The sequence below is a fragment of the Rathayibacter sp. AY1E8 genome, assembly GCF_002931415.1.
Classification (GTDB): domain Bacteria; phylum Actinomycetota; class Actinomycetes; order Actinomycetales; family Microbacteriaceae; genus Rathayibacter.
Genome location: NZ_PSVI01000022.1, coordinates 1 through 53,860, shown reverse-complemented (window position 1 = coordinate 53,860; position 53,860 = coordinate 1). Strand labels below are relative to the sequence as shown.

Below are 53,860 nucleotides of genomic sequence, written 5' to 3'. Positions count from 1 at the left end.
GGTCCGCAGCTGCGCCTGTTCGCCTTCGTCGCGGACATCGCGAAGGAGGGCGGGATCGACGGGCCCCGCGCGCTGCTGACGAACCCCGCGTCCGCGCAGGTGCTCCTGAACGTGGTCTTCTTCGTCCCCCTCGGGATGCTCGTCCGACACCTCGCTCTGCGCGGGCGCCTCGTCGCCGGGCTGATCGGCGGCACCGTCGCCGGCTTCGCCGTCTCGCTCCTCATCGAGGTCACGCAGCTCACGGGCGACTGGTTCCTCTACCCGTGCGCCTACCGGCTCTTCGACGTCGACGACCTGCTGGCCAACACGGCCGGCGCCCTGCTCGGCACCCTCCTCTCCCCCGTCCTCCTCCTCTTCACCCGCCGGACCGAGGGCGCGGTGCCGGAGCTGGCGCGCCCGGTCACGATCCGCCGCCGCGCGTTCGGCATGTTCTGCGACGTTCTCGCGCTGAGCCTCATCACGGGCGCGCTCGTCTCGATCACCGGGGTCGGCCTCGTGCTCGCGGGGGTGGACACGCGCTCGAGCCCCGGGGACGTGGTTCTCGGAGCCCTGCCGTTCGTCGCTCCGCTGCTCCAGCTCGTGATCGTGCTGCGGTCCGGACGGACCCTCGGCGAGACGGTGGTGCGCCTGCGTCCCGAGCCGCGACCGCTCCTCTGGCAGCGGCTCGTGCGCTGGGCGGCGGGATCGGGCGGCTGGTCGACCCTGCTCGCCGTCGAGGGCGGCTTCTGGTCGCTGCTCGCCTTCGTCCTCGCGGCGGCCGCGATGATCGGCCTGGTCGCGACACGGGGCCGCCGGGGGACGGCGAACGCGCTGGCTCGCCTCGACGTCGTGGACGAGCGGGCGGAGGCGCCGTCCGCCATGCGGAAGACGGACTGAGAGGAGCCTGCCGGACGCCTGGGCCGGCCGGTGGTCAGACCGCCGCGCGGAGCCCCTCGACCAGGTCGTGCTGCGCCTCGCGGCCGGCCCGCGTGGGCACGAGCGGGTACACGTGGACCTGCCCGACGGCCTCGTGGAGCTCGAACGAGACCCCGGCGGCCGCCGCCCGCTCGGCCAGCACGTGGGCGTCCGGATTGAGAACGTCCCGCGTGCCGGTGAAGACGGTGAGGGGGCCGAGGCCCGCCAGGTCGCCGAACAGCGGGCTGACCGCGGGATCGAGCAGGTCGAGGGCGCTGCGCCAGCTCTCGGCGAGGACGCGACCGCCCGGGGTGCCGAGCCAGGAATCGGTCGGCTGCACCTCGGGGATCCGCGGGTTGCTCCAGGAGAGGTCGAGCGCGGGCGAGACGAGGGTCGTGCGCGGCAGGACCACCCCCTCGTCGCGCAGGGCGAGGGCCGTCGAGAGGGCGATCTGGCCGCCCGCAGAGTCGCCGGCGAGGCAGGTCGCCCCGTGCCGCTCAAGACTCCGCAGCACCAGGGCGCGGACACCGTCGCGCGCCTCGAGCGCCGTGCCGAAGGGCACGAGCGGGTAGATCGGGAGGGTCACCGCGACGGAGGCCTCGTCGGCGATGCGGGCGGCGAGCCACCAGTGCTGGGGCGCGATCTCGTTCACCCAGCCGCCGCCGTGGACGTAGACGACGCCGCCGCGGATCACCCGCGGGCGGATCGTGTAGACCGGCCAGGAGCCGACCTGCTCCACGTCGACGCGCACGCCGGGCCGGAGGCGGGGCGGCGGTCCGTAGGAGGCGGGACGGAGCGCGCGCTCCCGGATGCGGCGACGGGCTCCCTCCGCGCTGACGAAGGTGCGGTTCGCACGGGCGAGCCGGAGCGCGAGCGGGACGAGGGCATCGGGGACGACGAGCGGCATCGCCCGAGCATCGCGCACCCCGGTGCGCGGCGGCTGGGCGGCGACGGGCTGCGCGGCTGCGGACTCCGCGGCGACGGACTCGGCAGCCGCCGACGCGGCGGCCACGGACTCCGCTGCCGATCCGCGGAGGGCGGAGGACGCAGCGCGGGCTCCGCGGACGGAGCGCCGGAACCCGCGGACGCAGCGTCGGAGACCGCGGACGACGCCCGGGCACCCCGCGCACAGCACGACGGCCCGGCCCGTGGAGGGAGCCGGGCCGGGGCCGCCGGTCAGCGTGGTGCCTGCACGCCCGCGGAGGGCGGGTCGGCAGCGACCTCGCTGTCGCCGTGCGCTGCGGGTCAGCGTCGCGCGGCGGAGCGGCCGGCGAAGCGGGTGTAGACGAGCAGGACGATGATCGCTCCGATGATCGAGCCGATGATGCCGGCGGGCTGGAAGAAGCCGTCCATCGGGTCGTGCTGGAAGATCAGGAAGCCGAGGAAGCCGCCGACGAACGAGCCGACGATGCCGAGCACGATGGTCATGCCGATGCTGATGCTCTGCTTCCCGGGGACGATGAGGCGGGCCAGCGCTCCTGCGATGAGTCCGACGACGATGAGGCTGATGATGAGACCGAGCATGGCGGTCGTCCTTCCGTTGTGCGGGCGGGGGCCCGCTGATCGGTTCCGCGGTTGCGGGACCGATGGCTACGCAACCACCCCGGAGGAGGCGGCGGTACACCCCTGGGGGTGTGCTCGCCCCGACGAGCCGTGCGGTAGCGTCCGACCATGACCCGCCGTGCGCCCCTCACCGTCGCGCTCGTCGACGACTACGACGTCGTCCTCACGGGCCTCGCGCACATGTTCGACCACTACCGCGACCGGGTGGTCGTCGCCGAGATCGACGCGAACGCCTCCCTCTCCGACCGGATCGACGTCGTCCTCTACGACTCGTTCGCCCAGCCGGAGTCGGACCACCACGAGATCGCGGAGCTGGTGCGCAACGAGCGGGCCGAGCACGTGGTCGTCTACACCTGGAACTTCGCGCCGACGCTCATCGCGGACGCCCTCGAGCAGGGCGTCCACGGCTACCTCTCCAAGACCCTGCCGGCGCGGGAGCTGGTGGCCGCGCTCGAGCGGGTGGCGGCGGGCGAGGTCGTCGTCAGCGATCCTCCGCGGCGGGCGGGCAGCGCACCGGGCCTCGACTGGCCGGGCCGCCACGAGGGCATCACCGACCGGGAGTCGGAGATCCTCGCGCTCATCACTCAGGGCAAGAGCAACGCCGACGTCGCCGCCCTCACCTACCTCAGCCCCAACACGGTGAAGTCCTACATCCGCAGCGTCTACGGCAAGATCGGCGCGACCAGCCGCACGCAGGCCGTCCTCTGGGGCGTCGACCACGGCTTCACCCCCGACCACCACCGCATCGACCACTGGCTCGGCGGCCCCTGACCCGCGCCCGCGGCACGCCACTCCGGTACGCGACCCGCCGACGGACGCGCACCCGGGAGGCGTCTCGCGGGAGGGGGCGGGGGCGCACGCACCGCTACGGTGTGGCCATGCCCCTCGACCGCGCGCCGACCATCCGCGACGTCGCGGTGCGGGCCGGAGTGTCGTACCAGACGGTCTCGCGGGTGCTCAACGACAGCCCCCAGCTGCGGCCGCGCACCCGGGAGCGCGTGCTCGCCGCGATCGAGGACCTCGGCTTCCGCCCCAGCGCCGCCGCCCGCGCCCTGGCGACGAGCCGCTCCGGCCTGATCGGGATCCTCGCCGCCGAGAGCCACAGCTTCTACGGCACCGCCACCGCGATGGCCGCGATCGAGCAGGCGGCGCGCGACGCGGGCTACCGGGTCCCGGTCGTGAACGCGGCGCCGGACGCGGAGTCGCTGGCCGACGGTCTCGCCCACCTGCAGCGGGAGTCGGTGGAGGCGATCGTGGTCCTCGCCCCGCAGGAGCGCGCGCTGGAGGCGATCGAGAGCCTCGCGATCGGCGTCCCCTCGGTGACGCTCGGCGCGACGGACCGCGGCGCCGACTCCCTGCTCCTCGTCGACCAGGCGGCCGGAGCGCGACTGGCGACCGAGCACCTCGTCGGCCTCGGCCACACCCGCATCGCGCACCTCGCCGGTCCGCAGCACTGGGTGGAGGCGCAGGCGCGGCTCGAGGGCTTCGGCGCCGGGATGAGCGCGGCCGGCCTCGACCCCGTCGCCGTCGTGGAGGGCGACTGGAGCGCCGAGTCCGGCTACTGCGCCGGCCTCCGCCTCCTCGACTCCTCGCCCCGGCCGACCGCGGTGTTCGCCGGCAACGACCAGATGGCCCTCGGACTCCTGCACGCCTGCACCGAGCGGGGACTGCGCGTGCCCGAGGACCTCAGCGTCGTCGGCTTCGACGACGTCCCCGAGGCGGCGCACTACCAGCCGCCGCTGACCACCATCCGCCAGGACTTCGCGGAAGTCGGCCGCCGCACGATCGGCGTCGTGCTCGCGGAGCTGCGCGGCGAGGAGCCCGCCGTCGACCGCCCGGTGCCGCCGGTGCTGGTGGAGCGGGCGTCGACGGCTCAGGCCTGAGCAGCACCGGCCCCCGCCTCACCCCGCGTGCGGCAGCAGCACCTCCACGCGCCCCTCGCGCACCCGCGTCTCGAACCGCGGCTGCGGCGAGGTGGCCGGCCCCCGCAGCACCTCGCCGGTCTCGAGCGAGAAGGCGCTGCCGTGCCACGGGCAGGCGACGCACGCCTCCCCCGAGCCGTCCGCCGAGACCTCGCCCTCGTCGAGCGGGCCCGAGAGGTGGCTGCAGACGTTCGAGAGCACGTCGATCCGCTCGCCCCGCCGGAAGGCGAGCAGGGGGAGGCCCGCGACCTCCCTCCTCACCGGCGTGCGCTCCGGCAGGTCCGCCAGGGCGCCGAGCTCCTGCCAGCCCGAGGGGAAGCGGTGCGGCACGTCCTCCGCGTGGTTCGCCCCCGCCGCCTGCCGGTAGCTGACGTGGCCGCCCAGGTAGCCGCCGCCCGAGACGACGGCGAGCCCGAGCATCCCGAGCACCTTCCCGCTCGTGGTGCGCCCGCGGCGGCGCTGCACCCACGACGCGGCGTAGAGGCCCGTCGCGACCACGTTGGCCGCCGAGTGCACCAGCCCGACGCGGGTCTGCTGCTCGTGCAGCTCCGACCAGTCGGTGAAGCCGGAGGCGGCGGTCGGCAGGACGCTGATCACGCCGACGCCGACGAGGGTCCGCGCCGCGCGCTGGTTCCCCGGCAGCAGGTCGAGCACCGCCGCCGACACCCAGGCGCCGGTGGGCACGAGGACGAGCAGCGGATGGACGGGGTGGCCGACCGGGACGCCGTGCAGCACGTCCCGCACCGGCTGCGGCCGGACCACCGCGTTCACGGCCCGCTTCACCCGGCCGACGAGCGGATCGAGGGCGGCGGCGTTCTCGAGGCGGGTGACGAGTCTGACGAGTCTGATCTCACGCATGCCTCATGCGACCAAGCGGGCGGCCCCGGCGGAAGGGGCTTGCGGCGGAGGAGGAGCAGTCGGACCCCGTCGGGCGGCCCCTCGCTTGCCGACCCCGAGCCGTTTCGCCTACTCTGACCCGGGGCTTTGTGAACGGTCACATCGCCCGAGCGAGGAGCATGATGGACCAGCGCAGGCCCACCCCCGCCGACGTGATCACGAGCGGCGCCACCGCCCTCGGCATCGAGCTCGGCTCCACCCGGATCAAGGCGTGCCTGGTCGACGCGGCCGACCCGTCCGTGGTCCTCGCCGTCGGCAGCCACGAGTGGGAGAACCAGTTCGTCGACCGCCGCTGGACCTACTCCCTCGACGCCGTCCACGCGGGCCTCCAGGCCGCCTACGCGGACCTCGTCGCCGACGCCTCGTCGCGACACGGCGTGCAGCTCTCCTCCGTCGGGGCGCTCGGCGTCTCGGCGATGATGCACGGCTACCTCCCCTTCGATGCGGACGGCGGACTGCTCGTCCCCTTCCGCACCTGGCGCAACACCAGCACCGGGCCCGCGTCCGCCGAGCTCACCGAGCTGTTCGGCGCCAACATCCCGCTGCGCTGGTCGCTCGCGCACCTGCACCAGGCGGTCCTCGACTCCGAGCCGCACGTCGAGCGGATCGATTTCCTCACCACCCTCGCCGGCTACGTGCACTGGCGCCTCACCGGCGAGAAGGTCCTCGGAGTCGGCGACGCCTCCGGCATGGTCCCGACCGACCCGGCGACCCGCGACTACGACCAGCGCGTCGTCGACCTCTACGACGAGCGCGCGGCCGGCGCCGTGAAGCCGCTGCGCGAGCTGCTGCCCGCCGTGCTCCCCGCGGGCGCCGACGCCGGCTCGCTCACCGCCGAGGGCGCGCTCCTGCTCGACCCCACCGGCTCCCTCCGGCCCGGCGCCCCGGCCTGCCCGCCCGAGGGCGACGCCGGCACCGGCATGGTGGCGACCAACTCCGTCGCCCCGCGCACCGGCAACGTCAGCGCCGGCACCAGCATCTTCGCCATGGTCGTCCTCGAGGGCCCGCTGGAGAGCGTGCACCACGAGCTCGACCTCGTCGCGACCCCCGCCGGCGACCTCGTCGCGATGGTCCACTGCAACAACGGAGCCAGCGAGCTCGCCGGCTGGGTCGGCCTGTTCTCGCGGTTCGCCGCCGCGTCCGGCGGACCCTCCGACAGCGACGCCGTCTACGGCACCCTCTTCGCCGAGGCGCTCGAGGGCGAGGCGGACGCGGGCGGACTGCTCGCCTACAACCACCTCGCGGGCGAGCCCATCGCCGGCCTGGGCGAGGGCCGCCCGCTCGTCGTGCGCACCCCCGACTCGCGCCTCACGCTCGCCAACTTCATGCGCGCGCAGCTCTACGGCGTGTTCGGCACCCTGGCGCTGGGCATGCGCGTCCTCGCGGGCGAGGGCGTCCGGATCGACGAGATGTTCGCGCACGGAGGCATGTTCCGCACCGCCGGGGTCGCCCAGCGCTTCCTCGCCGGCGCGCTCGACGCCCCGGTCTCGGTCGCCGCGACCGCCTCCGAGGGCGGCCCGTGGGGCATGGCGGTGCTCGCCGCCTACCGACTGCAGAGCGGAGTCGCGCTCGACGCGTACCTCACCGATCAGGTCTTCGGCGACTCCGGCTTCGAGACCGTCGCCCCCGACGCGGACGACGTCGCCGGCTTCTCCGCCTACCTCGAGCGCTACCGCGCCGGCCTCGCCGTCGAGCAGACCGCCGTCGAAACCCTCACCGACCCGCAGAACCAGGGAGCCACCGCATGACCACCCAGACCCCCGCCGTCGAGGAGGCGATCGCCCGCGTCCGCGAGGACGTCGCGCGGCTGCACTCCGAGCTCGTCCGCTACGGCCTCGTCATCTGGACCGGCGGCAACATCTCGGGCCGCGTGCCCGGCGCCGACCTCTTCGTGATCAAGCCCAGCGGCGTCTCCTACGACGACCTCGCGCCCGAGAACATGATCCTCTGCGACCTCGACGGGAACGTCGTCCCCGGCACCCCCGGCAGCGACCGCAGCCCCTCCAGCGACACCGCGGCGCACGCCTACGTGTACCGCGAGATGCCCGAGGTCGGCGGAGTCGTGCACACGCACTCCACCTACGCGACCGCGTGGGCGGCCCGCGCCGAGTCGATCCCCTGCGTCATCACCGCGATGGCCGACGAGTTCGGCGGGGAGATCCCCATCGGCCCGTTCGCGATCATCGGCGACGACTCCATCGGCCGCGGCATCGTCGCGACCCTCAGCGGGCACCGCTCGCGGGCGGTCCTGATGCAGAACCACGGCGTCTTCACCATCGGCAAGGACGCGAAGGACGCCGTCAAGGCGGCCGTCATGGCCGAGGACGTCGCCCGCACCGTGCACCTCGCGCGCCAGGGCGGCGAGCTCGTCCCCATCCCGCAGGAGTCGATCGACGCCCTGTTCGACCGCTACCAGAACGTCTACGGACAGAACCCCACCGGAGCCATCGCATGAGCGTGTACCAGAGCATCATCCCCGACCTCGCCACCCGCACCGTCTGGTTCCTGACCGGCAGCCAGGACCTCTACGGCGAGGACACCCTCCGCCAGGTCGCCGAGCAGTCGCAGGCCGTCGTCGCGCAGCTGAACGAGGCGGGCGCGATCCCCGTGACCGTCGAGTGGAAGCCGGTGCTGAAGAGCTCCGACGCCATCCGCCGCACCATGATCGAGGCGAACTCCGACGACTCCGTGGTGGGCGTCATCACCTGGATGCACACCTTCAGCCCCTCGAAGATGTGGATCCACGGCTTCGACGCGCTCGCCAAGCCGCTGCTGCACTTCCACACCCAGGCGAACGTCGCCCTGCCGTGGCAGGACATCGACTTCGACTTCATGAACCTCAACCAGGCCGCGCACGGCGACCGCGAGCACGGCTACATCCTCAGCCGGATGAGCGTGCCCCGGAAGACGGTCGTCGGCCACGCGAGCGACGCCCGCGTCACCGAGGCCATCGGCACCTGGTCGCGCGCGGCCGCCGGCTGGTCCGCCTCGCGGAGCATGAAGGTCGCCCGCTTCGGCGACAACATGCGCAACGTCGCCGTCACCGAGGGCGACAAGACCGAAGCCGAGATCCGCCTCGGCGTCAGCGTCAACACCTGGGGAGTGAACGAGCTCGTCGAGCGCGTCGACGCCGCCACCTCCGAGCAGATCGACGCCCTCGTCGCGGAGTACCTCGAGAGCTACGACGTGGTCCCCGAGCTGCTCCCCGGCGGCGAGCGCCACGAGTCGCTCCGCTACGGCGCCGCGGTCGAGATCGGCCTGCGCTCGTTCCTGGAGGAGGGCGGCTTCGAGGCGTTCACCGACAGCTTCGAGGACCTCGGCGGGCTCCGCCAGCTCCCCGGACTCGCCGTGCAGCGCCTCATGGCGGACGGCTACGGCTTCGGCGGCGAGGGCGACTGGAAGACGGCCGTCCTCATCCGCATCGCCGCCGTCATGGGCGCCGGCCTCCCCGGCGGCACCAGCCTGATGGAGGACTACACCTACGACATGACGCCCGGCGAGGAGCTCATCCTCGGCGCGCACATGCTCGAGGTGTCGCCGTCCCTGTCGTCGAAGCGCGCCTCGCTCGAGATCCACCCGCTGGGCATCGGCGGCCGCGAGGACCCGGTGCGCCTGGTCTTCACCGCCGACGCCGGACCCGCCGTGGTGGTCGCCCTGAGCGACGTCCGCGAGCGGTTCCGCCTGGTCGCGAACAAGGTCCGGAACGTCGAGCCGCCCCAGACGCTCCCGCACCTGCCGGTCGGCCGCGCCGTCTGGCAGCCGGCCCCCGACTTCGGCACCAGCGCCGCGGCCTGGATCACCGCCGGTGCCGCGCACCACACGGTGATGACGACGCAGATCGGCCTGGAGGCGTGGGAGGACTTCGCCCGCATCGCCGGCGTCGAGCTCCTCGTGATCGACGAGTCGACCACCCTCCGCGGCTTCGAGTCCGACATCCGCTCGAACGCGGCGTACTACCGCCTCTCCCAGGGCCTGTAGATCCTGCGAGGCCGGACGGCCGGCTCCCTGCGGGGGGGTCGGCCGTCCGTCGTTCCCGGCACGCCGCCGGGTCGGGGCGGGGGCCCGCCGCCGAGACCGGCCTGGATCGCGTCCGCGATCGAGGGCGGATCGCCCTCTCCGGCCCGTTCGGCGCCCGCTGCAGCGTCCCGGCCCCGGTTGCGGACGCGCTCGCAGCACGACGGAGGCCGGGAGGCCCGGACGGCCCTCGCGGGCAGTCGGTCCTTCCGGCCTCCGGCATGCAGGCGTGCGGCGGGCGGTCAGTCGCGCGAGGTCGAGAACGCCGCGTCGAAGGCGTCGGCCGGCGGCGTGATCGCGTTGAGCTTCCGCACGAAGGCCAGGGCCTCGGGGGCGCCGTCGAGGCGGTCCATGCCGGCGTCCTCCCACTCGACGCTGGTCGGGCCGGTGTAGCCGATCGCGTTGAGCGCGCGGAACACCGGCTCCCACGGGACGGCGCCGTGCCCGGTCGAGACGAAGGTCCACCCGCGGCGCGGGTTCGCCCACGGCAGGTGCGAGCCGAGGACGCCGTTGCGGCCGTCGAGGTTGGTGACCGACTCCTTCACGTGCACGTGGAAGATGTGGTCGGCGAAGTCGAGCACGAACGCGACGCTGTCGAGCTGCTGCCAGACGAAGTGCGACGGGTCGAAGTTGAAGCCGAACGAGGCGCGGTGGCCGATCGCCTCGAGGGTGCGCTTGGCGGTCCAGTAGTCGTAGGCGATCTCGCTCGGGTGCACCTCGAGCGCGTAGCGGACGCCGACCTCCTCGAAGACGTCGAGGATCGGGTTCCAGCGGTCGGCGAAGTCCTGGTAGCCGGCGGCGATCCACTCGTCGGAGGCGGGCGGGAACATGGCCACGCCCTTCCAGATCGACGAGCCGGAGAAGCCGTTGACCTGCGTCACGCCGAGCGCGGCGGCGAAGCGGGCGGTGTCCTTGAGGTCCTGGGCGGCGCGCTGCCGGACGCCCTCGGCGTCGCCGTCGCCCCAGACGCGGTCGCTGAGGATGTCGCGGTGGCGCTCGTCGATCGGGTCGTCGCAGACCGCCTGGCCGGTGAGGTGGTTCGAGATCGCGAAGACCTGGAGGCCGTTGCGCTCGAGGATGTCCTTCCGGCTCTGCACGTACTCCGCGTCGTCCCAGCGCGCCACGTCGATGTGGTCGCCCCAGCAGGCGATCTCGAGGCCGTCGTAGCCCCACTCCCCCGCGAGGCGCGCCACCTCCTCGAACGGGAGGTCGGCCCACTGGCCGGTGAAGAGGGTGATCGGTCGCGTCATCGCGGATTCCTAACTCTCGACTCCCGCGCGCCGTCGCACCGGGAGAGGTAATTTGAGGGTTCACGCAACATATCAGGCACTCCCGCGAGCCCGAAAGGAACCGATCATCGCCCCGATCGCCGGCGCACTGTCGCGCACGCCCACCCTCGTCACCGCCACTGCGGCCCCGACCTGGGAGGAGGGCCTGATCGTCGGCAGCGGCCGCGTCGGCGCCGTGGTGCACGGCCCGGCCGACGCGCTCACCGTCTCGCTGGCGCACGAGCGCTACTTCCTCCCCGTCAATGCGCGGCCCGCCGCCCCGGACCTCGCCCCGGTGCGGGACGAGCTGCGGAGTGCCCTGCTGGCCGGGGACGCCGACGCGGCGAGCGACCTGCTCGAGCGCGGGGCGCGGGCGAGCGGCTACGACGGCGGCCTGATCTGGACCGATCCGCTCGGGCTGTGCGCGACGCTGTCGATCCGCACGGCCGGCGGGGTCGCGTCGAGCCGGCGCCTGCTCGACCCGCTGCTGGGCGAGGTCGCGGTCGAGTGGACCGACCTCGACGGCGGGCGGCACGCGGTGCGACTGATCGCTCCGCACGGGGGCGAGAGCGTCCGGCTGCGGGTGGAGTCGGAGCGCGACGGCGAGAGCACGGTCGAGCTCGGGCTGGGCGCCGGGGACGCGACCTCGTTCGACACGGGCGTGCCGGACGCGTCGGCCGTGGTCGAGGCGACGGTCGAGGGCGGTGCGGTCGGACGACTGCTGGCCGTCGCCGGGACCGGAAGTGCCGAGACCGGGGGCGAGCGGATCCGCGCGACGGTCACCGCGGCGACCGGGGCGCCGTGGGACGTTGAGGGCGTCGTGACCCGCTCGACGGTGTCGGTCCCGGCCGGTGCGGGCGCGCTCCTCCGTGTCGATCTGTCGCTGGCGGGCGACGAGCCGGCGAGCCGGGAGCGTGCGGGCGGCGAGTCGACGGGCGACGACGCCTCGTGGGCGGAGCTGCGCGAGGCCCAGCGCCACGGGCACGGCCGGCTGGTCGGCGCCTCCTCCCTCGATCTCGCCGGCGCCTCCTCCGCGGTGCTCACCGAGGACCTCTGGGAGGAGGCGCGTGCCGGCGACGAGGGTGCGCGCCGCCGCGTCGTCGAGCTGGCGTACCTCAGCGGCCGCGCGAACATCGTCGCCTCCACCGGCGAGCTGCCGCCGACGCTGCAGGGCGTCTGGCAGGGCACCTGGCGGCCGGCCTGGTCGGCCGACTACACGCTGAACGGCAACGTGCAGAACGGCGCGATGGCGGGGATGATCCCGACCGGCACGCCCGAGCTGGCGCTGTCGATCCTGGAGCTGGTGCTGCCGCACCTCGACGACTACCGCGAGAACGCGCGCCTCGTCTACGGGGCGGAGGGGATGCTCCTGCCGTCGCGGATGTCGACCCACGGCCGCGCCGACCACTTCGCGGCGAGCTACCCGCACCTCTTCTGGACGGGCTGCGGCGGCTGGGTGCTGCGCCTGGCCGCCGACGCCGTCGCGGCCACGGGGGACCGCGGCATCGTCGACGACCGGCTGTGGGAGCTGGCCGAGGGCGTGCTGCGCTTCGCCGAGACCGGGACGACCGTGGTCGACGGGGTGCGCCGGATCGTCCCCTCCTACTCCCCCGAGAACACACCGGGTGGTGCGCGCTCGCCGATAGCGGTCGATGCGACGATCGACGTCGCCGTGCTGCGGGACGCCGCGCGGGCGACGGCGCTGCTCGGCCGGGCCCGCGGCGACGACTCGCTCGACGAGCGCTGGGCGCGGGTGGTCGCGGAGCTGCCGGAGTACCGGGTCGCCGAGGACGGCACGCTGGCGGAGTGGATCGACCCGCGGTTCGCGGAGGAGATCGCGCACCGGCACGCGTCGCAGCTGTACCCGCTCTGGTACGCGGGCGACGCGGCCTTCGAGGGCCCCGGCGCCTCCGCGGTGCGGCTGCGGGCCGCCGCGGCGGCGACGGTGGCGGCGAAGATCGCGTGGCGGGCCGAGGCGCCGACCGCTCCTCCCGGGCGGATGGAGATGGCGTTCGGGCTGGTGCAGGTGGGCGTCGCGGCGGCGGCGCTGGGTGACGGGGAGGCGGCGCTGACCTGCGCGGAGTGGCTCGCGGTCGAGCACTGGTCACCGACGCTGACGACCCGGCACGACGCGGGGCGGATCTTCAACCTCGACGCCAGCGGCGGACTGCCGGGGCTCGTGGCGGCGATGCTGCTGGGATCGGATGACGAGACGCTGACGGTGCTGCCGGCACTGCCGTCCGCGTGGGCGCGGGGTGCCGTGACGGGGCTGCGCGCGCGCGGCGGGGTGGTCGTGGACCGGCTGGAGTGGTCGCCGGGGCGGGCGTCGCTGTGGGTGCGGCGGGTGCCGAGCGCGGAGTGGCTGGCACCGGCGGGCGGGACGCGGGTGCGCACGCTGCGCGACGCGGTGCTGCGCGTCGACGGGCGCGAGGTGTCGGGCGGGCTGGAGCTCGGTGCGGAGGCGGTGCGCGTCGACGTGGAGTGGCGCGGCTGAGGGCGCTGCTGAGGGTCCGGCTGCGGCACGCGGAACGAGCTCCGGTCCGCCGACGGAGGCGGAGCAGCGCACCGGGCGTCGTCCCCGCTGGCCGCCGGACCCGCCGTGTGGCCGCGTCGACGTGAGAACGAGACGCGCGCCGGATGCGGTGGGTCGGGTCAGCTCCGCGAGTGCCCGTAGCGGTCGTAGACGCGGTTGCGGGCCGCCCGCTCGGCGGCGGGCAGGCGCTGCGCGTCGGCGATCTCGTAGACGCCGAAGGTGTCGCGCAGGCGCGAGGCCGGGTCGACCTCGACGAAGGTGCACCAGGGCAGCCAGTGGTGGTGGCTGCGCAGGGTCTGGGTCGCGAAGTCGCCGCTCTCGTGGCCGAGGCCGGGCATCGCGTAGCCGATGCTGCCGTCGACGTCGGTCGACTGGCGGGTGTTGCGGTGCAGGAACTCGGCGAAATCGAGGTAGTGCTCGTCGCCCGTGATCAGGTGCAGTCGGTAGTAGCTGTACGAGCAGGCCGCCATGTAGACGTCGGCGCCGCCGCCGAGGGTGATGATGCTCTGTCCGCTGATCGAGTACCGGTTGAAGGGATGCGCCCAGGGCGCGCGGACCGGGAAGGACCACGCGTAGGTCCAGGTCTCCGTGTAGTCGGCGGCGCGGACGGCGCCCTCCAGCCAGCGCGGCTCCTCCGTCAGGTCGTACAGCGCGAGGAAGCCGAACAGCCCGTAGATGCCCGCCTCCTTGTCCTGGATGTCGGCGTTGTCGCAGGTGCCGCCGCGGTACTCCAGCGTGCGGTGGATGTTCGCGAACGACCACTCGCCGGCGCGCACGGCGGACGCGAGGTAGCGCCCCTCCCCCGTCACGAGGTGCAGCTGCACGAGGAAGCGGATCATGCTCGGGGTGTTCGAGCGCGAGTCCATCCGCACCGAGCCGTCGGCGTTGTAGGCGCGGTGGAAGCTGCCGTCGGCGTCCTGCACCTCGAGCAGCCAGTCGGCGGTCCGCCGGCAGAACTCGAGCCAGAGCGGGCGCTCGTCGCCGAGGTCCCGCAGGTGCAGGTAGGCGTCGAGGATCGCCTCGACGCCGTCGGCGAGCATCCGCAGGTAGTGCGGGTACGGCTCGAAGCCGCCGAGCGAGGGGTTGAAGCACATCCGCGGCGGGCCCGACTCGGGCAGCGCGGTCCGCGCCCAGAAGTCGACGATGCCGACGCCCTGCTCGAACGCCTCCGGCACACCCTCGCGGTCGCCGTAGCGCAGCAGCTGGTAGCCGATGCCGGGCTGCTGCCCGACGAAGCCGAACTGGAAGGAGACGCTCGAGACGTCGAGGTCCGGCAGCTGGCAGGCGAACGGCAGGCCCCAGGAGTCGCCGTAGCGGCGGGTGAGCCGCTGGAGGATCGCCATGCCATTGTGGAAGTGCTGCTCGTTGTCGACCTCGAACAGGTCGTCGCGCAGGCGCGCGTAGGCGCTGCGCCAGGTGGCGCGCATCATCGTCGCGAAGTCGTCGTGGCGGCCAAGGTCGACGGCCACGGCGTAGCGCTGGCGGAAGCCGACCTCGACCGGGTGGTTCACCCGCTGCAGGGCCTTCGGGGCGGCGTCGTAGTCGAGGCCGGAGTAGGGGTTGTCGATCGGGCGCTCGCCGTCGGCGCCCGGGTGGACGTAGTCGATCGACAGGCCCGCGGGCGGCACGTCGAGCGGGGTCCGCACGCCGAAGCCGTAGTAGAGGTAGTTCAGCGTCGTGCCCTGCGGGCGGCTCAGGCCGATCGAGCCGACGGTGCACTCCGGGTCGGTGAAGTTCTCCGAGCGGACCACGTCCAGGCGCGGCAGCGTCGCGTCGGCCGCCCAGCGCGAGAGCGCCACGGTCTCGCCGGTCGCGAGGCTCTGCGCGGCGAACAGCGGCAGCGCGTAGTGCGTCTCGGTGCGCCAGAAGTACTCGCTGCCGGGGTCGCGGCCCATCGCGTCGGCGGGCCCGAAGGCGTTGTCGCGGTACCAGGCGCCGGGGGCGAAGCACTCGTAGTCGCGGAGGTCGTCGGACCCGGTCAGCCCGAGCGAGACGGCGGTGGAGAAGCCGAGCTCGCCGCCGGCCGCCAGCACCTCGACGTCGCGGTGCACGGAGAAGCCGTCGCCCGCGACGCGCCAGACGTCGGTGACGGCGAAGGACGACCCGGAGCGGACGGTGATCGTCCCGCTCGCGGTGATCGCCCCCTCCGACAGCGAGACGTCGTCGTAGGGCGCGCCGGAGTACTCGCTGATCGCGGCGACGGTCTTGACCGTGACGCGCAGCGGCCGGTCGTTCGCGTAGAGGACGCTCTCGCCCGCGAGCACCTCGAGGCCGCCCGCCTCGACGCGGAGGGTGTAGTCGCCGGAGCGCAGTTCCACGGTGGTCCCTTCCCGGAGGGTCATCTCAGCTCTTCTCGTCGTGCGCGCGGGGGCCGGCCGATCGGGCGGCCCCCGCCGGCTCGTCCTCGAGCCGCTGCGCCCCCGGATCGAAGCGCCGCGAGCCCGGCCGGAACAGCAGCGCGACGCCGCCCTCGACCAGCCCCGCGAGCAGCAGCAGGATCGCGAACGGGATCAGCGAGATCTCGGCCCACGCGCCCATCACCGGCATCACCAGTCCGGCCGCCGTGAAGCTGACCGTGCCGAGGATCGCCGTGACGCTGCCCGCCTCGCTCGACGGGCCCTGCAGCGAGAGGTACTGCACCGGGGCGAAGCCGAGCGAGCGGCCGGCCAGCGCGAACGTCAGCGCGCCGACGACGACGAGCAGCGGCTGCGTGCCGGTGAGCGCGAGCACCGCGACCACGACGGCGCCGAGCGCCGTGACGATCGCCGAGGCGAACATCGCGAACCGGGGTCCGAACCGCGGCACGATCACCCGTCCCGTCGTCTGCCCGACCGCGATCGTCACGAGCGAGGTGACCAGGAACAGCAGCCCGTACAGGTCGGGACCGACCGCGTAGACGTTCGTGTAGAGGAAGGGAGCGGTCGCGAGATACGCGAAGCCGACCGACCAGCCCGCGGCCGAGGCGGCGGCGAGCGCCAGCACGCGCGGCCGCCGGAGCATCCCGAAGGAGTTGCGCAGCGACGGGCCGAGCCCGCCCTGGTGCCGCCGCTCGCGGGGCAGCGTCTCGGGCAGCACCAGGAGCGCGATCACGGTCGCGAGCGCTCCCCAGGCGGCGACCGCGAGGAAGGAGCCGCGCCAGTCGATCACCTTGGTCAGCTGCGCGCCGACGGAGGGCACCAGGATCGGGAAGACAGAGACGATCACGGCGAGGTTCGCGAGCATCGTGACGAGCCGCTTGCCGCTGTAGAGGTCGCGGACGATGGCGGTGACGACGACGCCCGCGGCGGTGCAGGCGGCGCCCTGGACGAAGCGGGCCGAGAGCAGCACGGCGGTGTCGGAGGTCATCGCCGCGACGAGGCTCGCCGCGATGTGCAGCGCCGCCGAGACGCCGAGCGGCCACTTGCGGCCGACCGCGTCGCTGAGCGGTCCTGAGACGAGCTGGCCGGCCGCGAAGCCGAAGGTGGCGCCGGTGACGACCAGCTGGGCGGTCGCCACCGAGACGCCGAGATCGTCCTGCAGCGTCGGCAGGAACGGCAGCACCAGGTCGATGGTGAGCGGCCCGAAGCCGACGAGCATCGCGAAGATCGGCAGCAGGAGGCGGCCGCGGGGCATCGCCCGGGCGGCGGTGGAGGCGGTCATGAGCGCGGAGCGCAGGTCACGGAGGGGATCCTGTCCATCAGCTCCCGGCCGAGACCGGGAAGTAGAGCGAGAAGGGTTCGTCGACGACCTCGTGCAGAGGCCGGAAGCGGACGGCGGCGGGCTGGCCGACGGCGCGGTATCCGCGCAGCCACTGGGTCCACTGCCGCTCGTTGTCGGGGGCGAGCAGGGCGGGGGCGTCCTCGAGGCGCCCCCGCAGCGCGATCTCGCGGTCGACGAGGCCGGCCAGCACGATCGGGCCCTCGACGAAGGCGACCGTGCCCGGCTCGTCCGGGATCGGCACGGCGCGGATCTCGGTGCCGAAGGCGAGGTCGACGCTCGTGCGGCCGCCGGGGTGCTCGATCAGGAGCGCGCCGTCGCCCGCCCGGACGCGCTCGGCGTCGCCCGCGACCCCCGGCTCGCCGACGGTCCACTCCGGCACCCGCAGCCGCACGTGCAGCGCGACCCCCTCCTCCGAGACGATCTCGACCCGGATCCGCGAGGCGGTGGGGCGGTGCACGTCGCCCGCGGCACCCGCGTTGGCGTCCGGGCCGACGTAGCCGGCGGTGTCGAGCACCTCGACCCGCACCGCCGCGTCGCCGGCGGCGGTCGGCAGGCGCAGGCTCGCGTCGACGTGCTGCGCGATCGTCAGCTCGGCGTCGCCGCCGCGGTAGAAGACGAGCCCGGAGTGGCGCGTGTGCGCCTGCACCAGCGTGCCGTGGCAGCACCAGAAGTCCTCGGTCGGGCTGCCCCAGTCCTTGCGGGCGCCGCCCTCGAGCGGCAGGAAGTAGGCGACCATCCCGGTCCGCGGGTTCTGCTGGGCGAGGAGGCCGTTCCAGAGGTTCCGCTCGATGTAGTCGGCGTAGGCGAGGTCGCCGGTCCAGCGCAGCAGCACGTCGGCCAGCCGGATCATGTTGTAGACGACGCAGTGCTCCTGCGTCTTCTCGCCGCGGCGAGCGGCGAACGCGAAGGGCGGCGTCCAGATCTCGCCGGAGGTCTGACCGCCCGTGCAGAAGGTGCCGCGGAGGGTGACCGCCTGCTCCCAGTAGGCCTCGACGATCCTCCGCCAGCGCTCGTCGCCGGTGACCTCGTAGGCGCGGGCGGCGCCGAGCACCTCGGGGATCGTGGTGTTGGCGTGCATGTTGGTCAGCACGTCGCGGCCCTCGAGCAGGCCCTCGAAGAGGGAGCGGCGGTCGTAGCGGCCGAGTAGCTCGGTGTAGACGGGGTCCCCGGTGATCGCGAGGAGGTCGGCCCAGACCTCGAGCATGCCGCCGGTCTCGACCTCGAGGATCTCCTGGAACGCGGCGTCGTCGAATCCGCGGACCCACTCCAGCAGCGGGACCGTGGCGGCCCGCGCCATCCGCAGCGCCCGCTCGTCGCCGAGGTCGAGGTGCAGGTCGACGAGGCCCATCAGCAGCTTGTGCATCGCGTACTGCGGCGCCCAGATGGGGCGGCCGGTCGCGAGGCGGTCGAGGTAGCCGCGCGGGATCGCCCAGATCCAGCCGCCGCCGTTCTCCTCCTGGCAGCGCTCGAGTCCGTCGAGCACGGAGTCGATCCGGACGCGCAGCAGCGGGTCGCCGGTGACCGCGACCTCGCGGGCCGCGGCGGAGAGCCAGTGGCCGAGGAAGTGCCCGCGCAGCTGGGAGCCCGGCGTCTCCCAGCCCCAGTGCCGGTCGAGGCCGCGGGCCTCGCGCGAGTCCTGCGAGGGGTGCAGGTGCCAGCCCTGGTCGCCGATCCCGGCCTCGATCAGGAAGTTCTGCAGCAGCCCCTCATCGGTGAGCGAGAGGAGGTAGTCGCGGTTGAGCCGCCGCCGCGCGTCGAGCACCCCGCGCTCCAGGCGGGTCTCGTGCGGGGCCGGGTGGGTCAGCGGCATGGGTGCTCCTCGTCGAGGCGGTGGGTGGTGGGGGTGAGCGGTGCGAGCGGTGGTCGATCGGCGCGGGTCGATCCGCGCGGTGGTCCATCCGACCGAGGGTCGAGATCGATCTCTCGCTGTACTCAGACCAGGATCGACGATAGGAATGGGGACATGCAATCCCCGAGAGTGATCCATCTCGTCGCCGATGACGTGTCCGCCCTCCTCACTCAGTCGGGAGGCGACCTGCCCGTGCTGCTGCACTGGGGTCCGCGACTCGACGCGAGCGACGACGATCTCGCAGCTTTCGCAAGAACTCCCGCGCGGACGGGGATCGAGGGCTCCTCCGACGTCCCCTACGAGCCCGGGATCCTGCCCGAGCACACCTTCGGCTGGGCCGGCCTGCCGGGTCTCCGGGTGCACCGGGAGGGCGCCGGCTGGTCGCCGAGGCTGACCGTGGACACCGTCTCGGTGGACGGGGAGGCCCTCGCGGAGGGCGCGGTCGCGCAGGCCGGCAGCGCCGCCGTGACCGTCGAGGCGCACGACGCGCAGGCCCGGATCGGGGTCGTCCTAGAGATCGTTCTCTCTCCTGCCGGACTGCTCAGGACCCGCGTCTCGGTCCGCAACGACGGCGCCGGGCACCTCGAGGTGATCGGCGTCGACCCCGCCCTCCGGATCCCGACCGAGGCCCGCGAGATCCTGGACTTCTCCGGCCGCTGGGGCACCGAGAAGATCCCCCAGCGCCACCCCGTCGTCACCGGCACCCACTCCCGCTCCTCGCGGCGCGGCCGCACCGGCCTGGACGCGACGACGGTCGTCGCGGTCGGCACCCCCGGCTTCGACTCCGCCGACGGCCGGGTCTGGCTCTGCCACGTCGGCATCGGCGGCAACCACGAGCACGCGGTGGAGCGCGGCGACGGCTGGCTCGCCTTCCGCGGCGGCGAGCTGCTCCTGCCCGGCGAGGTGCGCCTCGCGAGCGGCGAGAGCTACTCCTCCCCCTGGATCTCCGGCAGCTTCGGCCACGGCCTCGACGCCGCGGCCGCCCGCTTCCACGCCCACCTCCGCGGGGTCTCCCGCTCCTCGCGCCGGCCGCGCCCGGTGACGCTCAACGTCTGGGAGGCGGTCTACTTCGACCAGGACCTCGCCGTCCTCGCCGAGCTGGCCGACCGCGCCGCAGCCCTCGGAGTCGAGCGCTACGTGCTCGACGACGGCTGGTTCCTCGGCCGCAGCGACGACCGCGCCGGCCTCGGCGACTGGACGCCCGACCCCGTCGCCTGGCCCGACGGCCTCCTCCCCCTCGCCGAGCACGTCCGCGGCCTGGGCATGGAGTTCGGCCTCTGGGTCGAGCCCGAGATGATCAACGAGGACTCCGACCTCGCCCGCGCGCACCCCGACTGGATCCTGCGGGCCCGCGAGGAGCTGCCGCCGCGGTTCCGCTTCCAGCAGGTGCTCGACCTGACGAATTCCGACGCGTTCGCGCACATCCTCGGCGTGCTCGACGGCCTGGTCGCCGACCTCGGCGTCGCGTACCTCAAGTGGGACCACAACCGCGACCTGATCGACGCGGGCCACCCCGCCACAGGGACGGCCGCGGTGCACGAGCAGACGCTCGCGCTGTACCGGCTGATCGACGAGCTGCGCGCCCGGCACCCGGAGCTCGAGATCGAGAGCTGCGCCTCCGGCGGCGGCCGGGTCGACCTGGGGATCCTCGAGCGCACCGACCGCGTGCACACCTCCGACAACCAGGACCCGCTGGACCGCTCGCGGATGCTGCGCTGGACCGGGCTGCTCGTGCCGCCGGAGATGCTCGGATCGCACGTCGCCTCGCCGGTCAACTCCGTCACCGGTCGCACCAGCGACCTGCACACCCGCTGCGCGATCGCCTTCCTCGGCCACTTCGGGATCGAGTGGGACCTCCGCGAGCTGGACGCGGAGGAGGAGCCCGTGCTGGCGGGCTGGATCGCGTCGTACCGCGAGCACCGCGGCCTGATCGCGACCGGCCGGGTCGTCGGGGGCGACGACTCCGACCCCGACGCGCCGTCGCTGCGCGGCGTCGTCGCGCCGGACGGCTCGGAGGCGCTGTACACGCTGGTCACGCCTGCGCTGACCGCGGACTCGCGCCGCCGCGTCCGCCTCCCGGGCCTGGATCCGCGGGCGCGCTACCGGATCGAGACCGCGCGCCCCGGCTCGCTCGGCCCGCCCTGGCAGAGCCCGCACTGGCTGGAGTCGACGGTGCCGCTGGACTCCGACGCCCCGGCCCCCGCCTACTCGGGGAGCCTGCTGGGCGAGGCGGGCCTGGACCTGCCGACCTTCCACGCCGACCGCGCGATCGTCCTGCGGGTCGTCCGCGAGACCGCGTGAGCACCGCCGCCGACCCCGGCGTCCTCGACACCGCCGGCACCGCCGCCGACCCGTCCGCCACCACCCTGGAGCACCCCGTGAACAGCACCGTCACCGTCGACCTCGACCGCCCCGGCGCCACCATCAGCCGCCACCTCTACGGCCACTTCGCCGAGCACCTCGGCCGGTGCATCTACGACGGCTTCTGGGTCGGCGAGGACTCGCCCGTCCCGAACGAGGGCGGGATCCGCCTGGACGTCGTCGAGGCCCTCCGCGCCCTCGACATCCCCAACCTCCGCTGGCCCGGCGGCTGCTTCGCCGACCGCTACCACTGGACCAACGGCATCGGCCCGCGCGAGGAGCGCCCCGGCCTGGTCAACACCCAGTGGGGCGGAGTCGCGGAGGACAACTCCTTCGGCACCCACGAGTTCATGGCGCTCTGCGAACTGCTCGGCGCCGACGCCTACATCTCGGGCAACATCGGCTCCGGCACCGTGCAGGAGATGGCGGACTGGGCCGAGTACCTCACCGGCGCGGGCAAGTCGCCGATGGCCGACCTGCGCCGCTCCCACGGCCGGGAGGAGCCGTGGACCGTCCGCTTCTGGGGGCTCGGCAACGAGACCTGGGGCTGCGGCGGCAACATGCGCGCCGGCGCCTACGCCGACCTGGCGCGGCAGTTCGGGACCTTCGTGCGGAGCGGCAACGACACTCCGCTCTACCGCGTGGCGGCCGGAGCCGACGGCGCCGACACCCACTGGACGCAGACGCTGATGGAGGTGATCCCCGAGATCGAGGGGCACCCCTTCTCCTCCGTGCCGTGGGAGTCGGTCTCGGTGCACTACTACACGATCGGCGGCAGCTGGCACGCGAAGGGCAGCGCGACCGACTTCGACGCCGACACCTACTGGAGCACGATCGTGGCCGCGCAGGGGATCGAGGAGCTGCTCCGCTCGCACGCCGCGGTGATGGACGTCCACGACCCCGAGAAGAAGTACGGGATGGTGCTCGACGAGTGGGGCACCTGGTGGGACGTGGAGCCGGAGACCCATCCGGGCTTCCTCTTCCAGCAGAACACGATCCGCGACGCGATGGTCGCGGCCTGGCACTTCGACGTCTTCCACGGCTTCGCCGACCGCCTGACGATGGCGAACATCGCGCAGACGGTGAACGTGCTGCAGGCGATGCTGCTGACCGACCCGGACGGCGGCGAGATGGTCCGCACGCCGACCTACCACGTGTTCGAGATGAACAAGGGGCACCACGACGCGACGGTGCTGCCGACCACGGTCGCCGGCCCGACGCACACGGTCGACGGCCGCGAGATCCCCGTCGCCTCCGCCTCCGCCTCCACGAAGGACGGCCGCGTCCTGGTCTCGCTGACCAACGTCGACCTGGAGGAGACGCTCGAGGTCTCCCTCGACTTCCGCGGCGGGACCGTGACCGGCGCGACCGGCCGCCTCCTGACGGCCGACCGCCCCGACGCGCACAACCGGCCCGGCGCCGCCGACGAGGTGAGCCCCGTCGCCCTCGAGGGCGTCGAGACCACGGCGACAGGCCTGCGCGTCACGCTGCCCCCGCACTCCTTCGCGACCGTGACGCTGGAGCTCTCGTGATCGCCGCGCGCACGGAGGCCGCCCGCCGCCCGCCGATGGGCTGGAACAGCTGGGACTGCTTCGGCGCCTCGGTGACGGAGGAGGAGGTGCTCGCGAACGCCGAGTACCTCGCCGAGCACCTCCTGCCGCACGGCTGGGACACGGTCGTCGTCGACATCCAGTGGTACGAGCCCGATCCCGGCACGAGCGACTACCAGGAGGTGTCGGAGCCGGTGCTCGACGACTGGGGACGCCCGCAGCCCGCCGTCGGCCGCTTCCCCTCCGCGGCGACGCGCGGATTCACGGCGCTGGCCGCGCGCGTGCACGCCCTCGGCCTCCGCTTCGGGGTGCACCTGATGCGCGGCGTCCCCCGCCGAGCGGCCGAGCTCGGCCTGCCGGTGCTCGGGGCGGAGGCGACCTGCGCCGGCATCGCCGACCGCGGGAACGTCTGCCCGTGGAACCCGGACAACTACGGCGTCGACATGAGCGCGCCCGGCGCGCAGCAGTACTACGACTCCGTGATGGCGCAGCTGGCCTCGTGGGGCGTCGACTTCGTGAAGCTCGACGACGTGCTCTACCCGCCGATCCAGGCGGAGGAGATCGCCGCCCTCTCCCGCGCGATCGACGCGACCGGCCGTCCGATGGTGCTGAGCCTCTCCCCGGGCAGGCAGCTCTCGCTCGAGAACCTCGAGGTGCTGCGGTCGACCGCGCAGATGTGGCGGATCTCGGACGACTTCTGGGACGACTGGGCGCACCTGCACGAGCAGTTCCAGCGGGCGGCGCGCTGGGCGCCGCACCAGCGCCCCGGCGCGTGGGCCGACGCCGACATGCTGCCGCTGGGGCGGATCGGCGTGCGCGCGCACGTGGGCGAGGACCGGCTCTCGCGGTTCACGCCCGCGGAGCAGCGGACGCTCGTGACGCTGTGGTGCCTGCTCCGTTCGCCGCTGATGATGGGCGGGCACCTCCCGGACACGCCCGCCGACACGCTCGCGCTGCTGACGAACGGCGACGTCCTCGCGCTTCTCGGCAGCGACGGCAGCCGCGAGATCGTCCGCGACGGCGACCTGGTGGTGTGGTCGGCGTGGCGCGGCGACGAGCAGTGGCGCGGAGTGTTCTGGCTGGGCTCGTCGGCGCGGTCCTACTCGGCGCATCTGGCCGACCTGGGCTGCTCCGGCGCGACCTCGGCCGTCGACGTGTGGAGCAGCGCCGAGCTGCCGATCGTCGGCGGCGCCGTCGAGCTCGAGCTCGGGCCGCACGGCTGCCGCCTGCTGCGCCTGGCCTGACGCGCGGGCGCCGGCCGGGGCGGGCGGGCCCGCCCGCCCCGCCCCGCCCCGGCGAGAAGCCAGGAGTCGTCGCACTCGAGACCGACTGCGACAACTCCTGCGCACTCGCGGAACCGCGATCGGGATGAGCCCGACGAGAAGCCAGGAGTCGCGAGCGGCCTCGGGACGCCGGACCCTCGTCGCTCCTGCGCCGAGCACCCCGAGACTCCATTAGTTGTCGCACTCGACGCCCACTGCGACAACTGCTGCACACTCGCGACCGGCCTCGGGACGCGGGGCGCCCGTCGCTCCTGCGCTGAGCACCCCGAGACTCCAGTAGTTGTCGCACTCGAGATCGACTGCGACAACTCCTGCACACTCGCGGAACCGCGATCGGAGGAGTCCGGCGAGAAGCCAGGACTTGTCGCACTCGGCTTCGAGTGCGACAACTCCTGCGCACTCGCGAGCGGAGTCGGCGGCGGAGGCGGCGGCGGATGCGAAGAGACGCAGGAGGCCGCCGCGCTCGAGCTCGAGTGCGACGGCCTCCGGCCCGTCAGGAGCAGGCGCCCGCGGGTCAGGACTCCGTGTCGACGAGCGAGTCGAGGTGCGCGAGGTCCTCGGACGAGATCTCGAAGTCGACGTCGGCGTTCTCGACGATGCGCGAGGGCGTCGTCGACTTCGGCAGCGGCAGCACGTCCTTCTCGAGCAGGTAGCGGATGCAGAGCTGCGCCACCGACTTGTCGTACTTCGCGGCGATCTCGCCGATGTCGGAGTTGTCGAGCAGGCCGCCCGTCGCGAGCGGCGAGTAGCCCTCCACGAGGATGCCGTGCTCCTTGCAGTACGCGGTCGTCTCGTCCTGGGTGTTGCCGACGAACCAGCGGATCTGGTTGGCGTGCGGCACCACGTCGGTCGCCGCGATCAGCGACTCCAGATCGGCGACCTGGAAGTTCGAGACGCCGATGGCGCGCGAGCGACCGGCCTCGAGGATCTCCTCCATCGCCTTCCACGCCGCGATGTTGCCCTCGCGGTGGTCCGAGCCCATGTCCTGCCAGGGCCACGGGGCGTGGATGAGGTACAGGTCGACGTGGTCGAGCTCGAGCGCCGCCATGGTGGTCTCGAAGCTCGCCTTCGCGCCCTCGTAGTCCTTCACCTCGGCCGGGAGCTTGGTGGTGATGAACACCTCGTCGCGCGGGACGCCGCTGTCGCGCAGGGCCCGGGCGACGCTCGCCTCGTTGCCGTAGGCGCGGGCGGTGTCGATGTGGCGGTAGCCCGCCTCGAGCGCGGCGGTCGTCGCGTCGTAGGCCTCGGGGCCGTCGGGGATCTGCCAGGTGCCGAACCCGATCTTCGGGATGGCGACTCCGTTGGACAGCGTGAACGTGTCGGTCAGGGCGGGCATGACTCTCCTCTGCATCGGTCTTCTCCGCGGGCCGCCACCGGCGGCGCCGCTCCTTCCACGCTAGGCCGGGCCCCCGGCTCGCGCGGGCCCCTTGCGCTGTGCGCCTCCGGTGCTACGCGGCCGTCGCGCTCCCCGCCGACCCCGCAGAAGTCGCAGGACTCGCGCGCGAGTACCGCCACTTCTGCGCACTCGCGAGCCGGCACCGCCGGCCCGCCCCCGCGAGCGGCCGGCGCCTCCCCCCTGAGGCGCCGACCGCTCAGCCTCGCGCCACCGACCAGGGGGTCCGCAGCGCCCGCTCGGCGAGGAACCGCCGCTCCCCCGTGATCGACACCTCCGCCGTCACCGCCGCGTCCGCCGCCGAGGCGCCGGCCGTCAGCCGCAGCGGCCCGGGGTCCACGGCGAGCCGGCCGTCCTCCCCCGTCACCGCGAGCCGGGCCGCGTCGACGTGGAAGTGCACCGTCAGCGTCTCGCCCGCCGCGATCGGCACGCGCGCGAAGCCGATCAGCTGCGCGACCGGCCGCACCACCGCCGAGGTCGGGTAGCCCGCATAGAGCTGCACCACCTCGACCGTGTCGGCGCCGTCGTTCCGGAGCGATACCGCCACGTCGAGCGATCCGCCGACCGGCAGCTCCGCCGCCGTCGCCAGCTCCGTGTACGTCACCGCGCCGCGGGTCAGCCCGTAGCCGAACGGGTAGAGCGGAGTCGCGTCCAGCGCCGTGATCCCGGGGTTCGAGAGCCCGAGCGACGGCTGCAGGTACGTGGTCGAGGCGGACGGGAGCCGTGGGATCTGCACGGGCAGGCGCCCGGTCGGAGCCACGCGGCCTGAGAGCACGCCGGCGACCGCGGCCGCCCCGTCCGCTCCCGGGAAGAACGCCTGCACGAGTCCGCGCGCCGCTCCGAGCGCCCCGAGCGCGTAGGGCCGGCCCGAGAGGACGACCACCACGGTGGGCACGCCGGTCTCGAACACGGCCGTCACCAGCGGCTCCTGCGCTCCGGGGAGGCGGAGGTCGGCCGCGTCGCAGCCCTCGCCCGAGGTGCCGTCGCCGAAGAGCCCGGCGATGTCGCCGACCACGACGACCGCCGCGTCGGAGCCGCGGACGAGGTCCACCGCCTCCTGCACGCCGTCGGTCGACGCGGAGGTGATCGAGCCGCCCTCTGCGAAGCGCACGCGCGACGCTCCGAACTCCTCCTGCAGCGCCGTCAGCACCGTCGGGATCGACAGGCCGAGGTCGTGCCCGGGGTGCTTGGAGAGCACATGGTTGGGGAACGCGTAGCAGCCGACCAGGCTGCGGAACTGGTCCGCGGCCGGTCCCACGACGGCGAGCGAGCCGGAGGACAGCAGCCCCGCGACGTCCTCGTCGCGCAGCAGCACGACCGACTCCTCCGCGATCCGCGACGAGATCGCGCGGTTGCGAGCGCTGTCGAGGTCGACGTCCTCGGCTCCCTCGGGCACCAGCGGGCCGCCGTCGAGCAGGCCCGCCTCGAACTTGTGGCGCAGGTGCCTGGCCACGGAGCGGTCGAGGTCGGCCTCGTCGACGACGCCCTCGCGGATCAGGCGCGGCAGCTCGCCGTACGCCGCCGTCTGCGGCAGCTCGACGTCGACCCCCGCGTGCAGCGCCAGGCGCCCCGCGTCGGCCGCGTCGACCGCCACGTGGTGCATGGCCTGGAGGAACGGCACCGCCCAGTAGTCGGCGACGACCGTGCCCTCGAAGCCCCAGCGGTCGCGGAGCAGCGTCGTCAGCAGGTGCCGGCTGGCGCTGCTGGGCACGCCGTCGATGTCGGTGTACGAGGTCATCACGCTGCGGGCGCCGCCGTGCCGCAGCGCGGCCTCGAACGGAGGCAGCACCGTGTCGGCGAGCTCGCGCGGCCCCATGCTCACGGGTCCGTGGTTGCGGGCGCCGCGGGAGGCGGCGTACCCGGCGAAGTGCTTCAGCGTCGCGACGACGCCGGTCCCCTCCAGCCCCGCCACGTAGGCGGCGCCGAGCTGCGAGACGAGGTACGGGTCCTCGCCGAGGGTCTCTTCGACGCGGCCCCAGCGGTAGTCCTTCACGACGTCGACGACCGGGGCGAGGCCCTGGTGGATGCCGAGGGCGCGCATGTCCGAGCCGATCGCCTCCGCCATCTCGCCCACGAGCTCCTCGTGGAAGGTGGCCGCCCAGGCGAGCGGAGTGGGGAACGCGGTCGCGCCGTACGCGGCCAGGCCGGTGAGGCACTCCTCGTGCGCGATGGCCGGGATGCCGAGGCGGCTGCCGGCGACCACGCGCTCCTGCAGCTCGCGGAGCCGGCGCACGCCCTCCGGGACGGTGACCGGCTCGGTGCCGAACACGCGGGTCAGCTGGCCGAGGCCGCCGGTGAAGAGGTCGTCGCCCGCGGCGGGCCCGTCGTCGAGCTTCGGAGCGAAGTCGTCGGCGGAGTCGGTGAGCCAGACGGAGCCGAGCTGCGCCGCCTTCTCCTCGAGGGTGAGTTCCTGGGTCAGGAGGCGGGCGCGCTCGGCCGGAGGCAGAGCGCGATCCCGCCAGTCCCGCCCGGGAGGACGCGCGGCGTCCGTCCCGGGCAGTGCTGGGGAAGCGTCGTGCATCAGCCCTTGAACGCCCCGTCCATGATCCCGGACACCATCCGGCGGCCGACGAAGAAGAACGCGATCAGCAGCGGGAGGGTGGCCATGAACGATCCGCCCATCGCCAGGGCGACGTCGATCGATCGGTTGGCCTGCAGCTGCTTCAGCGCGATCTGCACCGTGAACAGCTCCGGCGACTTGAGGACGATGAACGGCCACATGAAGTCGTTCCAGACCGCGGTGAAGGTGATCAGTCCGAGGACGAACGCCGCGGGGCGGACCACCGGGAAGGCGATGCGCCAGAACAGCTGCCACGAGTTGGCGCCGTCGATGCGGGCCGCCTGGATCAGCTCGTCGCTGACCGTCGTGGACATGTGCTGCCGCATCCAGAAGATGCCGAAGGCGCTGGCCAGGCCCGGCACGATGATCGCCTGGAGGGTGTCGACCCAGTCGAGCGCCGAGACGATCAGGTACTGCGGGATGATGCTCAGCTGCGCCGGCACCGTCATGGTCAGCAGCACGATGAGGAACAGCACGTTGCGGCCAGGGAACTGCAGCTTCGCGAAGGCGAAGCCGGCCATCGCGCAGAGGATCGCCGAGATGACGGCGATGCTCAGCGACACGATGAGGCTGTTCAGCATCGAGGCGATGAACGGGACGGTGTCGAACACCTTCTCGGCGATCGCCATGAAGTTCGTGCCCGGGTACAGGCGCGGCGGGATCGACGTGACGGCGGTCGCTCCGACCGACGCGACGACGAACATGTAGTAGAGCGGGAAGATCGAGACGAGCACCGCGATCACGAGGAAGACGTAGGTCGGCCAGCCGACTCCGCCGCCCTTCCCGCGCCGCTTCGGCAGCTGTGCCTTCTGGACCGTGGGGGCCAGCGTCTGCGGGACGGCCTGGTCGATCACATCCGACATCAGACGGCCTCCTTCCGGGTGCGGGTGGAGAGGTAGAAGTTGAGGAGGGAGACGAGGACCACGATCACGAACAGCACGACGCCGATGGCGGATCCGTAGCCGAACTTGAACTGGCCGAAGCCCTGCTCGTAGAGGAAGAGCGCCAGCGTCTGGCACTGCCGGCCGGCGCCGCAGGTGAGGCCCGATTCGGGAGCCACCAGGAGCGCCTCCGTGAAGATCTGCAGACCGCCGATGGTCGACATGATCACGGTGAAGACGATGATCGGGCGCAGCGCCGGGATCGTCAGGTGGCGGAACTGCTGCCAGCTGGACGCGCCGTCGACGGAGGCCGCCTCGAACATCTCGCGGGGCAGCGACTGCAGGCCCGCCAGGTAGAGGAGCGTGTTGTAGCCGAACCAGCGCCAGAAGACCATCGTCGAGATGACGATCCAGGAGCCGTAGTTCGTGGCGAGGAAGTTGATCGACGGCAGTCCGAAGATGCCGAGGAACCAGTTGATCAGGCCGAAGTTCTTGTCGAAGATCTGCGCGAACACGATCGCGGTCGCCGCGACGGAGGTGATGTACGGCACCAGCAGAGCCATGCGGAAGAAGTTCGCCCAGCGGAGGCGGGCGTGGTTCAGCAGGTGCGCGAGGAAGAGGGCGAACAGCAGCTGGGGCACCGTCGAGATGATGAAGATGCCGAAGGTGTTGACCAGCGCGTTCCAGAACCGGGAGTCGGCGAAGAGCTGCTGGAAGTTCGCGATGCCGACGAAGGTCTGCTCGCCGATCGGGTTCCAGTCGAAGAGCGAGACGTAGAACGTGAACAGGAGCGGGAAGAGCCCGAAGACGATGAAGATGATGAAGAAGGGCGCGACGTACGCGTAGGGGGCGATCCGCTCCGAGAGGGAGTTGCGGATCCGCGCGGCCTTCTGGACCGGCGCGCTGGGCTGCTTGCGCTGCTTGCGGGGTGGTGCTGCTGTCACCGTTGACACGGGAGTACCTCCGTCGAGAAAGGGGGGGAGGGGCCCGGCGCGCGAGGCGCCGGGCCGCTCGGGTGGGTGGGGCGATCAGCCGCCGATGGCCTGCTTGGCCGTGTCGAGTGCGGTCGACCACGCCTTGTCGGAGGTCACGTTGCCGGCCTCCAGCTCGACGAGGGTGTTGAGGAGCGCCCCGTTGATCGGGGTGGTGTCCGGTCCGTTGTAGAAGGACGGGAACTGCTCGACGGAGGTCGCCATGACCTCGCCGATCTTCGAGTCGCCGAAGAACGGGTCGGTGTACGACTGGACCTCTTCGCTGGCGACCGCCTCGGTGGCGGCGGGCAGCGTGCCCGAGGCCTTGAAGTGGTCGGTCTGGCCCTCGGCCGACATCATCGTCTTGATGTACTGCCAGGCGGCCTCGGGGTGCTCGGCGCGGGCGGGGATGGCGATGACGCTGCCGCCCCAGTTGCCGCCGATGCCGGGGACGCTGGTGACGCGCCAGTTGCCGGCGGTGTCGGGGGCGTCGGTCTTGATGCCGGCGAGGATCCACGAGGGGGCGATCGTCACGGCGAAGGCGCCGTTCGCGCGGCCCGGGGCCCAGCCCGAGGACCAGGCGGCGATGCCGGCGCTGATGCCGGCGTCCTTGGTGTCCACGGCGACCTGGAACGCGTCCTTCACCTGCGGGTTGGTGTCGTAGACCAGCTCGCCGTCGGGCGAGTAGTACTTCTCCGAGACCTGGTTGACGGTCGAGAAGAAGACGCTGGTCTCGATGTTGTCGACGAACGGCTTGCCGGTCGCCTCGGTGTACTTCTTGCCGGTCTCGATGAAGGACGGCCAGTCCTTCCAGAGCTCGGCGACCTGGTCGGGCTCGGTCGGCAGGCCGGCCTGCTCGAAGAGGTCGGCGCGGTAGGCGAAGCCCAGTCCGCCGACGTCGGTCGGGACGCCCACGACGGAGCCGTCGTCGGCGGTCGCGGCGGAGGCGGCCCACGGGAGGTAGGTCGAGGCGACGTCGTCGCCGCCGAGGGTGCGCAGGTCGAGGAAGTTCGAGCTGTTGGCGACGAACTGGGGCAGGTCGTCGTTCTGGATCATGACCAGGTCGGGCACCTTGCCGCCGGCGAGGGCCGCGGTGAGGGCGGTGGCGGTCTCGGTCGTGCTGCCGACCTCGGAGAGCTTGATCTTCGCGTCGGGCATCTTCGCGAGGTATTCGTCGACGCTGTCCTTGGCGTTGATGCCGGTGAAGGACCAGAAGGTGGCTTCGGCGTTCGGGTCGTCCGAGGCGCCTCCTCCCCCTCCGGACGAGCACCCGGTCAGGGTGAGCGCGACTACTGCTGCTGCGGCGGCTACGGCCGTCAGGCTTCTTTTCACGACAATTCCTCTTCGTTGGGGATTCGCAGGGTTTCGGTGAGGGCGGGCCTCAGAGAACGATCTCTTGGCGGCCAACCTAACCCGCCCTCGAGCACGATGCAAGCGAGAACCGGTCTCCGCGAGATAACGATCTCCGCCTAGTATCAAAGGGAAGTTTCGCAAATCGAGCAGTTCCGGACGGCCGCCCGCCGCCCCGTGCGAGTCTTCACTCCGACGCTCTCCCCACCGTGCTCCGCGGGGAGGCACGGAAGCCGGACCCTCCCCTCGCAGAAGGAAGCAGCATGACTCGACCCACGCTGGTGGACGTCGCCCAGGCCGCGGGCGTCTCGCGCGCCACCGCCGCCCGGGTGCTCGCAGGCGGCACCAATGTCGACGTCCGGATGACCGCCGCGGTCGAGCGCGCCGCGAAGTCCCTCGGCTACGAGGCGAACAGCGCCGCCCGGATGCTCCGCGGCGGGCGGGCCGGGGCCATCGCCCTGATCGTCGCCTTCAACGAGCTCGACAGCCTCACCGGGACGTTCTTCACCTCGGTGCTGAAGGGCGCCGCGAAGGGCCTCTACGCCGGCGAGGTGCAGCCCGTGCTGCTGCCCGCCGACCACGACGACAGCGACCGCATCCCCCGCTTCCTCCGCTCGCGGGCCGTCGACGGCGCGATCGTGATCCTCCAGCACGAGATCACCCACCTCGCCCAGGCGCTGGCCGACTCCCCCGTGCCGATCGCCTGGGTCGGCCGCCCTCGCGTCGCCCTGCCCGAGGACGCGATCGTCATCGACTCCGACAACTACGGAGGCGGCCGCCTCGCCGCCCGCGCGCTCGCCGACTCCGGCCGCCGGCGCCTGGGCATCATCGCCGGCCCGCACGACATGGAGCCCGCCCGCGACCGCATCCGCGGCTGGCGCGACGAGCTGACCGGGCTCGGCCTCGACTCCAGCCCGATCGTGCACGGCGAGTTCACCCTCGAAAGCGGTTCCGCCGCGATGGCCCGCCTCCTGCAGCGCCACCCCGACCTCGACGGCGTCTTCGCCTCGTCCGACCTGATGGCCAACGGCGCGATCCGCGTCCTGCAGGCGTCCGGCCGCCGCGTCCCCGCCGACGTCTCCGTGATCGGCTTCGACGACGTCGTCATCGCGACCACCTCGGATCCGACCCTCACGACCATCCGCCAGCCCCTGGAGGACATGGGCCGCGTCGCCGCCGAGACCGTCGTCGCCGTCGTCCAGGGCCGCCCCGTCGACCGGCAGCCGATCCTCGCGACGACCCTCGTGCAGCGCGAGTCCGCATGACCCCGCCTCCCCCGCACCGCCTGATCGTCAGCACCGACGCCGCGAACGAGGCCGACGACCAGTTCGCGATCGTCCAGGCGCTGCTGACCGAGACCCTCGACGTCCGCGGCCTGGTCGCCGCGCACTTCGGCCGGCCGGGGAGCATGCCGGAGTCGCGCGCCGAGATCGATCGCATCGTGGAGTTGGCGGGAGCGACGGTGACCGTCGTCGACGGCGCCGAGTCGGCCCTGCCCGCCGAGGCGTCGGACGGCGCCCGCCTGATCGTGGCCGAGGCGCTGCGCGACGAGGGCCGCCTGTGGATCGCCGTGCTCGGGCCGCTGACCGACGTCGCCGCCGCCCTGCTGCTCGAGCCGTCGATCGCCTCCCGCGACGGCGTGGTCGTCTGGGTCGGCGGCCCGCCCTACGACGAGATTCCCGCCTACAGCCCCGAGTTCAACCTGATCAACGACGTCGACGCGGCGAACCTGGTGCTCGAGTCGGGCATCGCCCTCTGGCAGATCCCGATGCCCGTGTACTCCGGAGTCGGAGTCGGGCACGCCGAGCTCCGCACGCGGCTCCGCGGCACGAGCCCCCTCGGCGACTACCTGGTGGACCAGCTGATCGCGTTCAACGACACCATCCCGTACGGGCCGCTCGACTTCCGGTCGCTGGGCGACAGCCCGGCGATCGGCGCCGTGATGAACCCCGCCGGCGGCCGCTGGCGGGAGTGCCGAGCACCGCGGTTCTCCGCGGACGGCGAGCTCCTGCCCGACGCAGGGCCGCACACGATCCGTGTCTGCGAGGCGTTCGACACTCGCTGGCTGATCGAGGACCTGTTCGCGAAGCTCGTGGAGTTCGGGGAGCGGGCGGGCGGCGAGTAGAGGAGGGCCTCCGCGACCTGGTGGAGCTCGGCCTGATCACCGCTCGCCACACGGTCAGCTGGTGGAAGCTGCACCGTGACCGCAGGAAGATCCTCGCGGCGCTGGACGAGCTCGCGGACCGGTGACCGGATCGCCCGGCTGAGTATCGAGCCGCTTACGAGGAGATCCGCGCCGCGCACGCGGGCGAGTCCGTCCGCGCGATCGGCGGGCGATCAGGCCGACTCGCGGAGCACCAGCTGGTGACGGACGGTGCGGTGGACGTCTGGGCCGCCCCGCGGGAGCTCGCCGGCGATCATGGCGACCGCGAGGTCGAGGGCGTGCCGCGCGAGCTCGTCGAGGTCGACGGCGAGGGTCGTCAGCGTCGGGGCGAGCAGCCGCCCGATCGAGAGGCCGTCGATGCCGACCACCCGGACGTCGCCGGGCACGTCGACGCCCGCCCGACGGCAGGCGGAGAGCACGCCGAGCGCGCAGAGGTCGTTGAACGCGACGATCGCGTCGGCGACCCGTGGGCGGGCGATGATCCGCTCGGTCGCGTCCGCGGCCGCCTGGGCGGTGGGGCCCTCGGCGCGGACGACGGAGGCCCGGAGTCCGCGCGCGGAGAAGGCCCGGATCAGCAGCTCGGCTCGCCGGCTCGGCCGGGCATCCCGCGAGACGTCGACGACCACCGGGCGCCTCACGCCCGATCCCGCCAGATGATCGGCCAGCGCCTCGACGGCGTCGGAGTGGTCGAGCAGCACCGCGGCACGCAGCGGGTCGCCGGTCGGGTCGAGCTCGACGACGGGCACGGAGCCGAGCCGCTCGATCCACTCCGCAGCACGATCGCCGAAGGTGCCGATCACCGCGTCGGTCTGCGCGCCCAGCGCCTGGATCATCCGGTCGGAGTCGGCGGCGAGGCCCACGTCCGCGAGCGACACGTTCCAGCCCCGCGCCGCCGCGACCCGCACGACGGCCGAGGCGAGCTCCGGCGACCACGGATTCCGCAGGTCGTCGACGACGAGCCCGAGCTGGTGCTCGCCGCCGGTGACCAGGCCGCGGCCGAACCGCGACGGTCGGTAGGACAGCTGCTCCGCGGCGTCGAGGACCCGCCGCTTCGTCTCCTCGCTGATGCCCGGCATGCCGTTCATCGCCCGGGTGACGGTCTGGCGGGAGACCCCGGCGGCGGCCGCGACGTCGTGGATCGTCGCGCGGCCGCCGGCCTCGGCACCGCTCAGGCGCGGAGGTCGAGCCATGCCGTCTGCTCCGGAGTCAGCTCGATCGACAGGCCGCGCATCGACGAGCGCAGCTCGGTGATCGTCCGCGGCCCGAAGAGCGGGAAGGTGGGGAACGGCTGTGCGAGCACGTAGGCCAGCGCGATCGCCGTCGCCCCGACGCCGTGCTCGGCCGCCAGCTGCTCGGCCCGGCGCAGGCGCTCGAAGTTGTCCGGCCCGTAGTAGCAGCGCACCAGCTCGGCGTCGCTGGTGTCGTCCGGGCGGGCGCGGCCGGTGAAGAAGCCGCGGGCCTGCGAGGACCACGGCAGCAGTGGGATCTGCCGCTCGACCAGCCACTCCTTCGACGCCCGGTCGGTGACGTGGACGCAGCCCTCCCACGGCACGTCGTACGCCTCGGCCAGGCCGAAGTGGTCGCTCAGCGCCTGGAACCCGGCCCGCCCGTGAGTGCGGGCGTACTCCTGTGCCTCGTCGAAGCGGGCCGGCGTCCAGTTCGAGACGCCGTAGGCGCGGATCCGCCCGGCGCGCTGGTGCTCGTCCATCACGTCGACGAACTCGCCCACCGGCACCTCGAGGTTGTCGCGGTGCATCAGGTAGATGTCGGCGTAGTCGGTGCCCTGCCGCTCGAGGCTCTCGAGCAGCTGCCGGGAGAGCGACTCCGGATCGCAGTAGGGGGTGTGCGCGCCCTTGGTGATCACGACGACGTCCTCGCGGATGCCGCGGTTGCGGATCCACCGGCCGAGGCGGCCCTCCATCTCGCCGTCGCCGTAGATGTAGCCGGTGTCGAAGGCGGTGCCGCCCTGCTCGACGAACGCGTCGAGGATCGCCGAGGCGTGCGCCAGATCCGGCTGATTGTCGACACCCATCACGAGCCGCGACATCCGCTTGCCGACACCGGGGATCTCGCCGAAGAGCATCGGGGTGTCCGACGCCGCGCGCAACGGCCGTCCGGACACCGTCGGGATGTCCGCGGTCTCGGCCTCGAACGGGAAGCGCAGGCCGATCGCGGCGCGCCAGCGGTCGAGCGTGCGGGCCGTCGCGAGCGTCTCCTCGAGCGTCATCTGCTGCGCCTCGACCGAACCGGCCACCAGGGCGTCGGTCGTCGCATCCGCCTCGAGCGCGTAGGGGCTCTCCCCCTCGAACGTGAGGATGCGCGGCTCCTCCCCCACGACGCTGATCTCGATGCCCGCGTCGGACGCACCGAACCACGGGTCGGCCACGTGCAGACGGCCGCGCGTGCCGTGGACTGTCAAGGCGTTCACGTCGTCGAGCGCCACGCCGGTGCGGAGGGTCGCGGTGATGCCGCCGCGGTAGGTCGCGCGGGCGACGCTCCACTCGTCGACGCCGGTCGGGCCGAGGCTGCCCTTCGCGTCGAACTCGACGGGCTCCGCGACGGCGGCACCGGTCGCGGCCTGCACCACGGCCGCCGCGGCGGTGACGGTGTACCCGCCGACGTCGAGGACGCCTCCCCCGGCCGTCGCGGCGTCGTACAGGCGGCCCTCGCGGGACGGGGTGCGGAAGGAGAAGGAGGCGTCGATGTGCACGACGTCGCCGATCGCGCCGTCGCGGACGAGCTCGAGCAGCGCGGCGGTCTGCGGGTGGAAGCGGTACATGTACGCCTCGACCAGCGGCAGACCGGCGCTGCGCGCGGCATCGACCAGTGCCATCGCCGTGCCGTGGTTGACGGCGAGCGGCTTCTCGCAGAGCACGGCCTTGCCGGCCTCGAGCGCCTGCAGGACGAGCGCGGCGTGACCCGTGTGCACGGTGGAGATGTAGACCGCGGTGACCCGCGGATCGGTGAGGACCGCGGCGTAGTCGCCGGCGGTCGCGTCCGCGAAGCCGTGCTCGACTGCCTCGGCGGCGAAGGCCGCGGCGCGCCCCGGATCGGAGCTGCCCGCCGCGACGAGCCGGGCGCCGCGGTCGCTCGCAGGCAGCTGGGAGAGGAACCGGCGCGCGATGCTGCCGGGGCCGAGCACCGCCCAGCCGGGTGCAGGAGTGGTCGGGGTGGAGTCGGTCATGGGGACCCTTTCGCGGCGTCGTCGGCGTGAACGTTCACGCACCACGCTAGGCGGGCGGGAGGGGCCGGGACAAGTGCGGCGTGGAGCCCATACGTGAACGTTCACCACGAGACCGGGGGCGCTCCCCCGCTGCTCGAGCGGCCGGGCGGAGGGAGCGGCGCCGCGATCGCTTCCGATGCCGAGCGCCGCCTCAGGCTCGGCGAGTGACGGCAGCGGCCCGACCCGCAGGTCGCCGACGGCGTCGCTTCACCGGAACACGTCGCCGTCGCGACCGGACGGAGCACGCAGGCAGCGGCGCCGCGGAGCAGCTCGCCTTCGTCGGGGCGCCACGAGGACCGTTTCGAGTGGGGTGCCTCAGCGGGACTCTTCATCGGGCGGGGTTGTCGGGACACTGCTCGCCGCGGGATCCCGCGGCCGGTTCTACTGCGTGCGCGTGTACCGGTGAACGATCCCCATACGGGACGCCGGATTAGCTGAACCCGGCGCTGCTCAAGATCTGCGGACGAGCGTGGGAAGAACGCTGTGATCGACGGTCTCGACGACAGCTGCGGTGACGACGGGCCCGACGGTGAAGCGGCGGGGTGGCGGATAGCTTCGCCGAGAAGGCGCCCGCGCAGCTCAACGAGGAGCGCGACGATCCGGGTTCGCATCTCAGGTCGCCGCCCCTACTCCTCGGGGGGCCTGAAGACGCGGCCAGCCGGGGTCGTGAGACGCATGACGACGGCGGCTCGTGCCCCACATCTCCCGCATTACGGGTCCATGTAGCCCCTGCGCGCATCGAGGCCCTTTTGTATACCACCGCCAGCGAACGTTTCGAGGTGTATGCGGTTCTGCGCGGTCACTGCAGCTCAGAGGAAGGTTGTAGCATCGTGGAAACCTGCCCGAAACGGTGTTTGGGATACAAAAGAGGAGTCCTCGCGGTGACCATCACTCTGGAGCCGCTTCCCCCCTCGCCCTGCTGGGAGCTACACATGTCAGCTGTATCCCGCACCACCGCTCCGCCCGCCTCCGGACACACGGTCGCCTCCGTCCTCGACTCCATCGGCTTCACCCGCGCGCAGTTCTGGATCTTCCTACTGATCCTCGCCGGGGAGTTCTTCAACACCCTCGAGCAGAACTCGGTGGGTGCCATGGGCAGCCACATCAAGGAGACGCTGCAGATCGGCGACATCCAGCTCACGACGATCAACACCGCCACGGTCATCGGCGGACTGATCGGCCGCGTGCTGGCCGGCTACCTCGCCGACCGATACGGCCGCCGCTTCTCGCTCAGCCTCAACCTGCTGATCTACACGCTCGGCGGCCTGCTCAGCGCCGTCGCGATGAACTACGAGATGCTGCTCGTCAGCCGCCTGATCGTCGGCATCGGCATCGGCGGCGAGTTCATGATCGGCCTGGTCATGCTCTCCGAGATGGTCTCCACCCGCTTCCGCGGCACCGCGATCGGCGCCGTCAACGTCGGCGCCGGGGGCCTGGGCAACTTCCTCTCCTACGGCCTGTTCCTGCTGCTGCTCGGCCCGCTGGAGACCCCGCTCGGCGGCCCCGACTCCGTGTGGCGCTGGTCGTTCGTGATCCTCGCCGTCCCCGCGCTGCTGGTCGTCTTCTACCGCCGCAAGCTGCCGGAGACGCCGCGCTGGCTGCTCTCGCAGGGCCGCACGGAGGAAGCGAACCGCTCGCTCGCGATCCTCGCCTCGAACTCGCTCACCCCCACCGCCGCCCGTCCGCCCGTCGAGCTCTCGCCGGACGACCTGCCGCCCGTGAAGATGTCGGCCTCGCCCGCCGCGGTGTTCAGCCGCCCGGTGATCCGCCGCACCGCCGCCCTTGGCGTCGCGTCCTGGATGGCCTTCGGGTCGCAGGTCACGCTGAACTTCCTGATGCCGACCCTGCTGGTCGAGCGCGGCTACTCCGTCTCGGAGAGCCTGCTCTACACGATGATCATGAACATCGGCTCGCTCCTCGGAGCGACCACCGCAGCCCTGATCGCCGGTCGCGTCGGCCGTCGCACCGCCGTCGGCGCCGCCGGAGTCCTCGGCTGCCTCACCGCGCTCGCCTTCGCCGGCTTCGGGAACGGCACCGGGGCGATCCTGATGCTCGGCGCGCTCTTCCAGTTCTTCACGATGGTCACCAACACGACCCTCGCCACCTGGACCGCCGAGATCTTCCCGACCGCGATCCGCGCCTCCGGAGCCTCGATCGTCAACGGCATCGGCAACATCGCCGGAGCGGTCATGCCGTTCCTCGCGGTCGCGCTCTACGGCTCGTTCGCCTTCGCCGGCGTCTTCGGCCTCGCCGCCGTGATGTACGCGGTGCTCGTCGTCGCCTCCCGCTTCGCCCCGGAGACCCGGGGTCGCTCGCTCGAGGACGTCAACGAGAACGCGATCGCCGCCGCCCACTGACCCACCCCGCCCCCTGGCGCTCCGGCACCGTTGGGCGCAACCATCCACCGGACAGCACCACAAGGAGCACCATGGACACCCTCACCGTCTCGGCCACCGCCAACGGACTGAACTACCTCCCCGAGTACGTCGCCGACGTCGGCGGCCTGTTCGCCGAGCGCGGCCTCGCCGTCACCGCCACCGCCTGCGACCCCTGGACCGGCGTCCTCGACGACCTCGACTCCGGCGCCGCCGACCTCGCCCTCGGCGGGCTCTGGGTGCCCGGGATGTACGCCGGAACGAGCCGCGAGCTGACCGTCGTCGGCCAGCTCAACCACCGCTTCCCGATGACGATCGTGGCCCGCGACGGCTCCGGACCGGTCGGGCTGGACTGGCTGGCCGGCAAGGTCGTGCTCGCCCCGGGCGCCGGCGGCAGCGCGCCGTTCGAGTTCACCGCGGGCCTGATCCGCGAGGCCGGGCTCGACGTCTCCGCCACCCGCTGGGCGCGCGACCTGTCCACGGCGATGATGCTGGAGCTCTACCGCGACGGCCTCGGCGACGCGATCGTGCTCGACCTGCTCTCGGCGAAGGAGCTCGTCGCGGCCGGCGGCGGGCAGATCGTCTTCCGCCACCTCGACGCGGGCGTGATGCCCAACAGCGTCTACTACACCCGCACCGAGCGGGTCGAGGAGCTCGCCGACCGCACCGAGCGCTTCGTCGACGCGATCGAGACGGCGATGCAGAGGATCACCGCGGGTGAGGCCGGCGCCGAGATCGACGCGGTGCTCGCCGCGCGCTGGCCCGACCGCGACTCGGCGCTCCTGCACGAGGCCGCCGACGAGATGGCCGCCGGCGGGGTCTGGGACACGACCGTGATCGACGAGGCCGCCTCCGACCGCTGGATGCGGATCCTCGCCGAGGCCGGCCTCGTCACCCGCGCCCCCTCGCTCGCCGAGCTGACCGGCCGCGCGACGGTCGGCGCGCGCTGATGACGCTCGTCCTCGCCTCCGAGCAGATCGCCGGGCTGCTCCCCGACGTCGACGTGCTCGGCGCGGTCGAGCAGGTGTTCGCAGACCTCGGCTCCGGGGCGCTGCACCAGGGCGCGCCGACGGCCCTCGCGGGCGAGGACGACGGGCTGATCCTCCCGATGGCGGTCCGCTCCGATGCCCTGGGCCTGGCCGCCGTGAAGCTGATGGCGGACCTACCCGGAAACGCAGCGCGCGGGCTGCCGACGCAGCGCTCGACCATCCTGGTCACCTCGCTGCTCACCGGGGAGTGCGTGGCCGTCCTGGACGGCGCGCTGATCACCCGGGCGCGCACCGCCGCCGCCTCCGCGGTCGCCACCCGGCACCTCGCCCGGGCGGACAGCCGGGTGCTCGGGCTGATCGGCGCCGGCAACCTCGCCGTCGCGCACGTACGCGCGCTGCGGGCGGTGCGCGACCTGGACGAGATCGTGGTCTGGTCGCGGTCGGACGCGACGCTCGACCGGTTCGAGGAGGCGGTGGGGCGCCCCGTGACCCGCGCCGCGGATCCGCGGGCCGTCGCCGAGCACTCCGACGTGCTCTGCACGCTGACGCCGTCGGTCGAGCCGATCGTGCGCGGCGCCTGGCTGCACGCCGGCCAGCACGTGAACGCCGTGGGCGCCCGTCCGCGGCCGGAGCACCGCGAGCTCGACTCCGCGGCGATGGCGCTCGGCACGCTCGTCGTCGACAGCGCGGCCACCGCGCGGGCGAAGTCCGGAGACCTCGTCCTCGCGATCGCGGAGGGCGCCCTCGACGCGGCGGCCGGGCTGCTCGAGCTCGGCGACGTCGTGGCCGGCACCGCTCCCGGCCGCACCCGGGACGACGAGATCACCGTGTTCGACTCCGTCGGCCTCGCCGCGCAGGACCTCGCGGTCGCCGCCGCGCTGATCGATCTGGCGCGGCTGCGGGACGCGGGCAGCGAGATCCGCCTGTCCGGGGTCCCCGCGGCGGCGGGCCGCTGATGCGCATCGCCGTCGTCAACTGCAACACGACCGAGTCGATGACCGAGACGGCCGCCGCCCGCGCCCGGCTCGCCGTCGGGCCGGGCACCGAGATCGTCGCGATCACGCCGAGCTGGGGCGTCGCCTCGGCCGAGGGCTGGTACGACAGCTTCCTCAGCGCCGCCGCCGTCCTGCACACCCTCGAGCGGCTGCCGGCCGGCATCGACGGCGTCGTGATGGCGGGCTTCGGCGAGCACGGCCGCGAGGGCGCCCGCGAGCTGCTCGACGTGCCCGTCGTCGACATCACGGAGGCGTCCGCGCACCTCGCGATGCTGCTCGGCCGCCGCTACGGAGTGGTCACCACGGTCCGCCGCGCGGTCGGCCAGATCGAGGACAGCCTCACCACCGCCGGCCTGATCGCGCACTGCGCCGCGATCGAGGACACCGGCCTCGGCGTGCTCGAGCTGGAGGAGGATCCGCAGGCGACCCTCGACGCCTTCGTCGCGGCGGGCGAGCGCGCGATCGCCCGCGGCGCCGAGGTGATCTGCCTCGGCTGCGCGGGGATGGCGGGGCTCGAGGAGCACGTCGGCGCGCGGCTGCCCGTGCCGGTGGTCGACGGGGTCGCGGCGGCGGCCGCGCTCGTCGAGACGCTCGTCCGGCAGCAGCTCGGCACCAGCCGGATCGACAGCTACGCCCGCCCGCTGCCGAAGGAGCGCAGCTGGCCCGGCGGCTGAGCGCGGGGCCGAGCGCGGTGGCCGGCGGACCGCACAGGCGGGGCCGAGCGTGTTGAATGGTCGCACCGGCGTCGCGAGGAGGACCGTCATGACACTCGCCAGCACCGAGGAGTCGCTCGCCAGCCAGACCTACCGGACGCTGCGCCGGCAGATCATCCTCGGCCAGCACTCGCAGGGATCGCGGCTGGTCGAGGCCTCACTGGCCGCCGAGCTGCACGTCTCACGACTGCCGGTGCGCGAGGCCGTGCCGCAGCTGGCCAACGAGGGCTTCGTGCGGATGCTCCCACGCCGCTCCACCCGCGTCGCCCAGTGGAGCATCGAGGACGTCGTCGAACTCTTCGACGTCCGACTCAGCCTCGAGACCCTCGCCGCGCGGCTGGCCGCACAGGCCGTCGCCGCCGGTGCGTCACTGCAACCGCTGCTCGACGCGATCGACGCGGAGCACCGTGCCCTCGACAGCGAGGACTGGCTCGAGGTCGCCGAGACCTCGACCGTCGTGCACGAGGCAATCGTCGAAGTCGCCGGCAGCGCCCTGCTCTCCTCGCTGATGCGCGCCGTCACTGGGCGGATGACGTGGCTGTTCTACCTCACCAGCGCACGCGACCAGCGCCAGCAGTCCGACGAGCACCACGGCCTCCTCGACGCGATCCGCGCCGGCAACGACCGCCTCGCCGAGTCGATCGCCTTCACCCACATCGAGAAGGGCCGGGCGCCCTCCCTCGCGATGATCGCCGGACAGTAGCCGCCAATGTGAGGCGGTGCCCCTGCGACCGGTAAACCATCCCTTTGCGGAACACCTGCTCGTGTAGTCGTGCCGTGTGCTGCTCAACCGACGATCACGGCGGTACGCAGAGCCGGAACCCAGCTGGTGACGGCGCCGACGACACCCGAGCCGAGCATCAGCCACTGCCATCGAGCGCGAGAGGGCGTGCCGAGACGCATCGCTACGACCAGGAGAACGAGGGTTGCGAGGGCGACAGAGAACAGCGCCGGCCACGCGACACGGAACGCCGTGCACTGAGGCGGAAGGGACACCGGCGAGATCGGTCACAGTAGCGATCAGATCGAGCAGCGCCGCCTCGTCGTTGGCGACGCGGGCGGAGTGGAGCTTGGCGCCGGCTGCGTCGATGACGACGCAGTGATGGTGCCCCTTCCCCGCATCGATTCCGGCCCAAATCTGCGGCATGGCCGCTCCCTTCACTTCCCTCGTGGCGGTGATGGTCACGCCGACGTTTCCTTACGCAGCGATCTGTTCGCTTCTCTCAATTAGCGGTCGAACCATCGGGTGGACGGCGGGCGGCCATTCTTCACAAGCCGTCGCAGCGGCGATAACAGGGAAGCCATACCTGCCGTCCTCGGACGATCGACACACTACGACTGTGCCGAAACCGCCCGAGCAACAAGGTAAGGAAAACGGGTAATCCGGCCGCGTAGCGGCTCCCGCCGGCGGTGCTCCGTCACCGCTGCGCGTGCGGAGCTCGCGCCCCGCCGGAGAAACGACGTCGGTAGGCTTCGGGCAGGTGACGCTTAATCACCCCGAACGGGAGAACGACATGAACGCCGTGATCTACCGCATTCGCTCCATCGCCGCATCGCTCCGCGCGAAGTTCACCACAGCGCCGACGGCGCTGCCGAAGGATCCGTTCGGGGAGCCGCCCCGCGAGGCTCACGACCCGCACTCGTATCAGGAAGAGTCGTGGAAGGCACCTGCGCCCTCCACGATCAACTTCCACTAAAGCCATGCTCCCCGGGGGACCCTTCTATGGCTTCGAGTCAAGACCCAACACGCGATGAAGCGGTCGGTCGTCGTCTCGGCCTGAGACCCCACGGCGCCGGTCAGGGAGTCGACGGGGTCCCGGTGGATACTGGACGCCGCAGCGAGCCCGACGGGCCGCGTGTTCTGAAGCGAGGTCGTAGGACATGCCACAAGACAAGAACCTTCCCCCGTTCCTGAAGTACGCCAACAGGGTGATCGTGTTCCTCAACAACATCGGTATCACCACCGGTCCTCCGCATGTTCTGACCGTGGTCGGCCGAGTCTCCGGCGAGCCGCGCTCCACACCCGTCTCGATCGTTGTCGTGGACGGGGCTCGGTACGTGGTCGCCGGACAGAAGATGTCCTGGGTCAAGAACGTGAGGGCTGCCGGCCGTGGCGAGATCCAGCGCGGCCGACGACGAGAGGCAGTGAATTTCACCGAGATGACCCTTGAACAGCGCGGCCCGATCCTCAGCGCGTACTGGCATCAGCACAGCCAGGGCCGAAAAGTCGCCGCTCAGATCTTCGAAGTCGGCCCGGAGGCGAGCGCTGCCGATTTCGCAGCGGCCGCGCCGCGCTGCGCAGTGTTCCGCTTAGATGATCAGGACTCCACGACCCTCGCGTAAGACTCGTCACCCCTGACGCCCCGTAGACGGCCGAACAGGCGCCCTCGTATCGTGCTCGGCGTCGACTCACACGGCTACGTGCCCAACACCATGCGGACCTGTAGCGCCTTGAATAGTTCACGTGCGATGTATCGCTTGACGCTGCGCCTGATCTCGCGGACAGTTCGGCCCTCTGACGTTCGTCGCTCGACGTATGCGCGAGTGCGCGCCTCGGAGACCATCCGTACGCGAGCGATCACGTCGAGCGCGCGATTGAGCTGACGGTCACCGCCACGGTTGAGCCGGTGACGTGTCGTGTTCCCCGATGACGCCGGAATCGGGTTCACTCCGGCGAGAGCTGCGAAAGCAGCCTCGCTCCGCACCCTGCCCGGGTGGGAGTATGCCGCGACTGCCACTGCGGCGGTGACCGGGCCGACGCCGTAGATCTGCTGCAGCCCGGGCGCGAGAAGCTCGACCAGCTCAGCTAACACTTCGCGGTTGTGTCGCATCTGTCGTCCAAGATCGATCACGGTCGAGGCCAACCGGACAGCTTCAGCGCGGATGATGCGCTCAGCCACGTCGGAACGATTAGCGTCCAGATTGGCGAGTTGCTGCACACCGCGATCGGTGAGTGCCCGCCTCGTGTCGAGCCCGAAGTCCGCGGTACGAACCAACGCGTTGAGCTGGTTCCGGGCGCTCGTGCGACGAACTTCCATATCCCGGCGGGCATCAAGCGTCACTCGGAGCGCGTTGCGCAGCCCGTCGGCCTTCGGCCGAGTCAGCGCCTCGAGCTCGATTCCCATCGCCGAGGTCGCGGCAGCGATCGCGTCGATTTCATCAGTCTTGCCGCGGACACGGCTCGACTTCTTCGGCGGCCGCACCTCGCAAAACACGATCTCGTCACGCAGCAGCGCCCGACCCAACGATGCACCGTAGGAGCCCGTACCCTCCATCGCGAACAGAACCGACCCGCCCGCGATGCCTCGCACCCAGGCGATCGCTCTGTCGATCGCCGCCGCCGTCACCGCGAACGCTTTCGTTCCGAGGATCTCGCCCGTCTTGGTGGCGACGATCGCGTAAGTGTGGGTGCGGGCGTGGGTGTCGACTCCGACGACGTATTCGTAGTGGTGGGCGACGATCATGCGGCCTCTTCTCCTCAGGGGTCATCCAGGTGGGATGCGCCGCGGAGGCATCTCTCTAACGAGTCACGCGGCCGAAGTCGCGGACAACCTTCTATCAAGCCATCGCAGCGTCACGCCGGTACTGGCTCGCTCGGCCGGACAGGTCCCCAGCAAGACACAGCGGTCAAGAGTGTGATGAGTCACGCCCGAGCGAGCCAGAACCAGCCTGACAGCCGGCACCAGGCCAGCCGAGATCATTAGAGAGTGTGAGGGGATCGCCCCTCGCGGGCCGGCTGGAAGGCCGGCCCTCCCCCACCTGCGACCCCTGCATGTGAGACCGAGATCCGACTGCTGGACGCGGCGGATCTGGGGCACACCGAGATCTGATCGTCGCTGAAGGCCGGGGTCCCGCTCCCGGCCTTCGTCATTTCTGGTCCCCACCCGGAAAGGGGCCGCCGCGGAGGGACATCTGCCCGTTCCTGCACGGATGTTCACGGTAACGTCAGCCGACTCCTCAGCGGCGAGGAGGTCGGCGGGAGCTCGTGCCCCCGCCTGCTGCCGCTCGGGGCACTCAGCGAGGACCGACCCAGAGGACGACCATGCGACGACGACACGCCCTGCTCCCTGGAGCGCTCACCGGACTGCTGCTGGCCTCCGGGCTCGTCGCCGGAGGGCCCGCCGCGGCTCCAGCGGCGGCCGCTCCGGTGGCCCCCGCTCCCGCCGCTCCCGCTCCCGCTCCGGACCGCCCCGTCGCGGCTCCGGACGCCGAGCCCACCGTGATCGAGCCGGAGGCGGACGCGACGACGCAGCAGGCCGCCCTCGCCCTCGACGCCGACTTCGTCGACGTCGAGATCCCGGCGCGCGCCCAGGTGCAGACGCACCGCGTGACGATCGCGCTCGTCGCTCCGCAGGGCACCGTCCCGGGCGGGTACACGACCGCCGACGCCGTCCGCGCCCTCGACCTCGTCGACCGGTTCTACTCCCGCGAGACCAGCGGGGCGATCCGCTTCGAGCTCGACCAGGTCGTCGACTGGCAGGTCGTCGACCAGCCGATCGGCTGCACGAACACGGGCGAACTGCAGGACTGGATCGCGCAGAGGACCGGCTGGCAGCGCGGACCGGGCAAGCACCTGGTCGCCATGGTGCCTGAGGGTGACCCGTGCCCGAACTGGGCCAACGGCGAGCAGTCCGGCGATCCCGATGACGGCGGACGCGCGTTCCAGCCCGGACCGGACGCGTACTTCCTCGCGCACGAGCTCGGCCACAACCTCTCGCTGCCGCACGCCTACAGCGTGAACTGCGCCACGACCCGCGACTACGCCTCCACCCCGCTGCCCGCGGACTGCCGCCGCGAGGAGTACGGCAACCGGACCGACGTGATGGGCGGCGCCTGGTCGTTCCTGCCGCTGTCGTCCCCGTCGCTGGCGCGCCTGGGCACGCTGCCGAACACCCGCCAGCCGGTCTGCGGCGCACCCCGCACCACGACGCTCGACACCCTCGGAGCCGGACCCGCCGGCCGGCGTGCGCTCACCTGGAACGACCCGCAGGACACGGGCATCCGCTACTGGGCGCAGTACAACGACCGCGCCGACACGACGTCCGACGGCGGCGCGTACACGAGTCCCTTCCAGGTGCGCCGCGACGTCTCGGGCGTGCAGATCCTGCGCTCGAACCCGGGCCAGCCGTACGCCGCCGACCTGCTCGAGCGTCCGGGCGACGCGAGCGAGGCGAACGAGTTCGTGCTCGCCGGAGAGAGCGCAGTGCTCAACTCCGGCATGTCCGTGCGGGTCGACCGGATCGACGAGCTCACCCGGACCGCGACGGTCACCGTGACCGTGCCGTGCACCGACTACGTCGGCGACATCGCTCCGCTCGCCTCGTCGACGAGCGCTTCGTACACCTCGCCGTGGACCTCGGTCGGAGCGGTCGCCGACGGCGCCGCCTCGACGATCTGGGGCTCCTGGCCCCGGGTCGGAGAGCAGCACGTCGAGCTGCGCTGGCCGAGCGCCGTGACCGTCGACAGCGCCTCGGTGCTGTTCGCGAGCGACGCGGCCGACGCCGACGGACGCGGGCTGATCCCCGCGCGGTCGTGGCGGGTCGAGCACCTGGTCGGCGACGTCTGGACTCCCGTGAGCGGAGCGGCTCCCGGCCGCGAGCGCGACGTGCTGAACCGCGCGACGTTCGCTCCGGTGACCACGACGGCGCTGCGGCTCGTGTTCACGGCGTGGGGAGCCGGCGAGTACGGCGGGTCCACGGGCGTGGCCGAGATCGAGGTGAACGGCATCGCCCTCGCGGCCTCGGCGGAGGCGCGCGGGACGCTGCAGAGCGTGCCGACCGCGACGACGCGCGACCTCGCGCAGTCCGTGCTGGTGCGCGACTCCTCCGGTCGCGCCCTCGCGGGCCGCTCGGTGGGCTTCGCGATCACCGGGCCGGCGGCCTTCGAGAGCGGAGCGACGACCGCCGCGGTGCTGTCGGGCGCCGACGGCGTCGCCGCGCTCCCCCGGATCCGCACCGGCTCCACCGCCGGCACCGTCTCGATCACCGCGCGCGTCGACGGCGTGACGACGGCGCTGGCCGGAGCGAGCGTTGCGCCCGGCGCCTCCGTCACCGCGAAGGCGACCTCGCGGCTGATCCTCGGGAAGGTCGTCGTCACGGTGACGGCGACGAACACCGGCCGCGCGGCCGCCGATCTGACCGTCGTGACGCCCTACGGCACGGCGTCCTCGGCCGCGGTCGCCCCGGGCGCCACGGTGACCAAGGTGTTCCGCACGGGCAAGAGCTCGATCGCCGCCGGCACCGGCACGGTCACGGCTGTCTCGGGCGCCTCGCGCGCGAGCGTCTCGGTGGTCATCCCGCGCGCGTGACCGGGACGGGGGCTGCCCGCCCGCCAGGACGACTCCGTCCGGGCGGGCGGCTGCTGTTGGCGTCGAGGTGACGCGCCCGGCGACGTGCCGCGGCGGAGTGATCGGGGGACACGATGAGGCGGACGACCGCAGGGATCGCACTGGCAGGAGCACTGCTGCTCGCCCTGACGGGATGCGCGGGCGGAGGCGGGACGGTGGGCGAGGTCCGACTTGTAAGCATGACAACAAGTCAGCGCGGCCCGCTCGTCAGAACAGAGGAGGGAGCTGCCCTGAGGTGAGGATCAGCCGCAGCCCGACCGCGAGAAGAGCGCCCGTCGCGATGACGACTCCGACGATGAGCCGCCGCTCAGCGGCGCTGTCCGCCGCGGCGATCCGGTTCGCTCGGATCGCCTCCTCCTGCTCGATCAGGCGGCGGCTCGTCTTCCGACTCAGCCCCGTCAGCCGCTCGCCGTGCAGGCGCACACGGTCGGCCTCCTGCTGGAGTCGGCCGCTGGACAGGCGCGAGAGCTGATGAGCCGCGCGCGCGGCCCCGGGCCGCTCATCGACACGGCTGCGCTCGATCACGTAGTCACCGCCGGGATGAGGAACGCGATCAGCGCGGCGGCGTGGTCGGTGCCGTCCTCCCGGACGGGGAACCCTCCGAGCACCCACACCCCGGGGAGGGTGAGCGTGTTGCGGACGCCCGCGAGCAGCCGTTCGGTGCTGTAGCTCTCGTGCTCCTCGTAGTAGTTGCGCTCGAACGCGACGATGAGGCCGATCTGCTCGGGCGTCGCGCATCCGGTGTCGGCGTCGATGACCGGTGCGGTGCGGGCGGGGTCCGGGGTGAGGAACGCGATCAGTGCGGCGGCGAGGGCGGAGCCGTCGTCCTCGACGGGCTCGGCGCCCGGCAGGGCGTGGGCGTTGCGGACGGCGGCGAGCATCACGTCGTCGCTGTCGTCGGCGTTCTGGTCCCAGTGAGCGCGCTGGTCGGTGATGATGAGGGCGACCTGATCGGGGGTCGCGAGGCCGGTGTCGGTGTCGGTGCGGTACATGGTCTGTTCCTCTCAGCGGGTTGCGGCCAGCGCGGTGTTGATGTCGACGGTGATCCCGCGCTCCGCGAGGCGGTCGAGGGTGGCGGGCTCCTTCGCGATCTGCTGCCAGCCCTCGGGCGAGATGACGACCGCGGGATCCCCGTCCGCGTCGTTGAAGACGACACAGGTGCGCGAGTCGAGAACGGCCCCGGTGCGCGGGCAGAGGATGTTCTTGCGGACGAGGTAGGTGACCGTCTGGTCACGGAGGATCGCTTCGAGGGTGTCCATGTGTGTTGCTCCTGCTCCTGGCTGATCGTTTTTCTTTGCCTCTCCGGCGGGGAAAACCGTTTGAGTGGAGCCGGCGGAGTGACACCGATCACGGGCGAAATAAGCCCGTAGGGCGCGTCCGGGATCGGTGGCACGCAGCCGGTGGAGCGAAATAGGTTGGAACCGCGGAGAGGTGAAGAATTTCAATCAGGTTGTCAACAGTGCCGCAGGCTCCATCAGCCAGCGCCAGCCGGTCTTGCGCCCCCGCTGGTCGAAGTGACGCATAATCTGATGATGACGACGGCCGAGTGGTTTTCGATGGACGAGCTACTTCCATCCACAAGTCCGTTCACCCGTGCGTTCCTGACGCGATTGAGCCTTCGCGCTGCCGCATGGGATACGGACGTGCAGCCGAGCGACACCAGCTTTGACTTTTCGCCCGACACCGTCTGGGCTCGTATCGACGTGCCGGGTCTATCCGGCGGCATGACGGTGCTCTGGGTGGGGTGCACTGAGGATTACCACGGGGTTCCCCTGCTTGAAGGCTCGTGGGGAGACCGATGGCTGGTCGCTGATCACCACGGCGCGGATCCGCTCCGAGACCTCACGGTGACGGGCGCACCCGCGGCTCCGGAGCTACTGGCCGACCTCGCCGCTCAGTGGTGCGGACGGCACCTTCGAATGGATGTATTCCGCGAAGAGTGGGCGTTCGGGCGATGGACGCATTGGACGGAGCTCGGGCGCCAGTTCCAGGTGCGGAAGCGACAAACTCCGGTTAGGAAGATATTGGAACGAACCAACGGTCGTTCAACTGGGAACCACCTTGCGTAGGTTCCGGTAGCTGACGAAGTCGTGTGGGGCTAGAGGCGGCCTGCGCAGCGCCCTGACAGCCATCGACGGGTGAGCTGTAGGGGAGGTCATCGCGGAACATCGCCCAGATGACGTCGAGACGCCGTCGGGCGAGGGCGAGGATGGCCTGCTTGTGCGACTTCCCCTCGCCACGTTTGCGGTCGTAGAAGATTCGCGACTCGGTCTTCTGCTGCACGCTGACCATCGCTGCGAGGTAGCAGGCGCGCAGCAGCCGTCTGTCGTAGCGGCGTGGCCGGTGGTGATTGCTGCTGATCTTGCCCGAGTCACGCGGCGCCGGAGCGAGACCGGCGACGCCGGCGAGCCGATCGGCGCTGACGTAGACGCTGAGGTCAGCGCCGGTCGACGCAAGGAACTCGGCCGCGAGCAACGGACCGAAGTCCGGCATCGAGCGCAAGAGCTCAGCGGCACGGCTGCTCTCGACCCGTGCGGCGATGAGCTGGTCGATCTCCGCGATGCGGCTTTCGAGAGCGATGACATCGAGCGCGAGCCGGCGCGCGAGTTCAGCTGCGATCGCCTGGCCAGGAAGCACGCTCTGCTGGCTCTTCGCCGCGGTGACCGCGGCGGCGGCGGTCGCGACGGCCGTCCGGCAGCCCTGTGCGCGAAGCCACCGCGCCAGGCGGGACTCCCCCATCTTCCGGATCGCGTCCGGTGTGGCATAGCCGGTGAGCAGAAGAAGCGAGGCTCGGCTGGCGGAGTAGTTGAACGCGCGCTCAAGCGCCGGGAAGTACTCGAGCAGGTGCCCGCGAAGCCGATTGATCGCGCGGGTACGGTCGCAGACGAGGTCTTTCCTGTGAGCGGTCAGCGCGCGCAGCTCGATGCGCGTCTCATCCTCGACCGTCAGTACCTGCAGGTCGCAGCGCATCCGCGCCTGGTCGGCGATGATCGCCGCGTCCTTCGCGTCGGTCTTCCCATCACCCCGGTACGCCTTCGCCGCGTGGTGCACGGCGTGGCCGGGGATGTAGACGACCGGCAGAGCGTGAGCGGCGAGGAGCCCGAGGATCAGTGCCGCTCCCCCACTGCTGAGATCGATCGCCCACAGGCACTCGTCGCCGCCGGCGAGATCCGTGACAGTAGCGATCAGCTCGAGCAGCGCCGCCTCGTCATTGGCGACGCGGGCGGAGTGAAGCTTGGCGCCGTCTGCGTCGATGACCACGCAGTGATGGTGCCCCTTCCCCGCATCGATCCCGGCCCAGATCTGCGGCATGGCCGCTCCCTTCGCAACGTCAGGTGGTGGTGATGGTCGCGCCGACTTTTCCTTACGCAGCGATCTGGTCGCTTCTCTCAATTAGCGGTCGAACCATCGGGTGGACGGCGGGCGGCCATTCTTCACAAGCCGTCACAGCGGCCAAAACGCAGGAGCCCTACCCGCCGTCCTCGGACGATCGACACACTACGACTGCACCGAAACCGCCCGAGCAACAAGGTAAGGAAAACGGATGGAACGGGCCGCATCGCGGCCTCCCATTGGCGGTGCTCCGTCGCCGCTGCGCGAGTGCAGCTCGCGCCCCGGAACGGGACACCGGGGAGCGTGAGGGGGTCGCCCCTCACGGGCCGGCGCCGCCGGCCCCCACGCTCGAGCGGGTCGTGTCAGCGTCGGATGCGACGATGGAGGCATGTGGGAACTGGCACACCGGACGCGCGCGGAATCGGCATCAACGGTGGTGCGCAGCAACGCGGCGACGAGCGCCGCGGTGATACCGGAAGTGCGCGCAGCGATCCCGGAGGATCACGTCATCCTCTACGCGGTCCGGATCGCGAACGGCTGGGAGTAGAACCCACCGGGATTCGCTCGGAACCACTAGCGTTGCGATCAGTTCCGGAAAGCGATGGTCTCGTGATGGCAAACGTGTTGAAGTTCGTCGGAAAGGCATTCGTGATCGTCTTCCGCCTTCTGGGCGCGGCGGTGTCCGCGGGACTCGCCGCTCTGGGCGTGGGCAGCTTCCAGCAGCCCAACCCCGGACCGCCTCCGTCCTCTACGGAGAACCGCGAATATAGGCCGTAGAACGGCGAACTCTGCGGCGGATGGCGGAGTATCTCGGAGGACCGAGTCCTACTCGGCCGCGGAGGCGGCGCGGCGGCGGGGTGCGCGTTGGGTGGTCGTGGTGACGACGGCGGTCGCGCGGGTGAGGTTGGGGCCGATGGCGTCGGCTTCGAGGACGCGGCCGGTGCGGCGGTTCTCTCCTTCTCCCCAGGCGACGGTGCGCTCGTAGCCGACGACGATCACGGCGTCTCCCTTGTGGAGGGAGGCGAGGACGTGCTCGCCGAGTTCGAACTTCGCTTCCACGTAATGCGTGGTCGGGGCGTCGTGCGGGGTCCACTCCCCCGCGCGGTATTCGCCGGTGTTCTCGATGACGCGCAGCTTCACGATCTGCACGCGGCCCGCCTGCACGGCCTCGGGGTCGGCGGCGAGGTTGCCGGTGATGGTCCTGGTGCTCATCTGTCGTCTCCGTAAGTTTGGTGGCGGCCCGAGGGGGCCGGATGGGGCTTATCTGTCGTCGCCGATCGTGTGGCTCAGCAGGAGTGGCCGTCCGGTCCTCTGGGGTGCCCCTGGCCGCTAATTGAGATGTGCGTTTCGGTCGCTGTTTACGGAGATGACGGTTGGGTGCTCCTCGGGCTTACACGAGGCAGATCACGACTGAGGAGGACGGGTTGAACGATCGACAAGCTCACATCTGGGTGGGCATCGATGCAGGAAAGGCGCATCACTGGGTGACAGCGATCGACGACCAGGGCGCGATGCTCTGGTCGCGCAAGGTCAGCAACGACGAAAGTGCGATCCTCGACCCGCTCGCCGAAGTGCTTACTCTCGGCGAGAACTTCACCTGGGCAGTCGACATCGTCGGCACCACGTCTGCGCTGCTTCTCGCGCTGCTCGCAAGCCACGGACAGTCCGCGCTGTACGTCCCCGGACGGATCGTCAAACGGATGGCCGGCGCATACCGAGGCGAAGCGAAGACGGACGCCCGCGACGCCTACGTGATCGCCGAGACGGCGCGGCACCGGCACGACCTGACCCCAATCAGGCTGCCGGTCGAGATCATTGCCGACCTCAAGCTCCTGATCGCACATCGCGGCGATCTCGTCGCTGATCGCGTCCGCATGCTCAACCGGCTCCGCGACGTCCTGACCGGCATCTTCCCCCGCCTTGACCGCGCGTTCGACTACGCCAAACACAAGGGCGCTCTCACCCTCCTCACCGGCTACCAGACGCCCACCGCGCTTCGCCGGATGGGGCAGGTGCGCCTGACGAAGTGGCTGGCTCGCCGCGGCGTGCAAGGCGCGCCGGCGGTCGCGGAGGCTGCTCTCGAGGCCGCGAGCGGACAACAGACGCAAATCGGGAACGAGACGATCGCGGCGCAGATCATCGCCCTCGACAAGCGTCTCCGAACGCTGGAGAACCAGATCACCACGATGTTCCACGCGCACCCGCAGGCCGAGATCATCGAATCGATGCCCGGGATGGGTCCGATCCTCGGAGCCGAATTCCTCGCCGCAGCCGGGCCACTCGACAACTACGCCGACGACGGCCACCTCGCCGCAGCGGCCGGGCTCATACCCGTTCCGCGCGACTCCGGACGCCGGACCGGGAACATGCACCGGCCGAAGCGGTACAACCGACATCTGCGCCGCTCGCTCTACCTCTCAGCGCAGACCTCCGTCATCCGCGAAGGACCAAACCGCGACCTTTACCTCAAGAAACGTAGCGAAGGGTACAAGCACACGCAGGCGCTCCTCGCTCTCTCCCGACGACGCGTGAGCGTGCTTTGGGCCCTGCTGCGCGACAACCGCACGTTCACCCCGGCGCCTCCGATTCGCTCTGCACAGATGAGCTGAACCGAGGTGATGAGCACTACGCCTCGTCAAACCCGATCGCCGCTTCGAGCGCCCACTGACCGATCCCCGTATCTAACGGTTCCTGCGATCGCTCCGTGTCGCCGTCGGCAACGTGTGGCTCCACG

At 72.0% G+C, this 53,860-nt stretch carries 41 protein-coding genes and 2 pseudogenes; 22 read left to right on the top strand and 21 right to left on the bottom strand.

The window, feature by feature from the left end:
* Window positions 1–876: VanZ family protein (locus C5C74_RS08590; protein WP_104351339.1), on the top strand; the 876-nt coding region annotated here is incomplete at its 5' end.
* Window positions 877–910: 34 nt separating this feature from the next.
* Here the strand turns inward: C5C74_RS08590 and C5C74_RS08585 are convergent.
* Window positions 911–1,906, bottom strand: coding sequence for an alpha/beta hydrolase (locus C5C74_RS08585; protein ID WP_258064127.1), 996 nt, complete (start codon window positions 1,904–1,906; stop codon window positions 911–913).
* A gap of 233 nt (window positions 1,907–2,139) precedes the next feature.
* Window positions 2,140–2,418: a GlsB/YeaQ/YmgE family stress response membrane protein gene (locus C5C74_RS08580; RefSeq protein WP_104225042.1), complete on the bottom strand. Its 279-nt coding sequence runs from the start codon at window positions 2,416–2,418 to the stop codon at window positions 2,140–2,142.
* A gap of 147 nt (window positions 2,419–2,565) precedes the next feature.
* Between C5C74_RS08580 and C5C74_RS08575 the strand changes: the two genes are divergently transcribed.
* Both C5C74_RS08575 and C5C74_RS08570 read left to right on the top strand, forming a co-directional pair.
* Window positions 2,566–3,228 (top strand): response regulator transcription factor, encoded by a 663-nt coding sequence (locus C5C74_RS08575; protein ID WP_104225041.1) that lies wholly within the window; start codon window positions 2,566–2,568, stop codon window positions 3,226–3,228.
* Window positions 3,229–3,335: 107 nt separating this feature from the next.
* The gene (locus tag C5C74_RS08570; protein ID WP_104351338.1) at window positions 3,336–4,340 is read left to right on the top strand and encodes a LacI family DNA-binding transcriptional regulator; all 1,005 of its coding nucleotides are present in this window, start codon (window positions 3,336–3,338) and stop codon (window positions 4,338–4,340) included.
* Between the two features lie 18 nt (window positions 4,341–4,358).
* Here C5C74_RS08570 and C5C74_RS08565 read toward each other — a convergent pair whose 3' ends face one another.
* Entirely contained in the window at window positions 4,359–5,237 is an 879-nt protein-coding gene (locus C5C74_RS08565) for a Rieske 2Fe-2S domain-containing protein (RefSeq protein ID WP_104351337.1), read from the bottom strand.
* 161 nt (window positions 5,238–5,398) lie between these two features.
* Between C5C74_RS08565 and C5C74_RS08560 the strand changes: the two genes are divergently transcribed.
* Genes C5C74_RS08560 through araA form a run of 3 tightly spaced genes read left to right on the top strand, consistent with a single transcriptional unit; the run spans window position 5,399 to window position 9,254 of the window.
* The gene (locus C5C74_RS08560; RefSeq protein ID WP_104351336.1) at window positions 5,399–7,024 is read left to right on the top strand and encodes a xylulokinase; all 1,626 of its coding nucleotides are present in this window, start codon (window positions 5,399–5,401) and stop codon (window positions 7,022–7,024) included.
* Window positions 7,021–7,731, top strand: a complete 711-nt coding sequence (locus C5C74_RS08555; RefSeq protein ID WP_104224687.1) for an L-ribulose-5-phosphate 4-epimerase — start codon at window positions 7,021–7,023, stop codon at window positions 7,729–7,731. Before C5C74_RS08560 ends, C5C74_RS08555 begins: the two co-directional genes overlap by 4 nt.
* Entirely contained in the window at window positions 7,728–9,254 is a 1,527-nt protein-coding gene (gene araA, locus C5C74_RS08550) for an L-arabinose isomerase (protein ID WP_104323541.1), read from the top strand. The genes C5C74_RS08555 and araA overlap by 4 nt, the downstream gene beginning before the upstream one ends.
* 278 nt (window positions 9,255–9,532) lie before the next feature.
* Here araA and C5C74_RS08545 read toward each other — a convergent pair whose 3' ends face one another.
* Entirely contained in the window at window positions 9,533–10,540 is a 1,008-nt protein-coding gene (locus C5C74_RS08545; protein ID WP_104351335.1) for a sugar phosphate isomerase/epimerase, read from the bottom strand.
* 52 nt (window positions 10,541–10,592) lie between these two features.
* Here C5C74_RS08545 and C5C74_RS08540 point away from each other — a divergent pair, with 52 nt between their 5' ends.
* Window positions 10,593–13,052 (top strand): glycoside hydrolase family 95-like protein, encoded by a 2,460-nt coding sequence (locus C5C74_RS08540; RefSeq protein ID WP_104351334.1) that lies wholly within the window; start codon window positions 10,593–10,595, stop codon window positions 13,050–13,052.
* A gap of 158 nt (window positions 13,053–13,210) precedes the next feature.
* Here the strand turns inward: C5C74_RS08540 and C5C74_RS08535 are convergent, their stop codons facing one another.
* From C5C74_RS08535 to C5C74_RS08525, 3 genes are read right to left on the bottom strand one after another with little or no spacing between them, the layout of a single operon-like run.
* On the bottom strand, window positions 13,211–15,433 hold the full coding sequence (locus C5C74_RS08535) for a hypothetical protein (RefSeq protein WP_219813450.1): 2,223 nt from the start codon (window positions 15,431–15,433) through the stop codon (window positions 13,211–13,213).
* Between the two features lies 1 nt (window position 15,434).
* A complete protein-coding gene (locus tag C5C74_RS08530) occupies window positions 15,435–16,730 on the bottom strand; it encodes a multidrug effflux MFS transporter (RefSeq protein ID WP_104351333.1) in 1,296 nt (431 codons plus the stop codon).
* A gap of 37 nt (window positions 16,731–16,767) precedes the next feature.
* Window positions 16,768–18,600, bottom strand: a complete 1,833-nt coding sequence (locus C5C74_RS08525; protein ID WP_159939850.1) for a beta-L-arabinofuranosidase domain-containing protein — start codon at window positions 18,598–18,600, stop codon at window positions 16,768–16,770.
* Window positions 18,601–18,753: 153 nt separating this feature from the next.
* On the opposite strand from C5C74_RS08525, the gene C5C74_RS08520 reads away from it, so the two are divergent.
* The 3 genes from C5C74_RS08520 (at window position 18,754) to C5C74_RS08510 (ending at window position 23,794) form a co-directional block, all read left to right on the top strand.
* Window positions 18,754–20,940 carry an alpha-galactosidase gene (locus C5C74_RS08520; RefSeq protein WP_104351331.1) on the top strand — a complete coding sequence of 729 codons (2,187 nt, stop codon included), beginning with the start codon at window positions 18,754–18,756 and terminating at the stop codon, window positions 20,938–20,940.
* Between the two features lie 77 nt (window positions 20,941–21,017).
* Window positions 21,018–22,532, top strand: coding sequence for an alpha-N-arabinofuranosidase (locus C5C74_RS08515; RefSeq protein WP_104351342.1), 1,515 nt, complete (start codon window positions 21,018–21,020; stop codon window positions 22,530–22,532).
* Window positions 22,529–23,794: a glycoside hydrolase family 27 protein gene (locus tag C5C74_RS08510; protein ID WP_258064126.1), complete on the top strand. Its 1,266-nt coding sequence runs from the start codon at window positions 22,529–22,531 to the stop codon at window positions 23,792–23,794. Before C5C74_RS08515 ends, C5C74_RS08510 begins: the two co-directional genes overlap by 4 nt.
* A gap of 553 nt (window positions 23,795–24,347) precedes the next feature.
* On the opposite strand, the gene C5C74_RS08505 is transcribed toward C5C74_RS08510, so the two are convergent.
* The 5 genes from C5C74_RS08505 to C5C74_RS08485 form a co-directional block, all read right to left on the bottom strand.
* Complete coding sequence (locus tag C5C74_RS08505; protein WP_104226493.1) at window positions 24,348–25,169, bottom strand: aldo/keto reductase; 822 nt, start codon at window positions 25,167–25,169, stop codon at window positions 24,348–24,350.
* Window positions 25,170–25,425: 256 nt separating this feature from the next.
* The gene (locus C5C74_RS08500; protein ID WP_104351330.1) at window positions 25,426–27,747 is read right to left on the bottom strand and encodes a glycoside hydrolase family 3 N-terminal domain-containing protein; all 2,322 of its coding nucleotides are present in this window, start codon (window positions 27,745–27,747) and stop codon (window positions 25,426–25,428) included.
* Window positions 27,747–28,649, bottom strand: coding sequence for a carbohydrate ABC transporter permease (locus C5C74_RS08495; RefSeq protein ID WP_104224678.1), 903 nt, complete (start codon window positions 28,647–28,649; stop codon window positions 27,747–27,749). The genes C5C74_RS08500 and C5C74_RS08495 overlap by 1 nt, the downstream gene beginning before the upstream one ends.
* On the bottom strand, window positions 28,649–29,611 hold the full coding sequence (locus tag C5C74_RS08490; RefSeq protein WP_104224677.1) for a carbohydrate ABC transporter permease: 963 nt from the start codon (window positions 29,609–29,611) through the stop codon (window positions 28,649–28,651). The genes C5C74_RS08495 and C5C74_RS08490 overlap by 1 nt, the downstream gene beginning before the upstream one ends.
* An 84-nt stretch (window positions 29,612–29,695) precedes the next feature.
* Window positions 29,696–30,970: an extracellular solute-binding protein gene (locus tag C5C74_RS08485; RefSeq protein WP_104226495.1), complete on the bottom strand. Its 1,275-nt coding sequence runs from the start codon at window positions 30,968–30,970 to the stop codon at window positions 29,696–29,698.
* Window positions 30,971–31,251: 281 nt separating this feature from the next.
* Here C5C74_RS08485 and C5C74_RS08480 point away from each other — a divergent pair, with 281 nt between their 5' ends.
* Window positions 31,252–32,253, top strand: coding sequence for a LacI family DNA-binding transcriptional regulator (locus C5C74_RS08480; RefSeq protein WP_104351329.1), 1,002 nt, complete (start codon window positions 31,252–31,254; stop codon window positions 32,251–32,253).
* Window positions 32,250–33,113, top strand: a complete 864-nt coding sequence (locus tag C5C74_RS17820) for a nucleoside hydrolase (protein WP_104351328.1) — start codon at window positions 32,250–32,252, stop codon at window positions 33,111–33,113. Before C5C74_RS08480 ends, C5C74_RS17820 begins: the two co-directional genes overlap by 4 nt.
* 212 nt (window positions 33,114–33,325) lie before the next feature.
* Here the strand turns inward: C5C74_RS17820 and C5C74_RS08470 are convergent, their stop codons facing one another.
* Together C5C74_RS08470 and C5C74_RS08465 are read right to left on the bottom strand one after the other, a co-directional pair.
* Window positions 33,326–34,342: a LacI family DNA-binding transcriptional regulator gene (locus C5C74_RS08470; RefSeq protein WP_104351327.1), complete on the bottom strand. Its 1,017-nt coding sequence runs from the start codon at window positions 34,340–34,342 to the stop codon at window positions 33,326–33,328.
* On the bottom strand, window positions 34,321–36,336 hold the full coding sequence (locus C5C74_RS08465; RefSeq protein WP_104351326.1) for an aldo/keto reductase: 2,016 nt from the start codon (window positions 36,334–36,336) through the stop codon (window positions 34,321–34,323). Before C5C74_RS08465 ends, C5C74_RS08470 begins: the two co-directional genes overlap by 22 nt.
* A gap of 971 nt (window positions 36,337–37,307) precedes the next feature.
* Here C5C74_RS08465 and C5C74_RS08460 point away from each other — a divergent pair.
* The 5 genes from C5C74_RS08460 to C5C74_RS08440 all read left to right on the top strand — a co-directional run bounded on the left by C5C74_RS08460 (window position 37,308) and on the right by C5C74_RS08440 (window position 42,150).
* Entirely contained in the window at window positions 37,308–38,732 is a 1,425-nt protein-coding gene (locus C5C74_RS08460; RefSeq protein ID WP_104351325.1) for an MFS transporter, read from the top strand.
* A 71-nt stretch (window positions 38,733–38,803) separates the two neighbouring features.
* The gene (locus C5C74_RS08455; RefSeq protein WP_104327209.1) at window positions 38,804–39,700 is read left to right on the top strand and encodes an ABC transporter substrate-binding protein; all 897 of its coding nucleotides are present in this window, start codon (window positions 38,804–38,806) and stop codon (window positions 39,698–39,700) included.
* A complete protein-coding gene (locus tag C5C74_RS08450) occupies window positions 39,700–40,695 on the top strand; it encodes an ornithine cyclodeaminase family protein (RefSeq protein ID WP_104351324.1) in 996 nt (331 codons plus the stop codon). The genes C5C74_RS08455 and C5C74_RS08450 overlap by 1 nt, the downstream gene beginning before the upstream one ends.
* On the top strand, window positions 40,695–41,408 hold the full coding sequence (locus C5C74_RS08445) for an aspartate/glutamate racemase family protein (RefSeq protein WP_104224668.1): 714 nt from the start codon (window positions 40,695–40,697) through the stop codon (window positions 41,406–41,408). Before C5C74_RS08450 ends, C5C74_RS08445 begins: the two co-directional genes overlap by 1 nt.
* 88 nt (window positions 41,409–41,496) lie before the next feature.
* On the top strand, window positions 41,497–42,150 hold the full coding sequence (locus tag C5C74_RS08440) for a GntR family transcriptional regulator (protein WP_104224667.1): 654 nt from the start codon (window positions 41,497–41,499) through the stop codon (window positions 42,148–42,150).
* Window positions 42,151–42,444: 294 nt separating this feature from the next.
* Here the strand turns inward: C5C74_RS08440 and C5C74_RS08430 are convergent.
* Window positions 42,445–42,594 (bottom strand): annotated as a pseudogene (locus tag C5C74_RS08430) (transposase); the annotation flags it as partial.
* Between the two features lie 334 nt (window positions 42,595–42,928).
* On the opposite strand from C5C74_RS08430, the gene C5C74_RS08425 reads away from it, so the two are divergent.
* Together C5C74_RS08425 and C5C74_RS08420 are read left to right on the top strand one after the other, a co-directional pair.
* Complete coding sequence (locus C5C74_RS08425; protein WP_146083041.1) at window positions 42,929–43,144, top strand: hypothetical protein; 216 nt, start codon at window positions 42,929–42,931, stop codon at window positions 43,142–43,144.
* A 184-nt stretch (window positions 43,145–43,328) separates the two neighbouring features.
* Complete coding sequence (locus C5C74_RS08420; RefSeq protein WP_104225209.1) at window positions 43,329–43,790, top strand: nitroreductase family deazaflavin-dependent oxidoreductase; 462 nt, start codon at window positions 43,329–43,331, stop codon at window positions 43,788–43,790.
* Window positions 43,791–43,864: 74 nt separating this feature from the next.
* Here the strand turns inward: C5C74_RS08420 and C5C74_RS08415 are convergent, their stop codons facing one another.
* The gene (locus C5C74_RS08415; RefSeq protein ID WP_104225210.1) at window positions 43,865–44,911 is read right to left on the bottom strand and encodes an IS110 family transposase; all 1,047 of its coding nucleotides are present in this window, start codon (window positions 44,909–44,911) and stop codon (window positions 43,865–43,867) included.
* A gap of 578 nt (window positions 44,912–45,489) precedes the next feature.
* On the opposite strand from C5C74_RS08415, the gene C5C74_RS17385 reads away from it, so the two are divergent.
* Complete coding sequence (locus C5C74_RS17385) at window positions 45,490–47,754, top strand: Ig-like domain-containing protein (RefSeq protein WP_181134671.1); 2,265 nt, start codon at window positions 45,490–45,492, stop codon at window positions 47,752–47,754.
* Window positions 47,755–48,000: 246 nt separating this feature from the next.
* Here C5C74_RS17385 and C5C74_RS08405 read toward each other — a convergent pair whose 3' ends face one another.
* The 4 genes and pseudogenes from C5C74_RS08405 to C5C74_RS08390 form a co-directional block, all read right to left on the bottom strand.
* The gene (locus tag C5C74_RS08405; RefSeq protein WP_104260266.1) at window positions 48,001–48,318 is read right to left on the bottom strand and encodes a hypothetical protein; all 318 of its coding nucleotides are present in this window, start codon (window positions 48,316–48,318) and stop codon (window positions 48,001–48,003) included.
* Complete coding sequence (locus C5C74_RS08400) at window positions 48,315–48,785, bottom strand: hypothetical protein (RefSeq protein ID WP_104326317.1); 471 nt, start codon at window positions 48,783–48,785, stop codon at window positions 48,315–48,317. The genes C5C74_RS08405 and C5C74_RS08400 overlap by 4 nt, the downstream gene beginning before the upstream one ends.
* Window positions 48,786–48,797: 12 nt before the next feature.
* Entirely contained in the window at window positions 48,798–49,052 is a 255-nt protein-coding gene (locus C5C74_RS08395) for a hypothetical protein (RefSeq protein WP_104351323.1), read from the bottom strand.
* Window positions 49,053–49,938: 886 nt separating this feature from the next.
* A pseudogene (locus C5C74_RS08390) lies at window positions 49,939–51,105 on the bottom strand (IS110 family transposase); the annotation flags it as partial.
* A 409-nt stretch (window positions 51,106–51,514) separates the two neighbouring features.
* Between C5C74_RS08390 and C5C74_RS17380 the strand changes: the two are divergent.
* Window positions 51,515–51,673 (top strand): hypothetical protein, encoded by a 159-nt coding sequence (locus C5C74_RS17380; RefSeq protein WP_181134670.1) that lies wholly within the window; start codon window positions 51,515–51,517, stop codon window positions 51,671–51,673.
* A 278-nt stretch (window positions 51,674–51,951) separates the two neighbouring features.
* Here the strand turns inward: C5C74_RS17380 and C5C74_RS08385 are convergent, their stop codons facing one another.
* Window positions 51,952–52,338 carry a single-stranded DNA-binding protein gene (locus tag C5C74_RS08385; protein ID WP_104226503.1) on the bottom strand — a complete coding sequence of 129 codons (387 nt, stop codon included), beginning with the start codon at window positions 52,336–52,338 and terminating at the stop codon, window positions 51,952–51,954.
* Between the two features lie 212 nt (window positions 52,339–52,550).
* On the opposite strand from C5C74_RS08385, the gene C5C74_RS08380 reads away from it, so the two are divergent.
* Window positions 52,551–53,735, top strand: a complete 1,185-nt coding sequence (locus C5C74_RS08380) for an IS110 family transposase (protein ID WP_104351340.1) — start codon at window positions 52,551–52,553, stop codon at window positions 53,733–53,735.
* The last annotated feature ends 125 nt before the right edge of the window (window positions 53,736–53,860 follow it).

Excerpts from the sequence above, each read along its gene's own strand:
- C5C74_RS08450 (WP_104351324.1), top strand. The coding sequence starts at position 39,700 with ATGACGCTCGTCCTCGCCTCCGAGCAGATCGCCGGGCTGCTCCCCGAC.
- C5C74_RS08505 (WP_104226493.1), bottom strand. The coding sequence starts at position 25,169 with ATGCCCGCCCTGACCGACACGTTCACGCTGTCCAACGGAGTCGCCATC.
- C5C74_RS08445 (WP_104224668.1), top strand. The coding sequence starts at position 40,695 with ATGCGCATCGCCGTCGTCAACTGCAACACGACCGAGTCGATGACCGAG.
- C5C74_RS08460 (WP_104351325.1), top strand. The coding sequence starts at position 37,308 with ATGTCAGCTGTATCCCGCACCACCGCTCCGCCCGCCTCCGGACACACG.
- C5C74_RS08520 (WP_104351331.1), top strand. The coding sequence starts at position 18,754 with ATGCAATCCCCGAGAGTGATCCATCTCGTCGCCGATGACGTGTCCGCC.
- C5C74_RS08465 (WP_104351326.1), bottom strand. The coding sequence starts at position 36,336 with ATGACCGACTCCACCCCGACCACTCCTGCACCCGGCTGGGCGGTGCTC.
- C5C74_RS08530 (WP_104351333.1), bottom strand. The coding sequence starts at position 16,730 with ATGACCGCCTCCACCGCCGCCCGGGCGATGCCCCGCGGCCGCCTCCTG.
- C5C74_RS08525 (WP_159939850.1), bottom strand. The coding sequence starts at position 18,600 with ATGCCGCTGACCCACCCGGCCCCGCACGAGACCCGCCTGGAGCGCGGG.
- araA (WP_104323541.1), top strand. The coding sequence starts at position 7,728 with ATGAGCGTGTACCAGAGCATCATCCCCGACCTCGCCACCCGCACCGTC.
- C5C74_RS08415 (WP_104225210.1), bottom strand. The coding sequence starts at position 44,911 with ATGATCGTCGCCCACCACTACGAATACGTCGTCGGAGTCGACACCCAC.
- C5C74_RS08440 (WP_104224667.1), top strand. The coding sequence starts at position 41,497 with ATGACACTCGCCAGCACCGAGGAGTCGCTCGCCAGCCAGACCTACCGG.
- C5C74_RS17820 (WP_104351328.1), top strand. The coding sequence starts at position 32,250 with ATGACCCCGCCTCCCCCGCACCGCCTGATCGTCAGCACCGACGCCGCG.
- C5C74_RS08495 (WP_104224678.1), bottom strand. The coding sequence starts at position 28,649 with ATGTCGGATGTGATCGACCAGGCCGTCCCGCAGACGCTGGCCCCCACG.
- C5C74_RS08580 (WP_104225042.1), bottom strand. The coding sequence starts at position 2,418 with ATGCTCGGTCTCATCATCAGCCTCATCGTCGTCGGACTCATCGCAGGA.
- C5C74_RS08560 (WP_104351336.1), top strand. The coding sequence starts at position 5,399 with ATGGACCAGCGCAGGCCCACCCCCGCCGACGTGATCACGAGCGGCGCC.
- C5C74_RS08420 (WP_104225209.1), top strand. The coding sequence starts at position 43,329 with ATGCCACAAGACAAGAACCTTCCCCCGTTCCTGAAGTACGCCAACAGG.
- C5C74_RS08570 (WP_104351338.1), top strand. The coding sequence starts at position 3,336 with ATGCCCCTCGACCGCGCGCCGACCATCCGCGACGTCGCGGTGCGGGCC.
- C5C74_RS08555 (WP_104224687.1), top strand. The coding sequence starts at position 7,021 with ATGACCACCCAGACCCCCGCCGTCGAGGAGGCGATCGCCCGCGTCCGC.
- C5C74_RS08385 (WP_104226503.1), bottom strand. The coding sequence starts at position 52,338 with ATGAGCACCAGGACCATCACCGGCAACCTCGCCGCCGACCCCGAGGCC.
- C5C74_RS08470 (WP_104351327.1), bottom strand. The coding sequence starts at position 34,342 with ATGGCTCGACCTCCGCGCCTGAGCGGTGCCGAGGCCGGCGGCCGCGCG.
- C5C74_RS08500 (WP_104351330.1), bottom strand. The coding sequence starts at position 27,747 with ATGCACGACGCTTCCCCAGCACTGCCCGGGACGGACGCCGCGCGTCCT.
- C5C74_RS17380 (WP_181134670.1), top strand. The coding sequence starts at position 51,515 with ATGTGGGAACTGGCACACCGGACGCGCGCGGAATCGGCATCAACGGTG.
- C5C74_RS08565 (WP_104351337.1), bottom strand. The coding sequence starts at position 5,237 with ATGCGTGAGATCAGACTCGTCAGACTCGTCACCCGCCTCGAGAACGCC.
- C5C74_RS08395 (WP_104351323.1), bottom strand. The coding sequence starts at position 49,052 with ATGGACACCCTCGAAGCGATCCTCCGTGACCAGACGGTCACCTACCTC.
- C5C74_RS17385 (WP_181134671.1), top strand. The coding sequence starts at position 45,490 with ATGCGACGACGACACGCCCTGCTCCCTGGAGCGCTCACCGGACTGCTG.
- C5C74_RS08455 (WP_104327209.1), top strand. The coding sequence starts at position 38,804 with ATGGACACCCTCACCGTCTCGGCCACCGCCAACGGACTGAACTACCTC.
- C5C74_RS08480 (WP_104351329.1), top strand. The coding sequence starts at position 31,252 with ATGACTCGACCCACGCTGGTGGACGTCGCCCAGGCCGCGGGCGTCTCG.
- C5C74_RS08400 (WP_104326317.1), bottom strand. The coding sequence starts at position 48,785 with ATGTACCGCACCGACACCGACACCGGCCTCGCGACCCCCGATCAGGTC.
- C5C74_RS08575 (WP_104225041.1), top strand. The coding sequence starts at position 2,566 with ATGACCCGCCGTGCGCCCCTCACCGTCGCGCTCGTCGACGACTACGAC.
- C5C74_RS08545 (WP_104351335.1), bottom strand. The coding sequence starts at position 10,540 with ATGACGCGACCGATCACCCTCTTCACCGGCCAGTGGGCCGACCTCCCG.
- C5C74_RS08535 (WP_219813450.1), bottom strand. The coding sequence starts at position 15,433 with ATGACCCTCCGGGAAGGGACCACCGTGGAACTGCGCTCCGGCGACTAC.